This is a genomic window from Mesorhizobium newzealandense (assembly GCF_042682145.1).
Taxonomy (GTDB): domain Bacteria; phylum Pseudomonadota; class Alphaproteobacteria; order Rhizobiales; family Rhizobiaceae; genus Mesorhizobium; species Mesorhizobium newzealandense.
Map to the genome: position 1 here is coordinate 57,672 of NZ_JBHUGZ010000030.1, position 54,760 is coordinate 112,431.

The 54,760-nt window shown below is 63.5% G+C and carries 58 protein-coding genes and 1 pseudogene (2 of these 59 only partly in view); 27 read left to right on the forward strand and 32 right to left on the reverse strand.

Translation table 11 applies throughout. From position 1 onward, the window contains the following. From ACFSOZ_RS34330 to ACFSOZ_RS34365, 8 genes are all read right to left on the reverse strand, one after another. A protein-coding gene (locus tag ACFSOZ_RS34330; RefSeq protein ID WP_379105561.1) for a dipeptide ABC transporter ATP-binding protein crosses the window boundary here: on the reverse strand, nt 1-63 show its 5' portion. It extends 1,968 nt beyond the left edge of the window; 63 of the gene's 2,031 nt are visible here — the first part of the coding sequence; its start codon is at nt 61-63; its stop codon lies beyond the left edge, outside the window. Then, complete coding sequence (locus ACFSOZ_RS34335; RefSeq protein ID WP_378923250.1) at nt 56-934, reverse strand: ABC transporter permease; 879 nt, start codon at nt 932-934, stop codon at nt 56-58. The genes ACFSOZ_RS34330 and ACFSOZ_RS34335 overlap by 8 nt, the downstream gene beginning before the upstream one ends. After that, on the reverse strand, nt 931-1,884 hold the full coding sequence (locus ACFSOZ_RS34340) for an ABC transporter permease (protein ID WP_379106609.1): 954 nt from the start codon (nt 1,882-1,884) through the stop codon (nt 931-933). Before ACFSOZ_RS34340 ends, ACFSOZ_RS34335 begins: the two co-directional genes overlap by 4 nt. Before the next feature lie 71 nt (nt 1,885-1,955). Further along, nucleotides 1,956-3,620 carry an ABC transporter substrate-binding protein gene (locus ACFSOZ_RS34345; RefSeq protein ID WP_379105563.1) on the reverse strand — a complete coding sequence of 555 codons (1,665 nt, stop codon included), beginning with the start codon at nt 3,618-3,620 and terminating at the stop codon, nt 1,956-1,958. Between the two features lie 249 nt (nt 3,621-3,869). Continuing rightward, nucleotides 3,870-5,054 carry a mandelate racemase/muconate lactonizing enzyme family protein gene (locus tag ACFSOZ_RS34350; protein ID WP_379105565.1) on the reverse strand — a complete coding sequence of 395 codons (1,185 nt, stop codon included), beginning with the start codon at nt 5,052-5,054 and terminating at the stop codon, nt 3,870-3,872. 1 nt (nt 5,055) lies between these two features. After that, nucleotides 5,056-6,162, reverse strand: a complete 1,107-nt coding sequence (locus ACFSOZ_RS34355; RefSeq protein ID WP_379105567.1) for a mandelate racemase/muconate lactonizing enzyme family protein — start codon at nt 6,160-6,162, stop codon at nt 5,056-5,058. Nucleotides 6,163-6,214: 52 nt separating this feature from the next. Beyond that, nucleotides 6,215-6,952 (reverse strand): GntR family transcriptional regulator, encoded by a 738-nt coding sequence (locus tag ACFSOZ_RS34360; RefSeq protein ID WP_379105569.1) that lies wholly within the window; start codon nt 6,950-6,952, stop codon nt 6,215-6,217. A gap of 107 nt (nt 6,953-7,059) precedes the next feature. Continuing rightward, a complete protein-coding gene (locus ACFSOZ_RS34365; RefSeq protein ID WP_379105572.1) occupies nt 7,060-7,848 on the reverse strand; it encodes a HalD/BesD family halogenase in 789 nt (262 codons plus the stop codon). Between the two features lie 105 nt (nt 7,849-7,953). On the opposite strand from ACFSOZ_RS34365, the gene ACFSOZ_RS34370 reads away from it, so the two are divergent. Further along, a complete protein-coding gene (locus ACFSOZ_RS34370; RefSeq protein ID WP_379105574.1) occupies nt 7,954-8,862 on the forward strand; it encodes a LysR substrate-binding domain-containing protein in 909 nt (302 codons plus the stop codon). 41 nt (nt 8,863-8,903) lie between these two features. On the opposite strand, the gene ACFSOZ_RS34375 is transcribed toward ACFSOZ_RS34370, so the two are convergent. The 3 genes from ACFSOZ_RS34375 to ACFSOZ_RS34385 are packed head-to-tail and all read right to left on the reverse strand — an operon-like array spanning nt 8,904 to nt 13,495. Then, the gene (locus ACFSOZ_RS34375) at nt 8,904-10,055 is read right to left on the reverse strand and encodes an efflux RND transporter periplasmic adaptor subunit (protein WP_379105576.1); all 1,152 of its coding nucleotides are present in this window, start codon (nt 10,053-10,055) and stop codon (nt 8,904-8,906) included. Nucleotides 10,056-10,070: 15 nt separating this feature from the next. Next, nucleotides 10,071-13,247, reverse strand: a complete 3,177-nt coding sequence (locus ACFSOZ_RS34380; protein ID WP_379105578.1) for an efflux RND transporter permease subunit — start codon at nt 13,245-13,247, stop codon at nt 10,071-10,073. Further along, the gene (locus tag ACFSOZ_RS34385) at nt 13,241-13,495 is read right to left on the reverse strand and encodes a hypothetical protein (protein WP_379105580.1); all 255 of its coding nucleotides are present in this window, start codon (nt 13,493-13,495) and stop codon (nt 13,241-13,243) included. The genes ACFSOZ_RS34380 and ACFSOZ_RS34385 overlap by 7 nt, the downstream gene beginning before the upstream one ends. A 261-nt stretch (nt 13,496-13,756) precedes the next feature. On the opposite strand from ACFSOZ_RS34385, the gene ACFSOZ_RS34390 reads away from it, so the two are divergent. Then, nucleotides 13,757-14,347, forward strand: coding sequence for a TetR/AcrR family transcriptional regulator (locus ACFSOZ_RS34390; protein WP_379105582.1), 591 nt, complete (start codon nt 13,757-13,759; stop codon nt 14,345-14,347). Between the two features lie 337 nt (nt 14,348-14,684). On the opposite strand, the gene ACFSOZ_RS34395 is transcribed toward ACFSOZ_RS34390, so the two are convergent. From ACFSOZ_RS34395 to ACFSOZ_RS34415, 5 genes are all read right to left on the reverse strand, one after another. Beyond that, nucleotides 14,685-15,707, reverse strand: a complete 1,023-nt coding sequence (locus tag ACFSOZ_RS34395; RefSeq protein WP_379105584.1) for a LacI family DNA-binding transcriptional regulator — start codon at nt 15,705-15,707, stop codon at nt 14,685-14,687. A gap of 308 nt (nt 15,708-16,015) precedes the next feature. Further along, nucleotides 16,016-16,807 (reverse strand): ATP-binding cassette domain-containing protein, encoded by a 792-nt coding sequence (locus tag ACFSOZ_RS34400; RefSeq protein ID WP_379105586.1) that lies wholly within the window; start codon nt 16,805-16,807, stop codon nt 16,016-16,018. A gap of 3 nt (nt 16,808-16,810) precedes the next feature. Further along, nucleotides 16,811-17,797, reverse strand: a complete 987-nt coding sequence (locus ACFSOZ_RS34405) for an ABC transporter permease (protein ID WP_111547193.1) — start codon at nt 17,795-17,797, stop codon at nt 16,811-16,813. A 122-nt stretch (nt 17,798-17,919) separates the two neighbouring features. Beyond that, nucleotides 17,920-18,855 carry a substrate-binding domain-containing protein gene (locus tag ACFSOZ_RS34410; protein ID WP_379105588.1) on the reverse strand — a complete coding sequence of 312 codons (936 nt, stop codon included), beginning with the start codon at nt 18,853-18,855 and terminating at the stop codon, nt 17,920-17,922. A 364-nt stretch (nt 18,856-19,219) separates the two neighbouring features. Beyond that, the gene (locus tag ACFSOZ_RS34415; protein WP_379105591.1) at nt 19,220-20,371 is read right to left on the reverse strand and encodes a fumarylacetoacetate hydrolase family protein; all 1,152 of its coding nucleotides are present in this window, start codon (nt 20,369-20,371) and stop codon (nt 19,220-19,222) included. A 240-nt stretch (nt 20,372-20,611) separates the two neighbouring features. Here ACFSOZ_RS34415 and ACFSOZ_RS34420 point away from each other — a divergent pair, with 240 nt between their 5' ends. The 8 genes from ACFSOZ_RS34420 to ACFSOZ_RS34455 all read left to right on the forward strand — a co-directional run bounded on the left by ACFSOZ_RS34420 (nt 20,612) and on the right by ACFSOZ_RS34455 (nt 28,822). Further along, nucleotides 20,612-21,895, forward strand: coding sequence for an NAD(P)/FAD-dependent oxidoreductase (locus ACFSOZ_RS34420; protein WP_379105593.1), 1,284 nt, complete (start codon nt 20,612-20,614; stop codon nt 21,893-21,895). A 102-nt stretch (nt 21,896-21,997) separates the two neighbouring features. After that, a complete protein-coding gene (locus ACFSOZ_RS34425) occupies nt 21,998-22,882 on the forward strand; it encodes an ABC transporter permease (protein WP_379105595.1) in 885 nt (294 codons plus the stop codon). Next, nucleotides 22,879-23,748, forward strand: a complete 870-nt coding sequence (locus tag ACFSOZ_RS34430) for an ABC transporter permease (protein WP_379105598.1) — start codon at nt 22,879-22,881, stop codon at nt 23,746-23,748. Before ACFSOZ_RS34425 ends, ACFSOZ_RS34430 begins: the two co-directional genes overlap by 4 nt. Next, nucleotides 23,733-24,797, forward strand: a complete 1,065-nt coding sequence (locus ACFSOZ_RS34435; protein WP_379105600.1) for an ABC transporter substrate-binding protein — start codon at nt 23,733-23,735, stop codon at nt 24,795-24,797. The genes ACFSOZ_RS34430 and ACFSOZ_RS34435 overlap by 16 nt, the downstream gene beginning before the upstream one ends. A gap of 264 nt (nt 24,798-25,061) precedes the next feature. Further along, on the forward strand, nt 25,062-25,670 hold the full coding sequence (locus tag ACFSOZ_RS34440) for a cupin domain-containing protein (RefSeq protein WP_379105602.1): 609 nt from the start codon (nt 25,062-25,064) through the stop codon (nt 25,668-25,670). Then, nucleotides 25,660-26,745: an ABC transporter ATP-binding protein gene (locus ACFSOZ_RS34445; RefSeq protein ID WP_379105604.1), complete on the forward strand. Its 1,086-nt coding sequence runs from the start codon at nt 25,660-25,662 to the stop codon at nt 26,743-26,745. The genes ACFSOZ_RS34440 and ACFSOZ_RS34445 overlap by 11 nt, the downstream gene beginning before the upstream one ends. Before the next feature lie 42 nt (nt 26,746-26,787). Beyond that, nucleotides 26,788-28,215, forward strand: coding sequence for an aldehyde dehydrogenase family protein (locus ACFSOZ_RS34450; protein WP_379105607.1), 1,428 nt, complete (start codon nt 26,788-26,790; stop codon nt 28,213-28,215). Between the two features lie 253 nt (nt 28,216-28,468). Next, the gene (locus tag ACFSOZ_RS34455; protein WP_379105609.1) at nt 28,469-28,822 is read left to right on the forward strand and encodes a SnoaL-like domain-containing protein; all 354 of its coding nucleotides are present in this window, start codon (nt 28,469-28,471) and stop codon (nt 28,820-28,822) included. Between the two features lie 85 nt (nt 28,823-28,907). Here ACFSOZ_RS34455 and ACFSOZ_RS34460 read toward each other — a convergent pair whose 3' ends face one another. Then, nucleotides 28,908-29,387, reverse strand: a complete 480-nt coding sequence (locus ACFSOZ_RS34460) for an SRPBCC family protein (RefSeq protein WP_379105611.1) — start codon at nt 29,385-29,387, stop codon at nt 28,908-28,910. Next, a complete protein-coding gene (locus tag ACFSOZ_RS34465; protein WP_379105613.1) occupies nt 29,384-29,740 on the reverse strand; it encodes an ArsR/SmtB family transcription factor in 357 nt (118 codons plus the stop codon). Before ACFSOZ_RS34465 ends, ACFSOZ_RS34460 begins: the two co-directional genes overlap by 4 nt. A 156-nt stretch (nt 29,741-29,896) precedes the next feature. Here ACFSOZ_RS34465 and ACFSOZ_RS34470 point away from each other — a divergent pair, with 156 nt between their 5' ends. Continuing rightward, on the forward strand, nt 29,897-30,250 hold the full coding sequence (locus ACFSOZ_RS34470; protein ID WP_379105615.1) for an ArsC family reductase: 354 nt from the start codon (nt 29,897-29,899) through the stop codon (nt 30,248-30,250). Nucleotides 30,251-30,308: 58 nt separating this feature from the next. Here the strand turns inward: ACFSOZ_RS34470 and ACFSOZ_RS34475 are convergent, their stop codons facing one another. From ACFSOZ_RS34475 to ACFSOZ_RS34485, 3 genes are read right to left on the reverse strand one after another with little or no spacing between them, the layout of a single operon-like run. Further along, on the reverse strand, nt 30,309-30,665 hold the full coding sequence (locus ACFSOZ_RS34475) for a DUF488 domain-containing protein (protein ID WP_379105617.1): 357 nt from the start codon (nt 30,663-30,665) through the stop codon (nt 30,309-30,311). Nucleotides 30,666-30,692: 27 nt separating this feature from the next. Beyond that, nucleotides 30,693-31,949 carry an aminopeptidase gene (locus ACFSOZ_RS34480; protein ID WP_379105619.1) on the reverse strand — a complete coding sequence of 419 codons (1,257 nt, stop codon included), beginning with the start codon at nt 31,947-31,949 and terminating at the stop codon, nt 30,693-30,695. Further along, nucleotides 31,946-32,944, reverse strand: coding sequence for a LysR substrate-binding domain-containing protein (locus tag ACFSOZ_RS34485; RefSeq protein WP_379105621.1), 999 nt, complete (start codon nt 32,942-32,944; stop codon nt 31,946-31,948). The genes ACFSOZ_RS34480 and ACFSOZ_RS34485 overlap by 4 nt, the downstream gene beginning before the upstream one ends. Before the next feature lie 94 nt (nt 32,945-33,038). On the opposite strand from ACFSOZ_RS34485, the gene ACFSOZ_RS34490 reads away from it, so the two are divergent. The 3 genes from ACFSOZ_RS34490 (at nt 33,039) to sbmA (ending at nt 36,060) form a co-directional block, all read left to right on the forward strand. After that, nucleotides 33,039-33,263 (forward strand): hypothetical protein, encoded by a 225-nt coding sequence (locus tag ACFSOZ_RS34490; RefSeq protein ID WP_379105623.1) that lies wholly within the window; start codon nt 33,039-33,041, stop codon nt 33,261-33,263. Between the two features lie 261 nt (nt 33,264-33,524). After that, nucleotides 33,525-34,685 carry a YbfB/YjiJ family MFS transporter gene (locus ACFSOZ_RS34495; protein ID WP_379105625.1) on the forward strand — a complete coding sequence of 387 codons (1,161 nt, stop codon included), beginning with the start codon at nt 33,525-33,527 and terminating at the stop codon, nt 34,683-34,685. A 115-nt stretch (nt 34,686-34,800) separates the two neighbouring features. Continuing rightward, nucleotides 34,801-36,060 carry a peptide antibiotic transporter SbmA gene (sbmA, locus tag ACFSOZ_RS34500; RefSeq protein WP_379105626.1) on the forward strand — a complete coding sequence of 420 codons (1,260 nt, stop codon included), beginning with the start codon at nt 34,801-34,803 and terminating at the stop codon, nt 36,058-36,060. Nucleotides 36,061-36,095: 35 nt separating this feature from the next. On the opposite strand, the gene ACFSOZ_RS34505 is transcribed toward sbmA, so the two are convergent. Further along, entirely contained in the window at nt 36,096-37,103 is a 1,008-nt protein-coding gene (locus ACFSOZ_RS34505; RefSeq protein ID WP_379106611.1) for a polysaccharide deacetylase family protein, read from the reverse strand. 192 nt (nt 37,104-37,295) lie between these two features. Here ACFSOZ_RS34505 and ACFSOZ_RS34510 point away from each other — a divergent pair, with 192 nt between their 5' ends. After that, nucleotides 37,296-37,961: a tetratricopeptide repeat protein gene (locus tag ACFSOZ_RS34510; RefSeq protein ID WP_379105628.1), complete on the forward strand. Its 666-nt coding sequence runs from the start codon at nt 37,296-37,298 to the stop codon at nt 37,959-37,961. Beyond that, the gene (der, locus tag ACFSOZ_RS34515) at nt 37,958-39,397 is read left to right on the forward strand and encodes a ribosome biogenesis GTPase Der (protein WP_379105630.1); all 1,440 of its coding nucleotides are present in this window, start codon (nt 37,958-37,960) and stop codon (nt 39,395-39,397) included. The genes ACFSOZ_RS34510 and der overlap by 4 nt, the downstream gene beginning before the upstream one ends. 26 nt (nt 39,398-39,423) lie before the next feature. On the opposite strand, the gene ACFSOZ_RS34520 is transcribed toward der, so the two are convergent. Next, nucleotides 39,424-40,347 carry a LysR substrate-binding domain-containing protein gene (locus ACFSOZ_RS34520; RefSeq protein ID WP_379105632.1) on the reverse strand — a complete coding sequence of 308 codons (924 nt, stop codon included), beginning with the start codon at nt 40,345-40,347 and terminating at the stop codon, nt 39,424-39,426. 122 nt (nt 40,348-40,469) lie between these two features. Between ACFSOZ_RS34520 and ACFSOZ_RS34525 the strand changes: the two genes are divergently transcribed. The 8 genes and pseudogenes from ACFSOZ_RS34525 to ACFSOZ_RS34560 all read left to right on the forward strand — a co-directional run bounded on the left by ACFSOZ_RS34525 (nt 40,470) and on the right by ACFSOZ_RS34560 (nt 46,049). Continuing rightward, nucleotides 40,470-41,777: an MFS transporter gene (locus tag ACFSOZ_RS34525; RefSeq protein WP_379105635.1), complete on the forward strand. Its 1,308-nt coding sequence runs from the start codon at nt 40,470-40,472 to the stop codon at nt 41,775-41,777. Between the two features lie 149 nt (nt 41,778-41,926). Then, nucleotides 41,927-43,112, forward strand: a pseudogene (locus tag ACFSOZ_RS34530) (cell wall hydrolase). 10 nt (nt 43,113-43,122) lie between these two features. Beyond that, nucleotides 43,123-43,284 carry a hypothetical protein gene (locus tag ACFSOZ_RS34535; protein ID WP_379105637.1) on the forward strand — a complete coding sequence of 54 codons (162 nt, stop codon included), beginning with the start codon at nt 43,123-43,125 and terminating at the stop codon, nt 43,282-43,284. Between the two features lie 82 nt (nt 43,285-43,366). After that, nucleotides 43,367-43,774 carry an AtpZ/AtpI family protein gene (locus tag ACFSOZ_RS34540; protein WP_379105640.1) on the forward strand — a complete coding sequence of 136 codons (408 nt, stop codon included), beginning with the start codon at nt 43,367-43,369 and terminating at the stop codon, nt 43,772-43,774. A 59-nt stretch (nt 43,775-43,833) separates the two neighbouring features. Next, complete coding sequence (locus tag ACFSOZ_RS34545; RefSeq protein WP_027142301.1) at nt 43,834-44,592, forward strand: F0F1 ATP synthase subunit A; 759 nt, start codon at nt 43,834-43,836, stop codon at nt 44,590-44,592. Nucleotides 44,593-44,660: 68 nt separating this feature from the next. Beyond that, nucleotides 44,661-44,885: a F0F1 ATP synthase subunit C gene (locus ACFSOZ_RS34550; protein ID WP_006206606.1), complete on the forward strand. Its 225-nt coding sequence runs from the start codon at nt 44,661-44,663 to the stop codon at nt 44,883-44,885. A 62-nt stretch (nt 44,886-44,947) separates the two neighbouring features. Further along, nucleotides 44,948-45,547, forward strand: coding sequence for a F0F1 ATP synthase subunit B (locus tag ACFSOZ_RS34555; protein WP_379105643.1), 600 nt, complete (start codon nt 44,948-44,950; stop codon nt 45,545-45,547). Between the two features lie 10 nt (nt 45,548-45,557). After that, nucleotides 45,558-46,049: a F0F1 ATP synthase subunit B gene (locus ACFSOZ_RS34560; protein WP_379105645.1), complete on the forward strand. Its 492-nt coding sequence runs from the start codon at nt 45,558-45,560 to the stop codon at nt 46,047-46,049. Between the two features lie 75 nt (nt 46,050-46,124). On the opposite strand, the gene ACFSOZ_RS34565 is transcribed toward ACFSOZ_RS34560, so the two are convergent. Together ACFSOZ_RS34565 and ACFSOZ_RS34570 are read right to left on the reverse strand one after the other, a co-directional pair. Beyond that, entirely contained in the window at nt 46,125-46,820 is a 696-nt protein-coding gene (locus ACFSOZ_RS34565) for a ribonuclease HII (RefSeq protein WP_379105648.1), read from the reverse strand. Between the two features lie 152 nt (nt 46,821-46,972). After that, the gene (locus ACFSOZ_RS34570) at nt 46,973-48,127 is read right to left on the reverse strand and encodes a PA0069 family radical SAM protein (protein WP_379020047.1); all 1,155 of its coding nucleotides are present in this window, start codon (nt 48,125-48,127) and stop codon (nt 46,973-46,975) included. 150 nt (nt 48,128-48,277) lie between these two features. On the opposite strand from ACFSOZ_RS34570, the gene ACFSOZ_RS34575 reads away from it, so the two are divergent. Then, nucleotides 48,278-48,802, forward strand: a complete 525-nt coding sequence (locus ACFSOZ_RS34575; protein ID WP_379106613.1) for a glycosyltransferase — start codon at nt 48,278-48,280, stop codon at nt 48,800-48,802. Nucleotides 48,803-48,948: 146 nt separating this feature from the next. After that, on the forward strand, nt 48,949-49,923 hold the full coding sequence (locus ACFSOZ_RS34580) for a hypothetical protein (protein ID WP_379105650.1): 975 nt from the start codon (nt 48,949-48,951) through the stop codon (nt 49,921-49,923). 7 nt (nt 49,924-49,930) lie between these two features. Here the strand turns inward: ACFSOZ_RS34580 and ACFSOZ_RS34585 are convergent, their stop codons facing one another. The 7 genes from ACFSOZ_RS34585 to ACFSOZ_RS34615 all read right to left on the reverse strand — a co-directional run bounded on the left by ACFSOZ_RS34585 (nt 49,931) and on the right by ACFSOZ_RS34615 (nt 54,258). Next, nucleotides 49,931-50,356, reverse strand: coding sequence for a GFA family protein (locus tag ACFSOZ_RS34585; protein WP_379105653.1), 426 nt, complete (start codon nt 50,354-50,356; stop codon nt 49,931-49,933). A 141-nt stretch (nt 50,357-50,497) separates the two neighbouring features. Then, on the reverse strand, nt 50,498-51,052 hold the full coding sequence (moaB, locus tag ACFSOZ_RS34590) for a molybdenum cofactor biosynthesis protein B (protein ID WP_379105654.1): 555 nt from the start codon (nt 51,050-51,052) through the stop codon (nt 50,498-50,500). A 1-nt stretch (nt 51,053) separates the two neighbouring features. Then, nucleotides 51,054-51,941, reverse strand: a complete 888-nt coding sequence (locus ACFSOZ_RS34595) for a 4-(cytidine 5'-diphospho)-2-C-methyl-D-erythritol kinase (RefSeq protein ID WP_379105656.1) — start codon at nt 51,939-51,941, stop codon at nt 51,054-51,056. A gap of 26 nt (nt 51,942-51,967) precedes the next feature. After that, nucleotides 51,968-52,153: a membrane protein gene (locus ACFSOZ_RS34600; RefSeq protein ID WP_027023000.1), complete on the reverse strand. Its 186-nt coding sequence runs from the start codon at nt 52,151-52,153 to the stop codon at nt 51,968-51,970. Between the two features lie 140 nt (nt 52,154-52,293). Next, a complete protein-coding gene (locus ACFSOZ_RS34605; protein WP_379105658.1) occupies nt 52,294-53,154 on the reverse strand; it encodes a S49 family peptidase in 861 nt (286 codons plus the stop codon). 79 nt (nt 53,155-53,233) lie between these two features. Beyond that, complete coding sequence (locus ACFSOZ_RS34610; protein ID WP_379105660.1) at nt 53,234-54,034, reverse strand: tRNA1(Val) (adenine(37)-N6)-methyltransferase; 801 nt, start codon at nt 54,032-54,034, stop codon at nt 53,234-53,236. Further along, a complete protein-coding gene (locus ACFSOZ_RS34615; protein WP_023759075.1) occupies nt 54,034-54,258 on the reverse strand; it encodes a putative signal transducing protein in 225 nt (74 codons plus the stop codon). Before ACFSOZ_RS34615 ends, ACFSOZ_RS34610 begins: the two co-directional genes overlap by 1 nt. Before the next feature lie 206 nt (nt 54,259-54,464). Here ACFSOZ_RS34615 and ACFSOZ_RS34620 point away from each other — a divergent pair, with 206 nt between their 5' ends. Beyond that, a protein-coding gene (locus ACFSOZ_RS34620) for a polyprenyl synthetase family protein (protein ID WP_379105662.1) crosses the window boundary here: on the forward strand, nt 54,465-54,760 show its 5' portion. Its footprint extends 721 nt past the window's final position; 296 of the gene's 1,017 nt are visible here — the first part of the coding sequence; its start codon is at nt 54,465-54,467; its stop codon lies beyond the right edge, outside the window.

Here is a 54,760-nt window from a genome sequence, read left to right on the forward strand (position 1 = left end):
GCGGTAGGCCACCGACAAATCGTGCAGTTCGAGGGCGTTTTCTGCCTTGGCGGACTTAGTCATTGAGCGCTCCATGAACGCCGTCCGCCGCCAGATTGACGCCAATCACCAGCGAGGCGATGGCCAGTGCATCGAACAGCACCGTCCACCAGAAGCCGCCGCCGATCATGCCGTAATTGTTGGAGATCGAGAGCCCCCAGTCGGGTGAGGGCGGCTGGATGCCGAAGCCCATGAAGGAGAGCGTGGCGACCGCGAAAATGGCATAGCCGAGCCGCACGGTCGTCTCGACCAGGATCGGCGGGATGACGTTCGGGAGGATCTCGACGAACATCGTATGCAGCGCACTTTCATGCCTGAGCTGTGCTGCGGCGACATAATCGAGTTCGCGCTCGGCCAGCACCGCGGAGCGCACCGTGCGCGCGATGATCGGCGCGAAGCTCAGACCGATGACGACAATGACCGTCGTCTTGGAGGTGCCGAGCGCCACGATGGCCAGCAGCGCGACGATGACCACCGGGATCGCCATGAAGGCTTCGAGGATGCGGCTGACGACATCGTCGACGAGGCCGCGAAAATAGCCGGTGACGAGGCCGAGCGCCGTGCCGGCCACTGTCGCCAGCAAGGTCGCCAGCGGGGCGACGGTCAGGATGTCGCGCGAGCCGACGATGACACGCGAGAAGACGTCGCGGCCGATCTGGTCGGTGCCGAACCAGTGTTCGGCCGAAGGCGGCGCCAGCGCGTTGAGGATATCGTCGGCAAGCGGGTCATAGGGTGCGAAATGCTCGCCGAACAACGCGCAAGCGACCCAGAACAGCACGATGGCGAAACCGGTCAGGAAGGTGCCGGAGCGCAGCAGCGAAAACAGCGCCTCAGCCAAGGGCCCACGCCGGCGCATGTCGTCGGGGGTGGGGGAGGTGGTTTGGACGGCGCTCATTGATCTGACCCCAGCCGGATGCGCGGATTGAGCACGGAATAGAGGAAGTCGGCGGCAAGCGTCGCCACCGCGTAGACGATGCCGATGGTGAGAATTCCCGATTCCAGCATCGGGAAATCCTTGCCGCGCGCCGCCGTGAAGATCAGCGAGCCGATGCCCTGGTAGCGGAACAGCGTTTCGATCACGACGAGGCCGCCGATGAGATAGCCGGTCTGCGTCGCGATGACGGTGATGGTCGGCAACAATGCGTTGCGCAGCACATGCCGCCAGATCACCGTGCGCCATGGCAGGCCCTTGAGCACGGCTGTTCGCGTGTAGTCGGAATCGAGCGCCTCGATCATGCCGGAGCGCGCCATGCGGGCGATGTAGCCGAACAGCACCAGGAACAGCGGCAGCGCAGGCAGGATCAGATAATAGAGCTGGGTGAAGAAGCCGGCATTGCGCGGCCATGCGGCTGAGATCGGCAGCCAGCGCAGCCAGACGCCGAAAATCAGGATCAGGATGATGCCGGTCACGAATTCCGGCAGCACCGTCACCGACAGGCCGCCAAGGCTGATAATGCGGTCGAGCGGCCGGTTGAGATTGAGTGCGGCAACGACCCCGCCAAGGATGCCGATCGGCACCACCAGCACGAAGGCAACCGCCGCCAGCTTCATCGAATTGCCGAGCGCATCGACGACGAAGGGCGCGACCGGCGAGCGGAAGATGTAGGACGTGCCCATGTCGCCCTGGACGAAGTTCGAAATCCAGCCCCAGTATTGCGTCAGCAGCGGGCGATCGACACCGAGCGTGTGATTGAGAGCGTCGACGGCACGCTGGTCGGCGAACGGGCCCAATATCGCGCGCCCGACATTGCCGGGCAGCACCTGGCCGCCCAGGAACACCATGATGCTGAGCAGGAACAGCGTCACCAGCGACAGCGAGACACGCCGGGCAAGGAAGGAGAGAATGGCTAAGACTCCTTGTGGAGCCAGCGCCCGTGAGGGAGCTGGCTGTTACAGGATTGGCTTTCCCTTTCCGTTCAGGCCTTCGATGCCTTGTCGAGGAACAGCTGCGACATCGCGGTCGGCTGCACGCCGGCCACGCCTTTCGCCGTCGCTGTCAGATAGTCGTAGAAATAGCCGAAGATGACCGGCGTTTCCTCGAGCAGCAGGTTCTGGATCTTACCGGCGTCCGCCTTCTGCGCTTCGAGGTCGAGCGCGGCGATGTAGCTGGTCGCCAGCGTGTCGTAGTCCTTGTTCTTGAAGTGCGCGGCGTTCCAGGTGCCGTCGCTCTTCAAGGGCGCGGCCAGGAACACGTTCGGCACGCCACGATGACCGTAGTCGGTGATGCCCATCACCGAATCCAGCCAGTTCGACTTGCCGAACACCGCATCGCCGTAATAGGCGCCCTGGTCGAGGATGTTGAGCTCCAGTTCGATGCCGATCTCCTTGACCCAGTTCTGGATGAGCTGGGCGTATTCGGGGATTTCCAGATAGCGCTCGGTGGTCAGCGTCACCTTGAAGCCCTTGCCGGCGCCCGCGGCTTCCATCAACTGCTTGGCCTGCGCGATATCCTGCTTGCGCTGCGGCACGCTCGCATCGGTCGAGGGATAGGCCGGCGCGAACGGGCTGTCATTGCCGGGCGAAGCCCGGCCTTTCATCAGGCCGGCAACAAGCTTGTCGCGGTCGAGGCTGAGGGCGATGGCGCGACGTACGCGCGGGTCCTTGAACGGATCGGAATCGCAGCGCAGATGCAGTTGCTGGTGCGCGACCGACTTCAGGCTGATGATGTCGATACCCGGATCGTTGAGCAGTGCGACGCCGGCCAGCACGGGCAACTGGTTGATGATGTCGACCTGGCCGCCCTGCAGTGCCAGGATCTGCGGCTGCGTGTCGGCGAAGAAGGTGAACTCGGTGCGCTCGGGCAACGCCTTCGGTCCCCAATAGTCTTCGTTGCGGACGAAGGAGGCGCCGACCTTGGCCGTGTATTTCTCGATCTTGAACGGCCCGGTGCCGTCGAAGCTCTTCTCGTAGTCGCCCTTGTAGCTCGCCGGGATGATGACGGCGTTGTAGTTGTCGGACGACAGCATGTAGGGGAAGTTGCCGTTCGGGGCGTCGAGGTGGAATTCCACCGTGTAGTCGTCGACCTTCTTGCTGGCGCCCTTCTGCAGGATGCCGGAGAACACCGACAGCGCGTTGGACGAGTTTGCCGGATCGGCAAGGCGATCGATGCTGGCCACGACGTCGTCGGCTTTCATCTCGCCGCCGCTGTGGAATTTCACGCCCTTGCGCAGCTTGAAGGTCCATACCGTGCCGGTGTCGTTCGGCTTCCAGCTCTCGGCCAGTGCCGGCTGCAGCACGAGGTCGGGGCCGTCGATGCAGAGGAACTCGGCAACCTGCTGCATGACCAGCAGGCCGCCGGCGTCCGCGATGGTGACCGGGTCGATCGTCGCCGCCGGCACGCTGCTGGCGACACGTATGGTGGCGCCGGGCGCGCCCTGGGCGCGAGCCAGCGACGGCATGCCGCCAAGGCCGGCTGCCATGCCGATACGGCCCAGCAGCGGCAGCGACAGGCCGAGCAGGCTGCCGTGACGGATGAAGTCGCGGCGGCTGACCCTGCCGTCGACGAGGCCATCGATCAGGTGATTTTCAAGCGGCGAACGATTGCGCCGGATCAGGTCGAGAATGTGATAGTTCTTGCTCATGGGTTTCTACCCTTTCCCCTATGTTTTTATGATTGACGAATTTTTGCGGATTGTTCCATTTCCGATCGTCAGAAAGGCCTGCAGACCGGGACTGTAGCATGCGATTTTGTCCGGTTCATCCAGTCGTTGGCGTGGATCTCCGGATTCCTGGCTGGACTGCTTCCACCGTCTTTGTCCGACCTTCCCGACCGAAGTCGCGGCGGTTGGCTTCTCGTCTCTTGGCTGTTCGTCTTGGCCGCTTGCCGTCATCTAGTTCAGCGGCAAACGGCGATAGGTTCCGGGCTTTGCCGGGTCATGATACTTGTTGCAGGGTCCTTTCTCGGTAAAGTCTCTGTGACAGTCGGCGAGGTTTTGCCGCGACAACGTGATGCCGAGACCGGGCCCTTCCGGCACCCGCACGACGTTGTTTCTGGGCGAAAACGGCCCTTCCTCGGTGACATCCATCGGCAGCATGCGAAACAGCGACTGGTTCGGCTCCCTGATCCAGCCGAGTGCCGCGCACAGATGCAGATAGGCCGCGCTGCCGATGCCGCTGTCGCCGCTGTAGCACCAGAAATCGATGCCGGAATGCTCGCAGGCGCCGACGAAGCGCAGCAGGCGGCCGATACCGCCATGCGTCGTCGGATTGCCGACGAAGGCGTCCGGAACCCTGGTTTCCACGGCGCGGGCAATGTCGATGTTGTGGGTCGAAAACGGGATCGAGCAATGGCGCCGCAACTCGCGCATCTCCTCGATGGTCGCAACCGGATCCTCCCAGTTGCGCACGCCGAGATCCTCCAGCGGCCGCGCCAGCCGCCGCGCCGTCGCCAGCGAATAGGCCTGGTTGGAATCGATGCGGATCATGGCATCGTCGCCAAGTCTTTTGCGGATAAGCTCGACCATTTTCAGCGAGACTTTCGGATCCTCAGTCGAGAACTTGCCTTCGAAGAAGGTCGTCCCGTGGGTCTCGTGCAATTCGACGCAATAGTCGGCGACTTCTTCCGGCGTCGTCTCGCCCTTCACCTTTGGGCCGTCGCCGCGCAGCGAAAAATAATCGGTGAACGGGATATCCTTGCGCACGGCACCACCGAGCAACTGGTAGAGCGGCTGGTTCCATGCCTTGCCGCGCAGGTCCCAGAACGCCATCTCGATGGCGCCGAAGGCCATGATGCGGGTACGGTCGTTGATCGACTGCACGCCGGTCCAGTAGGGCAGGCAGACATTTTCGGCGCCGGCGATGTCGAAGGCATCGCGGCCGACCAGCCATGGCGCCAGGACATCATTGATGATCGCGGCTGCCGCCGGTGTGGGCGCCTCGCCGAGGCCGATCAAGCCATCCTCGGTCTCGACCTCGACAATGGTCGGTGAAAATCCATCGAGCTCGCCGAACACCCAGGCATAGGGCGCCTCGAGGCGCAGGTTGATCGGCGTGGCTTTGATGCTGCGGATTTTCATCTCAGCGGCCGATTTCGAAGAACGGCGCGCCGAGCAGATCGGGAACGACGTCGATGCCGAGGCCCGGCCCGTCCGGAATGCCCATGCGGCTGCCGGTGACCGGCGGCTTGTTCGAAGCCGTGCGCACCGTCACCCATTCGTGGAAGGCGATGGCGTGCAACCGGCGTTCCTCCGGCGTCGACAGCGACAGGTGCGCCATAGCCGCGGTGTCGATCTCGGCGCCGCCAGTGTCCTCGACGGTGATCATGAAACCGAGGTCGACGGCGAGATCGCGGATCTGCCGCGTTTTCGTCACGCCGCCGAGCCGCGAGATCTTCAGCGTCAGCCCGTCGGCAGCACCCTTGCGATGAATATCGAGCATGTCGTCGAGCGAGGCGACGGATTCGTCCAGCACCATCGGCTTGTCGAGCGAACGGCGCACCGACATACACTCGTCGATGGTGGTGCAGGGCTGCTCGAATGTGTAGTCGATGGCGCGCGTCGCGTCAGCGAACTGGCGCGCCTGGTAGGGCGTCCATCCGGCATTGGCGTCGCAGAAGATAACCGTGCCTTTCGGCACCGAAGCGGCGACTGCGGTCACACGCTCGATGTCATCATGGACATTGCCGCCGACCTTGACCTGCAGCCGGTGGAAGCCGTCCTTGACGATGCGCTTCGCCAATGCCGCCATGGCGTCGATGCTGCCGTGGGTGACGACCTTGTACAGTTCCGCGGTCTCGCTCTCCCGCCCGCCGAGCAGCGTCACCAGCGGCACATCGGCGGCGCGTGCCGCCAGATCCCAGCACGCCATGTCGAGCGCCGACTTGATGTAGGGATGGCCCTTGAACACCGTGTCCATCAGCCGGCCGATGCCGGCCAGCCCGCGCGGATCCTGGCCGATGAGATGCGGCGCGATCTCGACCACGCCGACGCGCACGCCAGCCGCGAAGGCGGGCGAGTAGAAATTGCCGAGCGGCGCCATCTCGCCCCAGCCGGTCAAACCGCTGTCGGAGGTAATGGACACGATCACTGCGTCGAAGGCGTCGGCAACGCGTCCCTTCGACATGCGGTAGGGCCCGTCCACGAAGGGCTGCACGACATGGTAGGCCTTGATGTTCTTGATCTGCACGTTGTCTGTCCGTTGTCTGCTGTGTCGGGATGGGCTGCCAGACTGACCGGGCTCAGCTGCCTCCCGGGCCGCTGCGCGCGGGGCTGGCGCGATCGGCTCTGCCGCCCTTGGACGTCCGCTGTTCGAGGCTGCGCGCATAGGCAATCAGTTCCTCGTAATCGAGGCCGATATGCTCCCTGGCATGGCGCTGGGCGGCGCGCATGTCCTTGCCCTTCAGCAGCCGCACATAGGTCTCGTGCACATCTTCGGCCGGCACCGGCTCGTTGCGAGCATGCTGGTGGAGCGCAAAATACATCTGCAGCCGGCTGGTCAGCCGCTGCCAGGTCTCGAGCAGCACCGAATTGTCGGCCCATTCGTAGATCAGGCCATGCAATTGCAGCGCTGTTTCGATTTGCCTCGTGGTGTCGAGCGCGCGCGTCGCCTGCTTTACGGCCTCGTGACGCTGGTCGAGCTCGTTGAAGAAGCGCTGGTCGCGCAGCGGCCAGGTCTGTTCGATGGCGAACTCGTCCATCACCTTGTTGAACGAATAGGCGTCATCGATGTCCTTGGCGGTGACATCGATGACGAAGGTGCCGGCATAGGGGATGCTGGTCAGGATGCCTTCCTGCACCAACTCGCGCATCGCCTCGCGCAGGGGCGCGCGGCTGACCCGCATCTGCTCGGAAATCCGGAGCTCGTTGAGCTTCTGGCCTGGTTCCAGCTGGCCGGTCAGGATCGCGCGTCGCAACAGCGCGACAATCTCGGCACGCCGCGTCGTATCCGCGATCGGACTGAAATCCGCCTTGCTCATTCGGCCACTCCCAAGGAAACCGAGAGTAAGACAAGCAGATTGTCGACAATCTAACAAGAGGTCAATTTCGGATTTTTGGCGACGCTGGCGTGTCTGCCTCTTCGGCCTCAGGCCGCGCGGCCGTAGAAGCCGACCCGTTCCTCGTCGCTGAACATGACGCCGGGCTTTTCGTAGTATGAAAACACCGCGATCATGCGCTCGCGTTCGCCTTCGACGGTGGTGACGCGATGCGCGGTGTTCTTGCCGCGAAAGACGTTGAGCGTGCCGGGCTTCATGCGCAGGATCTTGGCCTCGGGGTCGCGCCCTTCGAGCAATCTGGCGACGCCGGCATAGTTCGGATTGTCGTCCGACCGCAGGTCGGTGCGGTATTCGAGGTCGCCGCCGCGTTGCGACTGCTGCAGGAGAAGGGTGGTGGTGAATTCCGAACGGTCGAAATGCCAGTTCAACGCCTCGCCGGCGCGATAGGCCATCACATTGGTACGCGCCAGCGGGTCCTGCATGACATGCAGCTTGGTCTTGCCCATCGCCGCCGCCAGGAAGCGCAGCAGCGGTTGGTATTCGTAGATGGCCAGCACGACGCTGCCGGGAATCTGGTCGGCACAGACGGTGTGGCTGATGGTCTCGACCTTGCGCAGCGCCGGATGGTCGGGCGCAAGCTCGGGAATGTCCGGCTTGAAGTAGATGTTGTGCATGCGCTTGTGCACATGCGACCGCTCAGCCATGACCGGCTGGATTTCCCGCACGGCCCTTTCAGCAACGCCGGGCCGCAAGAACCCCTCGAGATTGAACATGCCGTCGGCTTCGAGCGCGGCGATGGATTGGTCGACGAGGCGCTGCCATTCGGCGCTGCCTTCGCGGTCGAGCGGATAGCGGTCGAGATCGAGGATGTCTTTCATGATCATGGGCTCCGAGGTTTCGAGCCTATGAGAGGGCAAAAAAATCTTTCTCTCAACGCGGAAAAATATTAGGATTGGGCAAGAAAAACTTTTGGGAAGATTGATGTGGAACGGCTGCCTCCGCTGAATGCGATCAAGGCCTTCGAGGTTGCGGCGCGCGCCGGCAGCTTCACCTTGGCTGCGACCGAACTCGGCGTGTCCTCGGCGGCGGTGAGTCAGCAGATACGCAATCTCGAAACCTGGTTCGGCAAGCAACTGTTCGTGCGCAGCGGCAACCGCATCGCGCTGACCGACGCCGGCCACGCCATCTATCCGCAGACCGCGCGGGCGCTGGGCGACATCGCGGCGATCGGCCGGCGCATGCTGGAAGGCGGCTTGCGGACGCGTCTTGTCGTCAGCGTGCCGTTTTCGCTGGCCGAACTGTGGCTGGCGCCCAAGCTGGCCGTGCTTCTAGATGCCTTCCCGCAGATGGCGATCGACGTCCGGGTCGAAGACGATCCGGTCGACCTGATGCGCCAGAACATCGACCTGCGCATCAGCTATGGCGACTATCACTATCCCGGATTGAAACTCGTCAGGCTTGTCCATGACGACGTCCTGCCGGTCTGCGCGCCGGAATTCTGGCACAGGCACGGCAATGGCGATCCGGGTCTGGCGGACCTGCACGAGAGCCTGTTCATCCACACCAATTGGGGCCCGAACTATGCCTCGCACCCGACCTGGGCCGATTGGTTCGCGGCCTCCGGAGGCGCTCGCTCGCCCGACCCGTCGCACGGGCGGCGCGTTGGCCTGTCCAGTCTGGCCGTCACCTCGGCGAGGCTGGGTCTCGGGATCGCCCTTGGTCAGCGGGTCATGGCGCGCGCCGACCTGGAGGCAGGCCGGCTGATCGCGCTGTCATCCGTCTCGGTCCGCCTTGGCCATCCCTATTGCGCATTCATGCCGCCCGCCAAGGCTGATCGTGCCGATGTCGCCGGTCTGGTTGAACTGCTTACGAAAACGGCGCCCCCGACCTGACCGGTCGAAGGCGCCGTTGAAGCCGGCCCTGACGGGGGTGTTCAGGTGGCCGGCTTTTCCGGCAGCGGAGAAATCGGCATTCCGGGTCCGATCTTCTGCAGATTGCCTGTTATCACCTGATCGCCTTCGGCCACGCCGCTCAGGATCGCCACCTGATCGCCACTGGTCGGGCCGAGCGAGACCAGCCGCTGATCGACCGTGTTGCCCTTGCCGACGACGTAGAGATATTTGCCGAGCTGGCTGGAGCCGAGCGCCGTCTGCGGCACCATCAACGCATCGGCCTGCTGCTTCACATGCAGCCGGACGCGAACATACTGGCCCGGCAGCAGCGTGAACTTGCCGTTGCCGATCGTCGCCCGCGCCGTGATGGTGCCGGTCGAACGGTCGACCGTATTGTCGATGAAGGTGAGTTCGCCCTTCTGGCTGGCTTCGGTCTCGCCGGGAAGCAGGACTTCGACCTCGATCGGACCAGCCGCACGGGCCTGCTCGATCTGGGCCAGATCCGTCTCGCTCGGATTGAAGGTGACGTAGATCGGGTCGAGCTGCACCAGCGTGTTGAGCACGGTGCCGGCAACGCTGACCAAGGTTCCGACCGAGGCCTGGTTGCGCCCCAGGCGTCCGGCAAACGGCGCACGGATTTCGGCATAGCTCAGATTGAGCTCCGCCGTGCGGACCGCCGCCTGGTTGAGAGCCAGCGACGCCTGGGCTTCGCGCAAGGTGCTGGTGCGCTGGTCGAAGCCGTCCTTGGCGAGGTAGCCGCTCTTGGCAAGCTCGGTGCCGCGGCCGAGATTGGACCGGGCATAGTCGAGCGTTGCCGTGTCGCGCTGCACCTGCGCCTTCGCCTGGTCGAGAGCCGCCTGGAAGTCATCCGGTGAGATCTTGTAGAGAAGATCGCCTTGGCGGACGTCGACGCCGTCAGCAGCGGTCTGCTCCTGCAGATAGCCTGGAATCCTGGCCTGCAAGGTGATGTTGCGGATCGGCTCCGTCCGCGCGGCATAGTCGAGGTAGATCGGGATCGTCTTCTTGACGACGCTGACCACCGGCACCGGCATGACGAACGCCGCGGGGGCGGGCGCCGCACCGGCGGTGCCGGCATTGAGGCTGACATTGCCCATGTCGAGCAGGTGGACGCTGGCCACCGAGATCGCTCCCAGCGCGACAGCCGTTCCCAACGCGATTTTCCATTTACGCATGATGAGTCTCCAATCTTATTCGGCCGCTTCCGCCAGGGGAGGGAAGGCGGGTTCGGCAGTTGGTTCAGTGTGTTCAGCGGTGGGCTCGTCATTGCCACGGCGTTCGCGCAGCTGTTCGATGACCGCGTAGAAGACCGGCACGAACACCAGCGACAGGATGGTCGCCGCAACCATGCCGCCAAAGACGGTGGTGCCGATCGACTGACGGCTTGCGGCACCGGCGCCGGTCGCGAACATCAGCGGCAGCACGCCGAGGATGAAGGCGAAGGCCGTCATCAGGATCGGTCGCAGCCGCAGCCGTGCAGCCTCCATCGCCGCGTCGACGATGCTGAGGCCCTCCTCGCGTCGTCGCCGGGCGAATTCGACGATCAGGATGGCGTTCTTCGCCGCCAGGCCGATCAGCATGACGAAGCCGATCTGGGAGTAGACATCGATCTGCATGCCACGCGCCCACAGCACCACGAACGCGCCGAACAAAGCGAGCGGCACCGCCAGCAGCACCATGAACGGCATCGCCCAGCTCTCATACTGCGCCGCCAGGATCAGGAAGACGAAGACGATGGCGAGGCCGAAGACGACGGACGCGATCGATCCTGCCTTGAGTTCCTGGAAGGTGATGCCGGTCCATTCGAAACCGAAATCCCTCGGCAGTGCTGTGGCCGCCGCCCGTTCCATCGCGGCGACCGCCTGGCCCGAGGAGAAGCCCGGAGCGGCGCCGCCATTGATCGAGGCCGACGCGTTGTTGTTGTAATGCGGCACGGTTTCCGGGCCGACGAACGGCACGAGTTTGCCCAGTGTGCTCAACGGCACCATGCCGCCGGAAGCATTGCGCACATAGAGCCGCGAAATGTCGGCGGCACCCGCACGTGCATCCTTGTCGGCCTGAATGGTCACCCGGAAGGTGCGGCCGAACAGGTTGAAGTCGTTGACGTAGAGCGAGCCGAGATAGATCTGCAGCGTGTTGAACACGTCCGGCAGGTTGAGGCCGAGCAGTTTGGCCTTGCTGCGGTCGAGGTCGTAGTTGAACTGCGGCGTCGAGGTCGAGAACGGCGAGAACAGCTGCTGCGGATTGATCTCGGGCTGTTTGCGCGCCTCGGCGATCACGGCTTGCGTCGCGTCGTTGAGGGCTGAACTGCCACGGCCGGTGAGATCCTCGACGACGAATTCGAAGCCGCCCGTGGTCCCGATACCCGGGATCGAGGGCGGATCGAAGCTCAGCGCAAAGGCTTCCGGAATCTGCAGCAGCTTGCCGCGCACGTCGGCGACGAGCTTCGACGCGCTCTGGTCGGGACTGCGCTCCTCCCAAGGCTTCAGGATGGCGAATTCGACCGCCGAATTCGACTGCGCCGCACTGGTCAGGAAGTTCAGGCCGCTGATCGAGCCGACGATTTCGACGCCGGGCGTCGCCTGCAGGATATCGCGCGCCTTCTTCGCCACCGCGTCGGTGCGCTCCAGCGAAGCACCGTCGGGCAACTGGATGACGACGAAGAAGTAACCCTGGTCCTCGACCGGAAGGAAGGTCGAGGGCAGGCGCTGCCAGACGAAATAGGTGGCGACCAATCCGGCCGCGAACAGCCCCAGCATGATCCAGCGCAAGCGGATCAGAACGCGCACGCCATTGGCATAGGCATGCGACAGCCGGTCGAAGCCTGTGTTGAACCAGCGGAACAGCACGAATTGCGTTGGCTGGCGATGCCGCAGGAAGGCGGCACTGAGCGCGGGGCTGAGCGTCAGTGAGTTGAAGGCGGAGATGCCGACGGAGATCGCCACTGTCAGCGCGAACTGGTTGTACAGCTTGCCGGAGACGCCGGGAATGAAGGCGACCGGCACGAACACCGCCATCAGCACGGCGGTAGTGGCGATGATCGGACCGGTGACTTCGGCCATCGCGGCCTTGGTCGCCGCCAGCGGTTTGAGCCCGGCCTCCAGCTGTCGTTCGACATTCTCGACCACGACGATGGCATCGTCGACGACCAGGCCGATCGCCAGCACCATGCCGAGCAGGCTCAGCATGTTGAGTGAGAAGCCAAGCATCTCCATGACGACGAGCGTCGCCACCAGCGACACCGGAATGGCAATGGTCGGGATGATCGTCGTGCGCCAGCTTTGCAGGAAGAGGAACACCACGGCGACGACGAGGATGAGTGCTTCGCCGAGCGTGATCAGCACGTCATGCATCGACGCCGAGACGAAGCGTGTCGTGTCGTAGTGCATCGCGTAGGAGACGCCCTTCGGGAAACGGCCCGACAGCTCCTGCATCTTGTCCTTGACGCGCTGCTGCAGATCGAGCGCGTTGGAGCCTGGCATCTGGTAGACGGCAAGCACCACAGTCGGATCCTTGCCGAAGAAGGCCGACGATGAATATTGCAGGGCGCCGAGCTCGATGCGGGCGACGTCGCGCAGCCGCACCAGCGAGCCGGTGTCGGTGTTGGCGCGCACGACGATATCGCCGAACTCCTTGGGATCGCTCAACCGGCCGACGGCGTTGACCTGCATCTCGAAGGCGGTGCCGGCGGGAGCCGGTGACTGGCCGATCTTGCCGGCCGCCACCTGGACGTTCTGCTCGGCAATCGCATTCTGAACGTCGACGGCGGTGATGCCGAGATTGGCGAGCTTGTCCGGATCGAGCCAGACGCGCATCGAATAGCGCCGCTCGCCGAAGATCTGCACATCGCCGACACCGGGCAGCCGCTTCAGCGGATCGACCACCTGCAGATAGGCGAGATTGCTCAGCGCCACCGGATCGACCGAACTGTCCGGCGAGGTCAGGTTGACGATGAGGACGAAGTTCGGATTCTGTTTCTTGATCGTCACGCCGCCCTGATTGACGATCGCCGGCAGCGACGACGCGGCCTGCGAGACGCGGTTCTGGACGTCGACGGCGGCGGTGCTCAGGGAGTAGCCGACATCGAAGGTGATGGTGATGGTCGAGGAGCCGTCATTGGAACTCGTCGACGACATGTAGGTCATGCCTTGCACGCCGTTGATCTGCTGCTCCAGCGGCGTGGTCACGGTATCGGCCACCACCTGCGCGCTGGCACCCGGATAATGGGCGCTGACCACGACCTGCGGTGGTGTGATGTCGGGAAACTGCGAGACAGGCAGCAGGAAATAACAAATCGTCCCGGCGAGCACCATGATGATGGCGATCGCCGAGGCGAAGATCGGGCGGTGGATGAAAAAGTTTACCATGACACGCACGCCTCTCCGGCTGCTCTTGCCTTGCCGAAGGCACTGGCAACCCTGGACAGCCTTTGGCCGCGCCGATCAGCGGGCTCTTCCAGCGAACGCAGCAACGGCACGTCGCGGCGCTGCGCATCGGCGAGCGAACGCAGCATCCTCTCGAAGGCGCGCGGGTCGACGCCATCTGCTTTCATGACCAGCCGGATCATCGGATCCCGGACGGCTTCATCTATGGTAAGATCGCGGCGCTGTGGCATTGGCCGGCTCCTTGTCTGTCGATTCGCAGCCCATGCTCACGAACCGTTTTCCATCTCTTCACCGGCCGAAGCCGCATGACCTGCAATTTTCGCCCATCTCGATCTGGCCCATCTTTGATCTGGTAGGACCAGTTCACAGCCTTGTGATTGACGGAAGGCGATATAGGTGTTACCAGTAAGTAACATTCGTGACGTTACAGACCGGTAACACCCTAGTCAAGAGGCGTACCGAGGGATTTTTGGGAAACCAAGGAGGTTTTGATGGAAGACGGCACTGTGGAACGCGCTCGCCCCCGGGACAGGATCCTGGAGACGGCGCAGGATATGTTTCACAAGCATGGCATCAAGGGCGTCGGCATCGACGCGATCACTGAGGCCGCCGGAACCAACAAGATGACGCTCTATCGACATTTCGATTCCAAGGATGACCTCATCATCCAATGCCTGCGCGCCACCGCCTGCAAGGCTGGTGCGATGTGGGAAAAATTCGAAATCGAACACCCCGGCGACAAGCTGGCTCAACTGCATGCCTGGGTTCGTGTTGCTGCCGATATGCTCAGGGCGGACGGCCGCGGCTGCGACATGGCCAATGCCGCCGTCGAGTTGAGCGAGACCGACCATCCAGCTAGGCGTGTGATTAAGGAACTCAAGGAGGCCCAGCGCGATCGCCTCGTGACGCTGTGCAGGGATGCCGGCATCGGCCAGGCCGAGTTGCTCGCCGATACGCTGTCGCTTCTGCTCGAAGGCGCCCGTGTCAGCGTTCAAAGCGTCGGCACGGAAGGCCCCAGTGCGCAGTTTGTCCGCATGGCTGAAGGGCTGATCGTCTCCTTCCGCGGCACTTCAGCCGGCTGAATTCTCCCCTGCGGCCAACGGCCCTTAATCGATCTCGTGATCGAGAATGAACGATGCCTCCCGTCTTTTGGCGTGAGCAGCGCTGCAACCGTCGTTGACCGGAACGAAAAAAGCCCGCTGCCGGGAGGAGGTGGCAGCGGGCTCGATTTCGAATGTGGCGCGGGAGGAGGTGCACCCCATTCAGCGTCGGCATCGCATCTGGGAGGAGTAGATGGCCGACAACTGCAAACTAGGGGTTGCCCAACGATTCGGCAATCGTGGATCGTGCATAGCAGCTGTGCAGATTTGCTGTATCACCCGCGAAAGTTGCTGAGTGTGACCGAAAAAGCTCAGGTCTTCACTGCACCGGAACGTTTTCCCTGAAGATCAGGCGCGGTTCGATGAACTTCCTTGTCAGATAGGGCGCCGAGGAAGCAATCGAGCCAAGCAGGCGAATGACCGACTGTTCGGCGATCAGCCTGGCATTCTGGTCGATGACGACATCGAGCAGGTCGTCGACGAGATAGCCCCGAGTGTCCCGGGTGAGGTCGTGACAGATGAATACCGGCTTGCGGTTGGGCCTGGCTTCCCGGATCGCCTTTGCCACGCCCGAATGTCCGGCTCCGACGCAATAGATGCCGAGCAGTTCGGGCTCGTTGTGCAGCGCCTTCATCGTCGCGGCATAGCTGACGTCGGGCTCGTCGTTGATCTCGACGGCGCTGCTGACGGTCAGGTTGGGAAATTCCTCATTGAGCACCGAGCGGAAACCCATTTCGCGTTCTTCATGGCCGCGATAGGAGCGCGAGCCGACGACCATCGCCAGATGGCCGGTCCGGCCGCCGAGGAATCGTCCCATCAACAGCGCCGCCGTTCGCCCCGCCACCCGGTTATCGATGCCGACATAGGCCGATCGCGGTGCTGCCGGCACATCGGACACCAGCGTCACCAGGCGCATGCCGGCATCGACGATGTCGCGCAGGATGTTGCGCGTGCGTGGATGGTCGACGGCGATGACACCGACGCCATTGGCCCTGAGCGAGAGGTTTTCGACAGCGGTCTGCAGTGCGTTCGGCGAGATTCCGGCGAGGTTGTGGATCCGGCACGAGGCGACAAGCGGCAGCCGCGCGGCGTAGTCCTCGATATGTCCGGCGAGATCGCGCATGAAGGCATTGCTGCCGATCGGCAGCAGAAATTCGAGATGGGCAGGCCGCGACGGCAGCGTCACCTGGTCGGCGACCGGCAGGTAGCCGAGCTGCTTGGCGGCCTCCATGACGCGCTGCCGGTTGGCGGCACTCGCACCTGGCCGGTTGTTGAGCACCCTGTCGACCGTTGCGGTCGACAGCCCGCAGCTGCGGGCGATATCCGAGACGGTGGCTTTCATGCCGCAACCCACAGCCCGCATTTGCGGGCGATATCCGAGACGGTGGCTTTCATGCCGCAACCCACAGCCCGCAGCTGCGGGCGATATCCGAGACGGTGGCTTTCATGCCGCAACCCACAGCCCGCAATTGCGGGCGATATCCGAGACGGTGGCTTTCATGCCGTAACCCTATGTGCCGATGCGATGCCGCACCAGACGAGCGATGCGATTTGAGGTGACGGATGATTGCCACCCGTCAGCTGGATGATCATTCGGCTGCCTCGACAAGACGGCTTCCGCCGTTCTCAGGCGATGGCTTGCCATCTGCCTCAGTGCGATGGCTTGCCATCGGCGATGGCATCGCGGATTTCCTTGTCCGACATGCCGGTGATGATCCGTTCGACTTCCGCCACGCTGGTCTTCTTCGGGTCGATGTCGTCGGCGACCACCTTGCCCCGGCGCATGACGACGATGCGGTCGACCACCTGGAAGACGTGGTGGATGTTGTGGGCGATGAAGATGCACGAATGGCCCGAATCGCGGGCGTTGCGCACGAAACTCAGCACGCCCTGTGTCTCGGCAACGCCGAGATTGTTGGTCGGCTCGTCGAGGATGATGAGGTCGCTGTCGAAATGCATGGCGCGCGCGATCGCCACCGCCTGGCGCTCGCCGCCGGAGAGTGAACCGATCGGTGTCGTCGGCGGGATGTTCTTCGAGATGCCGACCTGCTTGAGCAGGTCGCGGGCGACCGTGTTCATGGCGTCCTGGTCCATCCGGTTGAGGAAACGCGGCGGCTTGATCGGCTCGCGTCCGAGGAACAGATTGCGGGCGATCGACAATTGCGTGACCAGTGCCGAGTCCTGGTAGATCGTCTCGATGCCGTGGGCGATGGCGTCGCTGGTGCTGCGCAAATTCACTTTCTTGCCGCGGATGAAGATGTCGCCGCTGGTCAGCGGAACGGCACCCGAGAGCACCTTGATCAGCGTCGACTTGCCGGCGCCATTGTCGCCGAGCAGGCCGACGATCTCCCGTTCACTGACATGGAAACTGGCATCCTCGAGCGCCTGCACGCGGCCATAGGACTTGCGGATGTTCTGCATGCGGATCAGTGGCTCGGCCATGGTTCAAGTCCCTGCCTGATGCCGGCGTTCCAGCCATGAATGGAGCGCCATCATGCCAAGGATGATCGCGCCGATGAAGATGTTGTAGGCGAGGCCGGGCACGCCGATCAGCACGATGCCGTTGCGCATGACGCGCAGGATCAGGATGCCGAGCACGGTGCCGATGATCGTGCCGCGCCCGCCGGTCAGCGCGGTGCCGCCGATCACCACCATGGCGATGACTTCGAGCTCATAGCCGGTGCCGCTGTTGGGGTTGGCGGCGGAAGTGCGCAAGGAACTGATGACGCCGGCAAGCGAGGCCATCAGGGATGACAGCACGAACAGGCCGATCTTGACGCCGCTGACATTGACGCCGCGGGCGCGCGCCGCATTGGGATTGCCGCCGGCCGCCTGGATCCAGTTGCCGGTACGGCTTTGCGTCAGGACATAGCCGAGCGCGATGGCCGCCGCGATGAACCAGAACAGCGACATGTAGATGCGGAACGGTCCGATGAAGAAATCGCCGACCAGCGCCTCCGCCAGCCAGCTGCCTTCCGCGCTCCAGGTCCGCTGCGGAAAACCATCGGTGACGAAAAGGGCGGTGCCGCGCACCACCAGCAGCATACCGAGCGTCACCAGGAAGGAAGGGATCTTGAGCTGTGTGACAAACCAGCCGTTGACCAGCCCTATGAAGGCGGCGACCAGCAGCGCTGCGACAAAGCCGACCTCCAGCGACGTGAGGCCGCTGTTGAACAGCGTCCACATCAGCACCGGCGAGAAGCCGAACAACGAACCGACCGAAAGGTCGAACTCGCCTGACGTCATCAACAGCGTCATCGCCAGCGCGATCAGGCCGAGTTCGACCGTGAAGGCCAGCGTGTTCGAAATGTTCTGCGGCGACAGGAAGTCGTGGTTGATGCTCCAGAAAACGGCGATCTCGATGACGAGCAGCACCAAAGGGCCGAATTCAGGCCGCGCGATCAGGCGTTGGATGAGCGAACGATGTTCCACGAGCAACCTGCGACAGGATTGGAAAGGCTGAGCCTTGCGCATCCGCATGCGACGGGCTCAGCGAAAAAGGGAGAAGCCAGTCGCGACCGCCGAAGCAGTCGCGACCGTCTGAGTTTGAGGTCTTACTTGCCGGACAGGACCTTGTCGTAGACCGCGGCGGTGTCCTTTTCGTAGAGCGCGCCGGTGATCACGTTGAAGCCCGGAGGAATGCCGCTGGCGGCCATGTTGGCCAGGGAGAGTGCGACATAGCTGGTTGCCTGCGGATCCTGCCACTGGCCGGCATTGACGTAGCCGTTCAGCACTTCCTGGGTGGTGTCGAGCGAGTTGCCCCAACCGACAACCGGGATTTCGCCCGGCTTGATGCCGACCTGGTCGAACACCCGCTTGATCGAGCCGGTGACCAGATCGCCGAGGCCGATGATCGCCTTGACCTTGGCCTTGTTGGCGGTGAGGTAGTCGACCATGCGGTTGATCACTTCGGCCTGGTCGAGCGTCGCTTCGGTCACTTCATAGGTGATGCCGAGCGGCCCGAAGACGCTCTTGATGCCTTCCTCTTCCTGGACGCCATAGGTGGCGCCGGGGATCTCGACCGGCATCCAGACGAAGTCGCCTTTCTTCACCAGGCCCTTGTCGACCAGATACTGCGCCCAGTGCTTGCCGAAGGTGACGTTGTCGCCGCCGACATAGGCGTTGAAATTGGCCTTCGGGTCAGGCGTGTTGAAGTTGATGATTGGGATGTTGGCCGCGCGGGCTTCCTTGACGATCTCGACAAGGCTGCCCGGATCGGGACTCGTGGTGACGATGCCATCGGCCTTGGCGGAGAGGGCGGCGCGAACCGCTTCCTGCTGCGAGGCCACGTCGTTACTGTGGAACGAGGTGTTGACGGTGTTGCCGGTGTCCTTGGCCCACTGCTTGGCGCCCGCCAGGAAGTAGGTCCAGACCGGGTCAGCCGGGCCGCCATGCGAAATCCAGTAGAACGTCTTGGCCTGTGCCGCTGCCGGAACAATCGTCAGCGCCACCAACAGGCCATATAGAACGAGTCTTAGCCGCGTCAGCATTTGATTTCCTCCCGTTTGAAGATGATCAGTTCCGAATCCGTCCCTTGTTCCGGCGACCGCCGGATTGCGTCTTTTGCCAGCGCCGGTTGGATGCATCAGAGCATTCCCTTTTTCGACGGATGGCAAGCCTCCATCTGCAGATGTAGTTGGCGCCTGACGAGGCGCCATCAACGGTCCCATCAGATTGCATCAGTTGAGGTGATTTTTCGCGGCAACCGCAGGGTTGGCGTCGACGATGCCGCCGGTGACGACCTGGATCACTCCGGCAAGCCCCGCCATCGTGCCCATCAGCAACCAGCGTCAGCCGCCGCACCTTGGCGGTCGGAATGCCGGCATGGGCGGGCTTTTTTTGGGCCAAGGCCGACTAAATGAAATCCGCCTTCGCCAGATCGCGCATCAGATGGCTGGCGCCGTAGGTCCAGTGCGGGCAGTCGGGCGACAGCCGCACCCGGTTGACCAGCGCGCCGAATTTCTCCGACGAGATCGTGACGATGTCGCCGACCTTGTGGGTGAAGCCCTTGCCCTTTTCGCCGCGATCCTTCGACGGCACGAACATGGTGCCGAGATAGAGCGCCAGCCCGTCCGGATACTGGTGGTGCGGGCCCATGGCGGCGGCAACCAGCTCTTCCGGCGAGCGGCTGATCTCGGCCATCGAGCTCGCACCCTCCAGCGAAAACCCGTCGTCGCCCTCGACCTTCAGGCGCACCACGGCCCGCTTCACGTCATCGATCGAGAAGGTGTCGTCGAACAGGCGGATGAAGGGGCCGAGGGCGGCCGAGGCATTGTTGTCCTTGGCCTTGCCGAGCAGCAGCGCCGAACGCCCTTCGACGTCGCGCAGATTGACGTCGTTGCCGATGGTGGCGCCGACGATCCTGCCGCTGCTGGCGGCGATCATGGCGATCTCGGGCTCGGGATTGTTCCAGGTCGACACTGGGTGCAGGCCGACATCGGCGCCGAAGCCGACCGAGGCCATCGGCTGGCATTTGGTGAAGATCTCGGCATCGGGGCCGATGCCGACTTCCAGATATTGCGACCAGGCACCGCGCGCGATGAGCTTGGCCTTGATCTCCATCGCTTCAGGCGAACCCGGCTTCAGCTTCGACAGATCGTGGCCGATCAGCCCGGCAATGTCGGCGCGGATGGCGTCCGCCTTTTCCGCCGAACCGCGCGCCTGTTCCTCGATCACACGTTCCAGCAGGCTGACGACGAAGGTGACGCCCGAGGCCTTGACCGCCTGCAGATCGACCGGGGACAGGAGATAGGGTTTTTTCGCATCCCGCGTGGCCTCAAAACTGTTGGCGGCGATGGCGTCGAGCGAGCCGATCGGCTTGCCCTTGGCCGACCGCACGTGGCCGGCAGGATTTGGCATCTCGCAGACATCACGTACGGTTGGTGCGGTGCTCGACGTGATGTCGAAGACGGTGCCGTCGCGCACCGTGACCACCAAAGGATGCGAGGCGCTCCTGGCACGGCCGACAAAAAGGCCCTCAGTGGGCAGGTGCGTCGGGTTCGTCATGGCGTGCTGTCCTCTGAAATGATCGGCAATGCGGGCTGGCCGGGTCGGCGCGGCACTTTCACCGGATTCCGGTCAAAGGTCTATCCCGTCGCGGACCATCGGCATGACTCTGTTCATTCGCGGAACTCGCGCTCTCGGCGGCCTGCCGGCGTCAGTCCACAGACGAAAACTGAAACGCTCTTTCAAAATCGTGAAATCCTGACTAGGATTTTCACCCAACGCAGCGCATTCAGGTGACCCTTGCCCGCACCGTTCTCCGATCCGATCTGGCGCAAGCCGCAAGCGGCTTCCGCGGTTCAGTCGCTTTTTCCCAGCGGCGATCGTGTCGATGTGGTCATTGTCGGTGGCGGCATCATGGGTCTATCGACGGCTTTGCATGCGTCCCGGCTTGGCTTATCCGTACAGGTGCTGGAGGCCGGCGAAATCGGCCAGGGCGCGTCGGGGCTCAATGGCGGCCAGGTCATTCCCGGCCTCAAATACGATCCTGAATGGCTGCTCGAGCATTTTGACCCGGAGCGCGGCGAGGCGCTCGTCAACTTTGCCGCTTCGACCGCAGATGCGGTTTTCGAACTGATCCGCGATGAAAAACTGGCGGTGCCGTTCGTCCGCAATGGCTGGATCCAGGCGGCTCATACCGAGGTTGCGCTGAAAGCAGCGGCAAATCGTGACCGGCAATGGCGGGCACGCGGCGCCGACGTCAAGCTTTTGAGCCAGGCCGAGATTGCCGCGATGACCGGCGCTCAGGGGTATCTTGGCGGCTGGCTCGATCGCCGCGCCGGTGTCATCGATCCGCTCGCCTATACGTCGGAACTGGCACGGATCGCGGCGGCGGCTGGTGTGGGGATAGCGGAGCGCCAGAAGGTCGTGCGGCTCGCCAATGCCGCCGGCGTTTGGCGTATTTCGACCGAAAACGGCCCCGAATTGCATGCGAAGACGGTCGTGCTGGCGACCAACGCCTATACCGACGGTTTGATCCCCGGCCTCGCCGAGACGATCGTGCCGCTGCATTCCTTCCAGATCGCCACGGCACCGCTGCCGCCCAACCTGGCGGCCACCATCCTGCCGGAAGGGCAGGCGGTGTCGGATTCCAGGCGCATCCTCATCTATTACCGCAAGAGCGCCGACGGCCGACTGGTGCTCGGCGGACGTGGTCGCATGGCCTTGCCGACCAGTCCCAGTGACTGGGCGCATCTCGAGCGCGCATTGCTGCGGCTCTATCCGGCACTATCCGGTGTCGCGATCGAAAAGCGCTGGTTCGGCCGGGTGGCGATGACGCCGGACCACCTGCCGCACATCCACGAGCCGGAGCAAGGCCTTTTGGCCGTGGTCGGTTGCCAGGGGCGTGGCGTTGGCCTGATGACGGCGCTTGGCGAGCGCATCGCAACCTATCTTTCCAGCGGTGACGCCAGGCAGTTGCCATTTCCGGTCTCGCCGATCCGGCCGATCCCGTTCCACGCCTTCCGGCAGGTCGGCGTTGCCGCGACCATCGCCTGGTATCGTCTGCTCGATGCGCTGGAACGCTGACGCAGCAATTCACGCCAATGGGATCCTCTTTGGGGATTCTGCTTGACAGTTTCATGAATATGAAAAATTCTTAGGTAATTTCAAATTTCAATAGGCAGGTCGATGTCGCCCATTGTTGCAGCACAGGCGCCCGGGGCCCGGTCTTCATCGGGCTTCCGCGTCGCCATGTTGCTGCCGGGCGCGCTGGTCACCTTCCTGCTGATCCTGTTTGCCCTCGGCCTCGTGCTTTTTCTCGCCTTCCGCAGCAATGACGGTTCGCTGCTCGGCGCCGGTTTCACCGTGGCGAATTTTGTCACCGTGGTTTCGGATCCGCTGTACTGGACGGTGACGCTGCGCTCGCTGATCATTGCCGCGCTGGTCACGTTGGCCACGGTCGTCACCGCCTATCCCGTCGCCTACTACCTCGCCTTCCACGCCGGTCGGCGGCGCGGCCTGCTGCTGTTCCTGGTGACGCTGCCGTTCTGGACCAGCTATCTCCTGCGCGTCTTCGCCTGGAAGATCGTGCTCGCCTACAATGGCGTGCTGAACTCGGCGCTGATCGAAAGCGGCATCTGGTCCGAGCCGACTTTGGCCTTTCTCAACACGCCGGCCGCCGTCGTCGTCACGCTCGCCCATGCCTATGCGCCATTCGCCATCCTGCCGATCTATGTGGCATTGGACACCATCCCGAAGTCGCTGATCGAGGCCGCTTCCGATCTTGGCGCCAGACCCTTCACCTCGTTCCGCCGGGTCGTGCTGCCCAATTCGATGCCGGGCGTGCTGGCGGCCGCACTTGTCGTCTTCGTGCCGACGGTCGGCGACTATGTCACGCCCGCGCTCGTCGGCGGCCCGGCCAGCACCATGATCGGTTCGCTGATCCAGGCTGAGTTCGGCAAGGCCAATGACTGGCCGTTTGGCGCAGCACTGTCTGTCGCCGTCATGCTGGTCATCCTTGCCGTTGTGCTGGTCGCACGCTTCACCGACCGCAGATTTGGCAGCCGAACATGAGCATCGCGCGCAGACAAGGTGGCGGCCGCTGGCTTGGCGTCTACGTCATCGCCTATCTGGTCTTTCTCTATCTGCCGGTGCTGCTGATCCCGCTGTTTTCCTTCAACAACTCGATCCAGGCAGCGTTTCCGCTGCAGGGCCTTACCTTGCAATGGTATGCGACGCTGTACGGCAATTCGGCGCTGTCCGGTGCGCTCTTGAACAGCCTCGTCATCGCCGCCATTGCCGCCACGGGCGCAACGCTGTGCGGCATCACCGTGTCCTACATGGACCTCTATGGCCGCTCGCCGCTCGCTGTAACCATCAGCGCCATAGCCCGGCTGCCGATCCTGATCCCGGGTGTCATCGTCGGCATATCGCTGCTGATCCTCATCAACCTCATCGGTCTCGGACCATCGCGCATTGCCATCGTTCTCGGCCACATATTGGTGGCGCTGCCGACGACGGTGGTGATCATGCGCAGCCGCTTCGCCGCCATCCCGAAAACCATTCGCGAGGCGGCACTCGACCTCGGCGCTTCCGACTGGACGACCTTCCGGCGGGTGATGCTGCCGCTCAGCCTGCCGGCCATCGTCTCGGCCTTCATGCTGGCCTTCCTGATCTCCTTCGACGAGTTCATCGTCGTCTTCTTCCTCGCCGGCACCGAGCCGACGCTGCCGCTCTACATCTGGAGCCAGCTTCGGTTCCCGAAGTCGCTGCCGACGGTCATGGCGCTGGGCACGTCGATCCTGGCTGTTTCCTTCGTCATCGCCGCAATCGCTGAAATCCTGCGCCATCGCGGCCTGTCCGCAACGGCACCAAGACCCGTCGATCCACCACAACCAAAACAAACCAAGAGAGGAGAACTGCAATGGCATTCGACCTGATATCTGGAAAGATGGCCCGGACCGGCCTGGCGGCCCTGGCATTGGCGCTGTCGTCGACCGTCGCTTTCGCCGGCGACAAGCTGCAATATTTCACCTGGTCGGGCTATGAACTGCCCGACTTCAACAAGAGCTTCCTTGCCGCACACCCCGATGGTGTCGAGGCCTCCATCTTCGGTGACGACGACGACGCCTTCACCAAGGTCAAGGCCGGCTTCCGCCCTGACATCGCGCATCCCTGCTACGACAAGGTGGCGCGCTGGAACAAGGAAGGCCTGCTGCAGCCGATCGACACCAAGCGCATCAAGAACTGGGATTCGATCTTCCCGGTGTTCAAGAACCTGCCCGATCTGCAGGCTGGCGACGGCAAGGTCTGGATGGTGCCGTGGGACTGGGGCAACACCTCGATCCTCTACCGCACCGATCTGGTGAAGAACCCGGAGGCAAGCTGGAACCTTCTGTGGGACAAGCAATATGCCGGGCGCATGGCGACCATCGACGCCGTGCACGACACGCCGATCGTTGCGGCGCTCCTGGCCGGCGTCAATCCGTTCGACATGACGCCCGAACAAATGGACAAGGTGGCCGACAAACTGCGCGAGCAACGCCCGCTGCTCTCCAACTACACCACCGACATGACCTCGGTCGAACAGGCGCTGGCAAGCGGCCAGCTGGTCGCTGCCATGACCTGGAACGCGTCCGCCACCTCGCTGAAGAAGCAGGGCGTGCCGGTCGAGTTCATGAAACCGAAGGAGGGCATGCTGACCTGGGCCTGCGGCTTCGTCATGCTGAAGGACGCCAAGAATGTCGATCTCGCCTATGACTTCATCAACAGCCGGTTGGATGCCGACTCCGGCAAATACCTGATCCAGTCCTATGGCTATGGCAGTTCGCTGAGCTCTGCCTTTGCCGCCGTGCCGAAAGAGGAGCTGGAAAAGCTGCAGCTGCCGTCCGACCCGGAGGTGATGCTGAAGACCACCATCTTCACCGGACCGATGAAACAGAATGACGACCTCGCCAAGATGTTCGAAAAGGTCAAGGCAGGCGGCTGAGCCTGGTTCTTCCTTCTCCCCTCGAGGGGTGAGCAGCCGGTTCGCGTAAGCGAATTCATCGTGGCAGTGGCACGATGAAAGGCCGGCGAACGCCGGGACGCTGCGAAGCAGCGGGGACCCGGCAGGGTGGATCGGCTACCACGCCCGGCCCTTCGCAGGCTCAGGGCGTTCGAAACTCGAAAAGCCAAGCAATTGGCTTTTCGTTCGCTGCGCGAACCGCTTCTCACCCCACAAGGGGAGAAGGGAAAATACGAGGACGAATAAATGGACATGCTGGACGAAGCGGCTGGAAAGCCGAAGGACGATGCCGATGTGCGCGTCGGCCGGCGCGTGCGGGCGCTGCGGCTGGAACGCAACCTGTCGCTGGCCGATCTCGCCGCCAGGGCAGGCGTGTCGATCGGGGCGCTCAGCCAGATCGAGCGCGGCATGTCCTCGCTGCGCGTCAAGGTGATCTGGCCGCTCGCCGCCGCCCTCGACATCGAGCCGTCGGCGCTGATCGCCGATGGCAACGATGCCGTCAACGACCTCTATTGCGTGCGCGCCAACAGCCGCCGCGCGATTCCGGTGAAGTCCGAAGGCATCGCCAAGGCGCTGCTGTCGCCGCCGGGCTCGACGCTGACCGGCATGCTGGTGACGGTGGACGCCGGCGGCGGCACCGCAGAGGCCTATGCCCATGCCGGCCATGAATTCGGTTACGTCCTTTCGGGTGAGGTCGAGCTGGTTGTGGATTCGACAAAATACGGGCTGAAGACCGGCGACAGTTTTGCCTTCAAGAGCACGCTTTTGCATGCCTTCCGCAATCCCGGCGCCGAGCGCTGCCAGATCCTCTGGGTCAACACCACGAAGCCGTCCGAGGTTCGCGATGGCGCCTGATCCTCTCGTCCGGCTGCAGGCGGTCTCGAAGCTGTTTCCCGGCGGCATCGTCGGGCTCGACGCCGTCGATCTCGACATCGTCCGCGGCGAGTTTCTCACCCTTCTTGGTCCGTCCGGCTGCGGCAAGACCACCAGCCTGCGCGTCATCGCCGGCTTCGAAAGCCCGTCGAGCGGCGAGGTGCTGCTCGACGGCCGCGACATCACAGCGCTCAGGCCCTACGACCGGCCGGTCAACACCGTGTTCCAGGACTACGCGCTGTTTCCGCACATGAACGTTGCCGAGAATGTCGGCTTCGGCCTGTCCTTGCGAAAACTATCCGGCGCCGAGCAGGCAAAACGCGTCGGTGAAGCCCTCGACATGGTCGGTCTGGCCGACAAGCTTGGCGCCCGCGTCTCCGAACTGTCGGGCGGCCAGCGCCAGCGCGTCGCACTCGCCCGCGCCATCGTCTGCGAACCGCGCGTGCTGTTGCTCGACGAGCCGCTGTCGGCGCTCGACGCGCATCTGCGCGAACAGATGCAGGTCGAGCTGAAGCGGCTGCAGTCGCGGCTCGGCACCACCTTCGTCATGGTCACCCACGACCAGACCGAAGCGCTGTCGATCTCCGATCGCATCGTCGTCATGAACAAGGGCCGCATCGAGCAGATCGCGCCGCCGGCGACGCTCTACGACCGGCCCGCCACCACATTCGTCGCCAGTTTCATCGGCACCATGAACCTGTTGCAGTCGCGTTTTGTCGGACGCGATGGCGATCGCTTGCGGTTCGCCGCCGGTGCCTTGCCGCTGGAAGCGACCTCCGAATCCGGCGAGGCTCCCGCCGAGGGCGCCATGCGCATCGTCGGCGTGCGGCCCGAGGATTTGCTGGCGGCCACCGAAGCGGCAACCGGCACGGCGCCGGCACGCGTCAACAGCATCGTCTTTCATGGCCGCACCTTGCGCCTGCATGCCGAGCTTGGGCAGGGCGCACCTGTTGTCATCGACGCGCCACGCCAGGCCGAGGGTTTTCAATTCAGCGTCGGCGATGTGGCGCATATCAGTCTGCGCCGTGGCGCCAACTGCCCTATGCTGCCAAGCTAGTCCCTCCCACCGACATTCCAAAAAAAGACCGGAGCACCGTCCATGAGCAATCATCTGAACTTCTTCATCGACGGCAAGTGGGTGGCACCCGTGGTGCCGGCGACTCTGGATGTGATCGACCCCTCCACCGAAGAGGCCTACACCAGGATTTCCGTCGGCTCGAAGGCCGATGTCGACAAGGCCGTGGCGGCTGCCAAGGCTGCTTTCCCGTCCTTCTCGCAGACCAGCAAGGCCGAGCGCCTGACGCTTCTGAAGCGCATCCTCGAAATCTACAACGAGCGCTACGAGGACATCGCCCAGGCCGTCAGCCAGGAGATGGGCGCGCCGATCACCTGGGCGCGCGAGGCGCAGGCCTGGGCGGGCAGGGCGCATATGGAAGCCACCATCAAGGCGCTGGAGAACTATGAATTCAGCGAAAAGCGCGGCGGCACCATGGTGGTCAAGGAGCCGATCGGCGTGTGCGCGCTGATCACGCCTTGGAACTGGCCGCTCAACCAGATCGTCTGCAAGGTGGCGCCAGCCATCGCCGCCGGCTGCACCGTGGTGCTGAAGCCTTCCGAGATCGCACCGATCAGCGGCATCGTCTTTTCGGAAGTGATGGAAGCCGCCGGCACGCCGAAAGGTGTCTACAACATGATCAACGGCAATGGCCCGGATGTCGGCCAGATCATGGCCGGCCATCCCGATGTCGACATGGTGTCCTTCACCGGTTCGACCCGCGCCGGCATCATCGTCGCCAAGACGGCGGCCGAAACGGTCAAGCGCGTGGCACAGGAACTCGGCGGCAAGTCGGCCAACATCGTGCTGCCGGACGCCGATTTCGAAACGGCGGTGCGCAAGGGTGTCGAGGGTTGCTTCGGCAACAGCGGCCAGTCCTGCGACGCGCCAACGCGCATGCTGGTGCCGGCCTCCCGCCATGACGAGGCGCTCGCCATCGCCAAGAAGGCCGCCGAAGCACACAATGTCGGCGATCCCCGCTCGGAGGACACCAGACTCGGGCCGGTCGTCTCGAACATCCAGTACGACAAGATCCAGCGGCTGATCGAAGCCGGCATCAAGGAAGGCGCCACGCTGGTCACCGGCGGGCCTGGCCGGCCCGAACATCTCAACCGTGGCTACTATGTCAGGCCGACCGTGTTCGGCCATGTCACATCAGGCATGACCATCGAAAAGGAAGAGATCTTCGGCCCGGTGCTGTCGGTCATTTCCTACAATGACGACGACGACGCGGTGAAGATCGCCAACGACACGGTCTACGGCCTCGCTGCCTATGTGCAGTCGCAGGATATCGATCGCGCCCGCAAGGTGGCCGGACAGCTGCGCGCCGGACAGGTCTCAATCAACTATCCGGAATGGGACACGTTCGCACCGTTCGGCGGCTACAAGCAGTCGGGCAACGGCCGCGAATATGCCGACTGGGCGATCCACGATTTTCTGGAGGTCAAGGGTATCATCGGCTACGGAGCGTAGGCTCCCTGCTTGGCAGGCTCTCAAGGATTTGGATTGCAGGCGCTGGTGCGGGATCATCAGCGCCTGCATCATTTTTACTTGATGTGTCCCCTTTTGTTCTAGCTCTCTCGAGGCGACTATCTGGCTCAAATCGTCGTCGCATATCCGCGCGATATCATCATGCTGACATGGCTTGTCAGCTACAAGCGTATTGACGATGGCAGGCCGTCGAGCTGTCCCCTACTTGCAGTGCGTCTGAACAGGAGGAACACATATGACCATCGCGGAAATTGCCAAGGATTTCACCGAACTCCTACGGCAGGGCGACCACCAAGGCGCTGCTGAAAAATACAATGCCGACGATATCGCCAGCTACGAAGCCATGGAGGGGCCGATGGCCGTCAGCCATGGCAAGGCGGCCCTCAAGCAGAAGGGCCAGTGGTGGCAAGAGAACCACGAAGTCCATGGCGGCTCGGTCGAGGGCCCCTATGTCAACGGCGACCAGTTCGCGGTGCGCTTCAAGTTTGACATAACGCCCAAGGCCACGGGCGAACGTGTCACCATGGATGAGGTCGGCTTGTATACGGTCAAGAACGGCAAGATCACTGAAGAGCGCTTCTACTATTGAGGCCGGAATACCCACGGCTTCCGGGAGCCTGGGTGAAAAATAAGCATGGCGGCCGGGACAATGCCCTGGCCGCCATCCGAGAGGCTCAAATCGTCTTCACGTATTCTGCAAGCTGATCGGCCACCGTGCCCCAGCCGTCGAAGAACCCCATCTCTTCATGGTTCTTGCGGGTGGCCTCGTCGCGATGGATGGCGGTTGCGGTATAGCGCGTGCCCTTGCCGTCCGGCTGCAAGGAAATGACCGCGGTGATGAACGGCTCCCCCGACGGCCGATAGCCCGGAAGCAGCGCGTCCGTCCACACCAGCCGCTCGTTCGGCACGATGTCGAGATAGCAGCAATGGCGGTCATTGACCTCCTTGCCGTCGGGCGACTGCATGCGCGTCCGGAACAGCCCGCCCGGCCTGAGGTCGATCTCGCAGTCGGTGATGCTCCATGGCTTTGGCGTGAACCACTGCTTGACATGCTCCGGCGTCGTCCAGGCCCGCCACAGCAGCTCGCGTGGCGCATCGACGACGCGCTCCAGCACGAGATCCAGTCTGGGGTCCAGCTTGAAGGGATAGCTCATTTTTCCTGCTCCTTGAGGGTCATCACATAGGCGTCGAACTGGTCGAGGCGGCGCTCCCACAGTGTGCGCTGTTCGGCCAGCCAGTTTTCGGCGAGCTTCAGTGGCTCAGGCACCAATTGATAGGTCCTGACCCGGCCGGTCTTTTGCGAATGCACCAGCCCACAGCCTTCAAGAACCCGCAGATGCTCGATGAAGGAGGGCAGGGCCATGTCGAAAGGCTCCGCGAGGTCGCTGACCGAGGCGGGGCTGCGGTTCAGCCGCTCCACCACGCGTCGCCGCGTCGGGTCGGACAGTGCGCGAAAGATGCCGTCGATCGGTGGAGGGCTTGGATTGGCGGTCTGGAGGTTTGTCATTGGTCAGTCCTGGGTGTCGTCAAAAGTGGCTTGCCAACACTTAGGAAAATTCCTTAGTGTTGGCAAGCCCAAATTCACGGGGCGCCTGGGAGCCCGCTGGCAAAGCGCGCCGAGCGTCCTTATTCTGCGGTCAGATTCGAAGTTCGAGGACCCGTTTTGACGATCACCATGTACGGCATCACCACCTGCGACACGATCAAGAAGGCGCGCGTCTGGCTGGAAGGTCATGAGGTGCCCTACCGGTTTCACGACTACAGGGCAGAGGGTCTGGACGCCAAGCGACTGGATGGCTGGGTCGGCAAGGTCGGCTGGGAAATCCTGCTCAACAAGGCGAGCACGACGTTCCGCGAACTGGCGGACAAGGACAAGCAGGATCTCAATGAGAAGAAGGCCAAGGCGCTGATGCTGGCCAAGCCGACGATAATCAAGCGGCCGGTGCTGGAACTGGGCGACAGGATTCTCGTTGGCTTCAAGCCGGATGTTTATCAGCAGGCGGTGGGCGGGAAGTAGAGCCGAACTTGCCCCCCGCTGTGTTCGCGGTCCCGCCGACTCGCGAAATTCAACCGCCTCAACCCGTCCCCTGCAGATAGACCGCCAGCGCCACTGCATTGTTGTGGGCTTCGTCCCGGGCGCCGTAGAGCAGCGTCACCCGAGCCCTGCCGAGCATGGCCCGCAGCTGCCCGACCACTTCGCCATTCCTGTCCAACTCGGCGCGATATCGCTTCTGGAATTCCATCCAGCGCTCCGGCTCATGCCCGAACCATCCACGCAAGCCGTCGCTCGGTGCGATCTCCTTCAGCCACAACGCCAGCGCGGCATCCTCTTTGCTGACCCCGCGTGGCCAGATCCGGTCGACCAGAACCCGCTGCCCGTCATCAGGCGCCGGCGGCTCGTAAATCCGCTTGACCACGAGGTCGAAAGCCACCGGACCCTCCGTAGGCGGCGGTGACTGTCAGGCCCACTCGCCCTTGCGCATCACCGGCACGCGGGCGCCACCCTTGTGGACGCCGTCTATGTCGATCTTGTCCGAGCCGATCATCCAGTCGATGTGGATGAAACTCTTGTTGCCGCCACGCTGGGCAATCTCGTCCTGGCTGAGCGAGGCGCCGTTGACGAAGCATTTCGAATAGCACTGGCCGAGCGCGATGTGGCAGGCGGCGTTCTCATCGAACAGCGTGTTGAAGAACAACAGGCCGCTCGCCGAGATCGGCGAGGAATGCGGCACCAGCGCCACCTCGCCGAGACGGCGCGCGCCTTCGTCGGTGTCGAGCACCTTCTTCAGCACGTCCTCGCCCTTCGACGCCTTTGCCTCGACGATCCTGCCCTCCTCGAAACGCACCGAGATCTCGTCGATCAGCGTGCCCTGGTAGGACAGCGGCTTGGTCGAGGAGACATGGCCTTCGACGCGTCTTGCATGCGGCGTGGTGAAGACTTCTTCGGTCGGGATGTTCGGGTTGCAGGTGATGCCGTTCTTGGCGGTCGAGGCGCCGCCCATCCATTCATGGCCGTCCGCCAGCCCGACGGTCAGGTCGGTGCCCGGCCCGGTGAAATGCAGCGCATGGAAATTATGGCCGTTGAGCCATTCGGTGCGGCCGCGAAGCGCTGCATTGTGCGCCGTCCAGTTGCCGATCGGGTCGTCGACGTCCACCCGCGAGGCGGCGAAGATGGCATCGGCGAGCTTCGCCACGGCGACGTCGTCGGCATCGCCGGGGAAGACCTGCCTGGCCCAGGCGAGATCCGGGTAGGCGACGATGTTCCAGTTGATGTCGAAGCCGGTGATCTTTTCCAGCGCCGGCTGGTAGGCCATCGAATTCGCCTTGTTGGCGCGCGCCACTTTCGCCGGATCCTGCGCCGACAACAGCGACGGATCCTCGCCGCGCACGGCAAGCCTGGCCGCATTGTTGGCGAAGGCCTTCGCCATGCCTTCGTAGAGCCAGCCGGCGGCGCGGTCGAAACTGGCATCGGCGCCGAAGCGATAGCGCGCCAGCGTCATCTCGTCGTCGTTGAAGATCGGCGTCACCAGCCCGGCGCCGGCCTTGTAGGCATGCTCGACGATCCGCCTGGTCAGCGGCAGCGCCGCGATCGACGACGTCACCACCAAATCCTGCCCGGGCTGCAACTGCAGTCCGACCTTGATGGCGACTTCCGCCAGCCTGTCGAGCTTCACCGGGTCGATCGATGCGGAAACGCCGCGCGAATGTGTGGTCATGATCCTGCCTGCCGTAGTTTGATTTCTGACTCTACATAGACCGTCGCCACGGTGCTTTCCACCGCGATCCCGCCGGCGGGTGCGGTGGCTGCATTCGCGGACCCGAACTGTGCCATCGTCGCCTCGATCTCTTCCTTGATCCAGGCCTTGAAATCCCGGACCTTGCGGCTTTCGGCCTTGGCGGAGGAGGTCACCAGCCAATAGCCGAGCCCGCTCTGGGCGCGGATTCCGAACGGCGCCACCAGCCGCCCGTCGGCGAGCGCATCAGCCGTCAGCAATTGCCAGCCGAGCATCACGCCGTGGCCGGCAATCGCCGATTCCAGGCACAGCATCGGATCGGTGAAGCGCGCACCCTTCAGGAAGGTGACGGGCGGAACGCCGGCTGCCTCGAACCAGCTTTCCCAGTTGATCATTGCCCGCTCGTCGGTGATGGCGCAGGTCTGGGCAAGATCCTCGATCGATTTCAGTTTTCTTGCGATCGCCGGGGCGCAGACCGGGAAGACTTGCTGGGCCAGCAGCAGTTCCGCCCGGCCGCCCGGCCATTTGCCGTCGCCGAGCCGGATGGCAATGTCGATGTCGGAGTGATCGAGATCGGCCAGCCTCACCGACGCGTCGATGCGCAGCAGCACGTTGGGATGCCGGGTGAAGTGACGCGACAATCGCGGCAGCAGCCACTTCGAGGCAAAGGCCGGAGCCACCGAAACCACCAATGTGCATTGCGTCGCCTCGTCGGCCAGCGCCACGGCCTGGGCAAGCTCGCGAAACCCCGCGCCGAGGCGGGCCGCGAAGACGGCGCCGAATTCGGTCAGCACGAGACCGCTCGCCGTCCGCTCGAACAGCGCCTGGCCAAGCTGCTTCTCGGTGCGGCTGATCTGCTGGCTGACCGCACTGACGGAAACGTTGAGTTCGGCCGCCGCCGCCGCAAGCGAGCCAAGACGGGCGACGGTTTCCACGGCGCGAAGGCCGTTGAGATGGACTCGGTTGAGCATAGCCATACAGATTTTCTAAACCGATCCGGCCGAAATCTCAATTGAAAGACACATCGAAACGGCAGACTTTAGCGGGAGAGACAGATCCGCGGAGCCGAAAATGCTGAGCATGTTGTCATCGCTGAAAGTCTTGTTCGCCACGGATGCTCCGCATGAGCCAGGCCGCGAGAGCGAGACGCAGAGATGGTTGACCGATCCGCTCTCGCATCCCGTGCTCAACACCATGTCGGAGCGCGAATTGGGTGATGTGCCGTTCAGGCTGACGGCGCAGCGGACGGTGTACGAGACCGCCTCATTGCGTGCCGGTTTCGGCGGACGCTGCTGAGAGCCTGTCTGGAAATTCTACTCTAGCGGCCATCTCATGGCGTTTTCTGCGCTTCCATGCTCACGGACCAAAGTCCGCTGCGCTACGGTCCTCGAAACCACCACCATATGACTCGCCGGAGCGAATTTCGAAACGGTCTCCGAGCGGACGTCACGCGTTAGGGCTTAAGGAAAAGTCGAGGCGAGCGCCGCGTGCTGCAACCGCGCTGGCCCAACAGATGGCGGATTGTTCCGGCGATCCCTGCATTTATTGTGCGCTGCGATGATATCAGCCACCTCGACAGCGCTGCGTTTCGCCTTCGCCGGCATGATCGCCATGGCCGTCGCCATGGGTATCGGCCGCTTCGTCTACACGCCGATCCTGCCCGGCATGATGGAGGAACTCCATCTATCGCCGGCCAATGCCGGATGGATCGCCTCCGCCAACTATCTTGGCTACCTCGTCGGCGCGCTTGCCGCCGCCGGGGGCTGGGCGCATGGCCGTGAGCGCCCGTTGATGCTGGCCGGTCTCGGCGCCAGCACGGTCCTGGCAGCCCTGATGGGACTGTCCGACACCATGGTCGCGTTTCTCGTCATCCGCTTTCTGGCTGGGCTGGCCAGCGCCTTCGTCATGGTGTTCATGGCCAGCATCGTTTTCAGTCATATAAACGCCGCCGGCCGCAGCGACCTACAGGCGTGGCATTTTGGCGGCGTTGGCCTCGGCATCGCGATCTCCGCGGCGATGATGGCGGCGCTGGTCACCGAACATGCCGGCTGGGCGGCGGGCTGGCTGTGGTCGGCGGCAATTTCGGCTTGCGGTTTCGTCGTCGTGGCGTTGCTGGCGGACGAGGGGCCGCTCGCCAACGGCGAAGCCGGCCCCGAGCCGGCACTGCCGAAAGACCGGTCGCTGATGAAGATCATCATCGCCTACGGCCTCTTTGGCTTCGGCTATGTGGTGACGGCGACATTCCTGGTCGCCATCGTCCGGCAAGGTGGCGGCAGCCGCGTCTTCGAGGCCATGGTGTGGATGGTCGCCGGTCTTGCCGGCTTTCCCTCGACCTGGCTGTGGCAGAAGATCGCGGCACGGATCGGGCTCTATGCCGCCTACGCGCTGGGATGTTTCGTCGAAGTTGTCGGCGTGACTGCCAGTGTCGCCATCGGCGGACGCACCGGGCCGCTGCTTGGCGGCCTGCTGCTCGGGGGCACCTTCATTGCCATCACCGCGCTTGGCCTGCAGGCCGCGCGGCAACAGGCACCAAGGGCGCCTCGGCGCATCTTTGCCTTGATGACGGCTTCTTTCGGCCTTGGCCAGATCATCGGCCCAATCGCCGCCGGGCTGCTGGCACAGGCGTCAGGTGATTTCTTCCTCGCCTCGATCACCGCCGCTGCCATGCTGGTCGTCTCCGGCGCCGTCACATGGTCGGCTGCGCCAAAATCGCCATGATTTTGGGTTTGCTCGATGCCGGGCATCGGGCACGGGCATTTTCTTTCCAACTAATGTGTGACTTTATGCCCGCCGAACCCCGCTGATTTGCGCATAGACCGAGGAATTCGCCACAGTGTTCGTATCCTTCTTCCCGCAGCCGAAGCTTTTTTTCTCTTCGGCAGCCATCTGGAGCCTTGCGGCAATCCTGTTCTGGTTTTTCGGCGGGGAGCAGTTGGGTGCGGTTTTCGGACTGCCGCCCGCCGCAGCTGGCGCGCCCCCCATCATCGGCATCGCCATCCTCTTGTCGCCGCCGTTTCTCTGGTTCTATCTCTACTTCGCCTTTTGCGTGCTCGTCTTCTATGCGTTCTGGAGCTGGTATTCGCCGCACCCGTGGCAGCGCTGGTCGATCCTGATGACGGCGGTCATCCTGTTCTTCATCTATTTCAATGTGCAGGTCAGCGTCGCCGTCAACGCCTGGTACGGGCCTTTCTTCGACTACGTACAGGGACTGATGTCGGGGACTGGAAAGTCGACCAACGAAGAGTTTTATATCGGATTGGCCGACTTTTCGTGGCTCGCGCTGGTCGGCATGAATGTGCAGGTGGTCAATGCCTTCATCGTCAGCCACTGGATCTTCCGCTGGCGCACGGCGATGAACAACTATTTCGTCGAGAACTGGGGCAGGCTACGCCATATCGAGGGCGCCTCGCAGCGTATCCAGGAAGACACGATGCGGTTCTCGCAGATCATGGAAGATCTGGGCTCCAGTTTTGTGCAGTCGATCATGACCCTGATCGCCTTCCTTCCAGTCATGATTCAATTGCAGGCCCATATCACCGAATTGCCGATCATCGGCGCGATTCCCCAGCCATTGGTTGTCGCAGCGCTGGCCTGGTGTCTGTTCGGAACGATCTCGGTGATGATTGCCGGCATGAAACTTCCAGGACTGCAGTTCCGCAACCAGCGTGTCGAAGCCGCTTACCGCAAGGAACTGGTGTACGGCGAAGATCATGCGGACAGGGCCCAGCCAGCCACCACGGCCGAGCTGTTCGCCAATGTTCGTCACAACTATTTCAGGCTCTATTTCCACTACATCTATTTCAACGTTGTCCGGTACACCTACCTGCAGGCTGACAACATTTTCGCGCTGCTGATCCTGGGTCCTTCGCTGGTGGCGCACAAGATCACCTTCGGCGCACTGAACCAGATCTCGAACGCCTTCGGCAAAGTAACGGGGTCGCTGCAGTTTCTGCTCACCTCCTGGTCGACCATCGTCGAGCTGCAATCGGTCCACAAACGCCTGCGCGCCTTCGAGGCGACGCTGCAAGGCGAGCCGCTGCCCGAGATCGACCAGCGCTATCTGGCAAGACAGGGCGCCGAGGACCCAGCCTGAAGACCGAGGTTTTGGAAATCGAACCAGTTGGCGGCTCAGCCGCCGACCGAAGCCTGCTTCTGGGCCGCATCCTGCCGCGAAACATAATCACGAAAACTGATGCATTCGACGTCCGCCTTGACGCAGACCTCGCCGGCAAAGCGCTCCAGCGCGTTCCAGTAGGCGCCGTCATTCATCAGCGCGAAGTGGAAGCCGAGTTCCAGCGGAACGCGCTTGCCCTGATATTGCGCGTCGAAGGCGGCGCGGAAGGCGTCATAGGTCCGGTTCGCGAACTCATTCGCCTTGCTCGGCCGCTCGAATCCGCCGGAATGTCTGACATAGAGATTGTAGTCCATGGCGATCACCGGCCTTGATTCCGGTCCTTCCGGGATCTGCGGCAGCGAAAAGTGCATGATGCCGTGGCTGGCCGCCGGACGGGCAGGGCCCTGCGAGACGCCACTGGCATCGAATTGATAGCCGGCCGCCGGCAGCGCCTCGTAGAGCGCCTTGCTTGTCGACAGGTAAGGCGCGCGGAAACCGGCAACCGCATGCCGCACGAAATCGCGCCAGCCCTTGGGCTCGGGCGCAATGCCGTTGATCGCATAGGCGTTTTCGAGAATGTGCTCGAACGAGCCGAACTCCTTCAGCCAGTCGGCCTTGCTCCAGTCCTTGCCGTCAAAATGGCCGCAGCCATGGCTGGCGATGTCGTGACCTTCAGCGGCGGCAAGTCCGATCTGCTCGAGCCGTTCGGTCACTTCCTGTTTGGAGGCGGCAAAGCCGATGTTGGATTTGCCGGCCGTTTTGCCGGGCGCCGTGTACTCCTTGCGTGTCTCCGGCGACAGCAGGAAGACGCAGGAGAGAAAATAGGTGAAATGCGCGCCGGTGCGCTGCGCCAGTGCCCGGCTGCGCTTCCACTGCGAAATGTCGCGGGCGCTGTCGAACGAGATGATGACGACCTGCCTGGGCTTTGCCGGGGCTGGCGGCGCTGGCGGATCAGCCAAAGCCCCGCCGGCAATGGCGAGCGAGGCGAGGGAAAACGTAACAACGCGCAACGGACGATACATCGGCAATCTGATCTGCACCCGGGGAATGTCTCGAAGCCGGCTATCGCCCAAATGTGGCGTGGGTGCGATTGGCCTTTTTGGCAACCAGCCTCGGGAATAGGCGATTTTCCGGTTGAACCCCTTCCATGCCGACAAAATTTCGCTAAAACGCGGGCTGACAACGGCCCGAGAGGGCAGGAATGGTTTTGATTGATGTCCGACGACAGTTTTATCCGTGAAGTCAACGACGAGATCCGTCGCGAACAGGCGCAGAAGCTGTGGGACCGTTTCGGTCCCGCCTTGATCGTTATCGCGATCCTCGTGGTGCTCGGCACCGCCGCCTTCGTCGGTTATCGCTATTGGGACGAGACGCGCGCCAACCGCTCGGGCGATGCATTCTCGCAGGCGCTGAAGCTCGCCAATGACGGCAAGAACGACGAAGCGCTGACCGCCCTCGACCAGTTGGAGAAGGATGGCTACGGCGCCTATCCGCTGCTCGCCCGCATGCGCGGCGCGACCGTCAAGGCCAACAAGGGCGACGTTGCCGCCGCCGTCAAGGATTTCGACGATGTCGCCGCCGACACGGCCATTCCCGCGGGCATTCGCGACATGGCGCGCCTCAGGGCAGCGCTGCTGCTCGTCGACAATGGCTCCTTCGCCGACGTCTCCAGCCGTGTCGAGGCGCTTACATCCGATACCAACACGTTGCGCCACACGGCGCGTGAGGCGCTCGGTCTTTCCGCCTGGAAGGAAGGCAAGACCCAGGATGCGCTGAAGCTGTTCGACCAGATCGCCGCCGATGACGGCGCCCCGCGCAACACCCGCGAGCGGGCAACCTTGATGTCCGAGCTGATCCGCGGGTCGGGCAGTGCGTCGTGACCTTCAAAGTCGCCATCATCGGCAGACCTAACGTCGGCAAATCGACTCTTTTCAATCGGCTGGTGGGAAGGAAGCTGGCGCTTGTCGACGACACGCCGGGCGTCACCCGTGATCGCCGCGTCCATGCCGCCAAGCTGTACGACCTGCATTTCGACGTCATCGACACCGCCGGCTTCGAGGATGCCGCCGCCTCGACCTTGCCCGGACGCATGCGCGCGCAGACCGAGATCGCCATCCGCGAGGCCGACCTGATCTTCTTCACGGTCGATGCCAAATCCGGCCTGATGCCCGATGACAAGACGTTCGCCGAGATCGTCCGCAAGTCCGGCAAGCCGGTCGTGCTGGTCGCCAACAAAGCCGAGGCGAAGGGCGCCCAGGGCGGCATGCTGGAGGCCTGGGAACTCGGTCTCGGCGAGCCGATCCCGGTGTCGGCCGAGCATGGCCAGGGCATGCCCGACTTGCGCGACGCGGTGATCGGCGCGCTTGGCGAGGCACGTGCCTTCGGCGAAGAAGAGGATGGCGTCGGTGAGGAGATCGCCGCCGGCGAGGTGCTGATCGGCGAGGACATCGTCGACCCGGATGCGGAAGATGTGCATTGGTATGACGACACCAAGCCGATGCGCATCGCCGTCGTCGGCCGTCCGAATGCCGGCAAGTCGACGCTGATCAACGCGCTGATCGGCGAGGAGCGGCTGTTGACCGGGCCGGAAGCCGGCATCACCCGTGATTCCATCTCCGTCGACTGGGACTGGCACGGCCGCCGCCTGAAGCTGTTCGACACGGCCGGCATGCGCCGCAAGGCCAGGATCCACGAAAAGCTGGAAGTGATGTCGGTGCAGGATGGCTTGCGCGCCATCCGCTTCGCCGAGATCGTCATCATCGTGCTCGACGCCACCATTCCCTTCGAGAAACAGGATCTGCAGATTGCCGACCTGATCATCCGCGAGGGCCGGGCGCCGGTGATCGCCTTCAACAAATGGGACGTGATCGACCATCCGCAGGAGCTTCTGGCGGAGTTGCGCGAGAAGACCGAGCGGCTGCTGCCGCAGGTGCGCGGCATCCAGGCCGTGCCCGTCTCGGCCGAAACCGGGCGCGGCCTCGACAAGCTGATGGATGCGGTGCTGCGGACCCACAAGGTGTGGAACAGCCGCGTCTCGACCGGCAAGCTCAACCGCTGGCTGGAGAGCATACTGGCGCACCATCCGCCGCCTGCCGTCGCCGGCCGCCGGCTAAAGGTCAAATATGTCACCCAGGCCAAGACACGGCCGCCGGGCTTCGTCGTCCAGTGCTCGCGGCCGGATGCGATGCCGCAATCCTATGTCCGCTATCTCTCCAACAGCCTGCGCGAGGCCTTCGACATTCCCGGCGTGCCGATCCGCATTGCGCTGCGCACCTCCGACAATCCGTTTGCCGGCAGGGCCAAGAAGCGCAGCTGAGTCTTGGCGCCGGTCTGGCACCATGATCACGCCACGTTGCGCAAACCGTGGTCGTTGGCACGCCTGTTTTCGGGCAGGGCCTGCCGTGTCGCCTGAAGCAATATGTCGGCAAGGCGGGCTACCACCGGCTCGGGCTCGGCGTCCTTGCGATGCAGGAACAACGCCATTTTGGGCAGCGCCGGCAGCCCGGCGATCTCCGGTGTCATCGCGCTGACGCTGGCCGGCAGGCCGATGTCGGTGCGGATCGTCAGTCCCAGTCCCGCCGCGACGGCCGCCCATATGCCGCCAAGGCTCGGGCTGGAAAAGGCCATCCGCCAGGACAGGCCGGCACGGTCGAGCGTTTCGGTTGCCACCGTGCGCAAAAGGCATGGCGCTTCGAGCGCCACCAGCGGCAGTGGCTCACCGTCGCGCAGGCTGGTCTCGATGCGCTTTGGCGGGCCGATCCAGCGCATCTGCACGTCGGCGACATGCTGGCTGTAGGGCAGCGTCTCGCCGCTGTGCCAGGCGAGCGCGATGTCGAGGTTGCCTGACATGATCCTTTCGGCAAGTTCGTAACTGCGTGCGATCCTGGCTTCGATCTTGACCTTGGGATGGGCGCGGGCGAAGCGGCCGAGCACGTCCGGCAGCACCGCCTCGCCGAAATCCTCCTGCAGCCCAAGCCGTACCCAACCTTCCAGTTCGACGTCATGGATGGCGAATGCCGCTTCGTCATTGAGTTCGATCAGGCGGCGCGCATAGCCGAGCATGGTCTCGCCGGCTTCGGTCAAGGCGAGGCCGCGTCCCGACTTGCGGAAGATCGGCGTCGCCGCCTGCTCCTCCAGTTTCTTCAACTGCGCGCTGACCGCCGACGTCGACCGGCCAAGCCGGTCGGCAGCCTTGGCGAAGCTGCCCAGCTCCATGCCGGTGACGAAGCTGCGGAGAACGTCGAGGTCGAATGTCACGCGTCGCATGGCAATAATCCTGATTTTCGGGACAAACAGTCAAATACTTCCCGATATTCAGCACGAAGCTATGGCGGTAGAGACGGAGCGTCAAGGTCCGGATGCAGTGGACCATCAAGGGAAATTCAGCCATGTCGCTCGTCGCTACGGATTTGGAATGCAACCACGGCAAACCTCGGCAGCATGCGGATGCAGCCGCCGCAGGTGCCGCGACAGTCCGCTCCAATCATCGCTGGAAGGTGCTGGGCATCGGCGTTGCCGCCAACGCCAGCTTCTCCGCGACTTTCTCCGGCATTCCGGCGACGGCGGTCTTTTTGCGCTCCGGCTATCAGCTCGGCAACGGCCAGCTCGGGCTCGTTCTCGGTCTGCTCGGCCTGGGTGTGGCGCTGAGTGAGCTGCCATGGGGATTGCTCACCGATCGCTGGGGCGATCGCCGCGTGCTGCTCACCGGGCTCGGCGCCACCGCGGCATGGCTGCTTCTCATGGCATTCCTGGTCGTGCCGTCGCCGGCACACCTTCCCGGGGTTGCGCTTCTGGCCGCCGTGTTGCTCGTCACCGGTCTGCTCGGCGGCAGCGTCAACGGCTCGAGCGGCCGCGCCATCATGGCCTGGTTCCGTGAAGGCGAGCGTGGCTTCGCCATGAGCATCCGGCAGACCGCAGTGCCGCTCGGCGGCGGGCTTGGCGCCCTTGTCCTGCCGTCGCTCGCCTCGGCACATGGCTTTGCAGCGGTCTACGGCCTGCTGGCCGCATTCTCCGCCGTCACGGCGCTTTTCGCCTGGCGCTGGTTGCGCCCGCCGCCAATCGATGAAGACGCGACGTCCGCCAGCGACGCCACGGTGTCGGCTGGCGCGACACCGCTGCGCAACCCCGACGTCTGGCGCATTGCAGTGGCCATCGGCCTGCTCTGCGTCCCGCAAGTGGCGGTGCTCACCTTCGCCTCCGTCTTCCTGCATGATTTCGGCGGCATGGGAACGGCAGTGATCAGCGCCAGCCTGGCTACGGTGCAGGTCGGCGCCATGGCCATGCGCGTCTGGAGCGGCCGCTTCACCGACCGTCACGGCAACCGCCGCGCGTTCCTGCGCCTTTTCAGCATGCTGAGCGCGGCCGCTTTCGCCACCCTCACGCTGCTTGTGTTTGTCGCGGCCACCATTCCTGGCTGGCAGCCGGTGCTCACGGCAACGATCGTTGCCGCCTTGATCGTCGCCGGCATCTGTGTCTCGGCATGGCACGGCGTTGCCTACACCGAGCTTGCCACGCTTGCCGGCGCCAGCAATGCCGGGACGGCGCTCGGCCTCGGCAACAGCTTTGTCTTTGTCGCCTTCTTCCTGGTGCCGATCGCCATCCCCGGGCTTCTGGTCGTTGGATCATGGACGGGCGTCTGGCTGTCGGCCGCCGTCTGTGCGTTGATCGCCCGGCCGCTCTTCCTGCGGCCGGCCTGAATTCGCAGGCCGGCCGCAAAACCGCCCGACTTCGGAACCACGACCTTGAGCCGACTGAGAAAACCCGATCGAACCCGTTAACGTCCCATCAAGGTTAATGCATCATTTTGCTCTCCAGTGGGGTCAGTCGCGTTCCTGGAGAGAGTTCCGTGCATCGACGTGTGTTGAAGCGGCTTTTTGCCGCCGCCGGTGAGAAAAAAACGTGGCTTTCTGCCTCCGTTCGTAATCGGTCTCGGCATCTGGATCGGCTTTCCGACCATCGTTGCCTACCAGGACATGACGAGCCTTGTCTCCGGCCTCGAAGCGCCAAACACCCGCTGGAATTCCTATGTCGAGAAATCCGTCGCCGGCTCGACCCATGCGGCCGAGATGCCGTTCGTCGATTCCGACGTCACCGGCTCCATTTCCGGATCGGGTGTCCATCTGGCCGGTATCGGCAACGTGTCGTTTCGTGGCAAGGGCGGCAAGGTCAGCGGCACGCCCGACGAGGATCGTGTCGTGCGCGCCGACAAGAAGGGCCGCATCGTCCAGATGTCTCCCGTCGCGCCGCCGAAGAACTTCAATGCCGGCTCGATCTTCGAGCGCACCTCCTCCTTGCTGCGGCCCAGCATGGACAGCGGCCTGAAGATGGCCTTCGCCAAGCCGCAGATCAAAGGCAAGGAAATCCAGATCGCCGCGGCATTCCATGCGCGCGAGGACAAGAGGCCGGATTCCGGCGTGCCGGCCATGCTTGCCGCGCTGGTCAACAACGACCATCCGGACGTGCTGGCGACCGCCTACGCGCAGGCCGAGCCCGACTATGCCAAGGCGTCACCCTTCGAAGCCCTGCTTCAGGACGAGCAGCCCAATGACGGCCGCTTCATCCCGCCGATGGCCAAGGGCGACCACTCGTGGATCCAGAACCCGCTGCCGGCGAGTGTCTTCTCCAAGAAGGAGCAGGCATGCCTTGCCAACGGCATCTATTTCGAGGCGAGGAGCGAATCCGTGCGCGGTCAGGCCGCCGTCGCCCAGGTCATCCTCAACCGCGTCCGCAACCCGGCCTATCCGAATTCGATCTGCGGCGTCGTCTACCAGAACGACAGCTGGTTCAACCGTTGCCAGTTCTCCTTCGCCTGCGATGGCAGGAGGAAGCGCATCGACAGTCCTGTCGCCTACAAGACCGCGCAGGATATCGCCATGGCCGTCACTGCCGGCAAGATCTTCATCCCCGAGGTCGGCTCGTCGACCCACTACTACGCCCAATATGTCCATCCTGGCTGGGCGCGCACGATGCAGAAGATGACCAAGATCGGCCTGCATATCTTCTACCGGACCTATGGCGGCGGCTGGAGCTGAGCGCCGAACATTGCTGATCTTCTCGCGCCGCATGCAGTCGATCGAAGAGCCATTGCCGGGGGGATTCGTGCAACGCATCCACGTCATCGTGGCGGGCACGATGTCGCACCTTTATAACCAATTGATTTTGTTGCCTAAAATACATGGCAATGAACTTCCGCCCGTGGCTTGACTGGCGCAAACCCTCTAACTATGTTGCCGGCGACTTTAGAAGCGGACGGACGGTGACGGTCTGACCGGGCAGGGGGGTTGCGATGGCCGATAAAAACAGGCCAGACGGAACCGGAGAAACCGGCCGCGGCAAGCAGCATGAAGCCGACATCCGCGACGACGATCTTGAGCGCCGCCGGCGTGAACTTGGAGCATCTCTTGCGACAAGGCGGCCGGACCGGCTCGAGGGGAAAGACGACGCGAAAGTGGGCAGTGTGGCCGGTTATGGCCAGGCGCTCAAACTCTCCAGCGAGTTCATCGCCGGAGTGGTGGTGGGTGCCGGCATCGGCTGGATCATCGACCGTCTGGCGGGGACATCGCCATGGGGTCTGATCGTGTTTCTGCTGCTTGGTTTCGGCGCCGGCGTGCTCAATGTCATGCGTTCCGCGGGCGTTGTGGCTGAATTCGGACAGGGCGATAAATCGCGCCCCGACCAAGACGACAAGAAATGACCGCGCTTCATGTGCGGTAATGGTAACGAGGCCGTACGCGGCATTGACGGGGTTTGAACGTGGCAGCTGACAAGGTCGATCCGATCCACCAGTTCCATATCAACAAGCTGATACCGATCGAGATCGGCGGCTACGACCTGTCTTTCACCAATTCGGCGCTGTTCATGGTCGCGACCGTGGTCGTTGCAGCCGCATTCCTGTTTCTCACGACCTCGAGCCGCAGTCTCGTTCCCGGTCGGCTTCAGTCGGTCTCCGAGATGGCCTACGAATTCGTCGGCAACATGTTGCGCGATGCCGCCGGCACTCAGGGGATGAAGTTCTTCCCGTTCGTGTTCTCGCTGTTCATGTTCGTGCTGGTTGCCAATCTGCTTGGCCTGTTCCCGTATTTCTTCACCGTCACCAGCCACATCATCGTCACCTTCGGCCTTGCCGCCCTGGTGATCGGAACCGTGGTCGTCTACGGCTTCATGAAGCACGGTCTGGGCTTCCTCAAGCTGTTCGTGCCGCATGGCGTGCCTGTCTTCCTGCTGCCGCTGGTGGTGCTGATCGAGGTGATCTCCTTCGTGTCGCGCCCGGTCAGCCTCTCGGTTCGTCTGTTTGCCAACATGCTCGCCGGCCACATCACGCTGAAGGTGTTCTCGGGGTTCGTCGTCAGCCTGAGCGCGCTCGGCGCGGTCGGCGTGGCCGGCTCGATCCTGCCGCTGGCAATGGCGGTGGCGCTGACGGCGCTTGAACTGCTGGTCGCCTTCCTGCAGGCCTACGTCTTTGCGGTGTTGACCTGCATGTACCTCAACGACGCCCTGCATCCCGGGCACTGAGCAAGAGTTTCCGGCATTGGCGCCGGATGGAATCGCAACGGAATTTTAGATCCAAAGGAGTTGAACAAATGGACGCAGAAGCAGCAAAGTACATCGGCGCCGGCATCGCTTGCCTGGGCATGGGTGGCGCGGGCATTGGCCTCGGCAACATCTTCGGCAGCTACCTGGCAGGCGCGCTGCGCAACCCGTCGGCCGCTGATGGCCAGTTCGGCCGTCTGATCTTCGGCTTCGCCGTGACCGAAGCTCTGGGCATCTTCTCGCTTCTCATCGCGCTTCTGGCCCTGTTCGGCTGAGCATTGGGAAGATTGGACAGGCCGGCCGCGCAAGCGGCAGGCCTGAATTTCGGGGATAGTCCATGTTCGTGACATCTGCCTTCGCGCAAGAGTCCGCACCTGCAGCCGACACCAGCCACACTGCGACGGAAGGCGACACGCATTCCGGCACCGGCGTGCCTGCCGAAGCGCACGGCACGTTTCCGCCATTCGATCCGGCGACGTTCCCGTCGCAGCTTCTGTGGCTGGCGATCACTTTCGGGCTGTTCTACCTCTTCCTGAAGCGGGTTGTGATGCCGCGCGTCGGGGGCATCATCGATGTCCGCAACGATCGCATCACGCAGGACCTCGATCAGGCAGCCAAGTTGAAGGGCGAGGCCGACGCCGCTGTTGCTGCCTACGAGCAGGAACTGGCGGAAGCCAAGACCAAGGCCAACGCGATCGGCCAGCAGGCCAACGATGCGGCCAAGGCCGAAGCCGAGACCGTACGCAAGAAGATCGAGGCAGCCCTCGACGAGAAGCTTGGCGAGGCCGAAGCCCGCATTTCTTCCATCAAGGCCAATGCCATGAAGGAAGTCGACAGCATCGCCGAGGACACCGCTTCGGCAATCGTCGAGGCACTGGTCGGTGGCAAGGCCAGCAAGGCCGAGATCGCGGCCGCGGTCAAATCCGTGGCCCGGTGAGGAGCGCATCATGGATTACACATCTCTCGCGACGCTCTGGGCCACGATAGCCCTCTTCATCTTCCTTGGTGTTGCCGTCTACATCAAGGTGCCGGGCATGATCGCCAAGGCGCTCGACGCCCGCGCCGACAGGATCAGCAATGAGCTGGATGAAGCGCGCCGGCTGCGCGAGGAGGCCCAGCAATTGCTCGGCCAGTATCAGAAGAAGCGCAAGGAAGCCGAGCAGGAGGCCGCCGACATCGTCGCCGCTGCCAAGCGCGAGGCAGACATGCTTGCCGCAGATGCGCACAAGAAGACCGAGGACTATGTTACCAGGCGCACCGCGCTTGCCGAACAGAAGATCGGCCAAGCCGAACGTGATGCCATCAGCGAAGTCCGCGCCAGCGCCGTCGACATCGCGGTCGAGGCTGCGCGCACGCTGCTCGCCGGCAAGATCGACGCCAAGGCGGGTGCTGACCTGTTCAAGGCGTCGCTGGTGGATGTGAAGTCCAAGCTCAACTGAGCCTGTTGCATCGAGCCCAGAAACGGAGCCGCCCGGGAAACCTGGCGGCTTTTTTGTTGCGGGCAAACCATCCGATCAATCCAGGCCGGCAAGGCTCTCCTCTTCCGCCACTTCCGTCCCGCCAAGCCTGAACGGCGCGAAGGACACGCGGTGCAGTCGCGCCACCGGGCCGTGCACTTCGATTGCCGTGCGATGGCGGGCCGTGGCGTAGCCCATGTGGACCTCGAAGCCGTAGCGATCGTGATGGTTGCCGCAGCCGCACATCATGCGGTCGCGCATCACCTTGGCGACGATCGAGGCGGCGGCGATCGATTGCGAGCGCTGGTCGCCCTTGATCATCGCGCGGCCGGCGCAAGGCAGCCCCGGCGGCACGTCGCGCCCGTCGGCCAGCGCGAGCTTTGGCTGAACCGACAAGCCGACCACCGCACGGCGCATCGCCTCGAGGCTGGCCTTGAGGATGTTGCTGCCGTCGATTCCCTCGGCGCTTATGGATGCCATCGAAACACCCAGCGCGGAGCCGAGAATTCGCACGAACAGCGCTTCGCGTTGCAGGTGGCTGAGGCGTTTGGAATCGTCGAGCCCATCCGGAATGTTGGCGGGGTCGAGCACCACTGCCGCGGCGACCACCGGCCCGGCCAGGGGACCACGGCCAGCCTCGTCCATTCCGGCCACCGGCCACAGACCATCGGCCATCGCCTTCGTCTCGAAGGAGAAGTCGGGTTTCTCGATGATCTCAAAGAGAAGCGGAGAATCGGAACGCGCGCGAGCCATGTTGCGGCGAGGTTCGCATCGGCTCCGATTCTCCGCAAGTCCCTCCGGGTCGGGTGGGGCGCCGGACCGGGAGGGCACCGTCTGCAGGCCGGGGCAGGCCGGACGGGATTCTTGTGCTGCGCCAGATCAAACCGCCGCAGGGAGCTGCATTTTCAAAGCAGCGTCAGTTGCACCTGGTCTTTTCCGGCGGCAACGAACTGGTCGGTCCGAAGCGTGCGCCGTTCGACATTGAGGCCGAGCCGCTTGGCGGTGATCTCGAAGCGCCGGCCGATCTGCCAGGCGTAGGGACCGGCGCCCTTCATGCGCTTGCCCCATTCCGAATCGTAGTCCTTGCCGTCGCGCATCGAGCGGATCAGCGACATCACGTGACGGTAGCGGTCGGGATAATGACGCAGCAGCCAGTCCTTGAAGATCGGACTGACCTCCAGCGGCAGGCGCAGTATGACATAACCCGCCTCGCGTGCGCCGGCGGCGCGCGCCGAATCCAGGATGCGTTCCATCTCCTGGTCGGTCAGGCCGGGGATGATCGGCGCAACCATGACCGAAGCCGGAATGCCGGCATCCGACAGCTGTCTGATGGCCTCCAGCCGCTTGGTCGGCGTCGAGGCACGGGGCTCCATCGTTCTGGCCAGCATGCGATCGAGCGTCGTCACCGACAGCGCCACCTTGGCCAGCCCGCGCTCGGCCATGCGCGACAGGATATCGATGTCGCGCGTCACCAAAGCCGACTTGGTGACGATGCCGACCGGATGGCCGCGCGCTTCCAGCACTTCGAGGATCTCGCGCATGATCCGGTATTGTTTCTCGATCGGCTGGTAGGGATCGGTGTTGGTGCCGATGGCGATGGTGCGCGGCTGGTAACCGTCCTTCGACAGTTCCTTGTCGAGCAAGCGCGCCGCATCCGGCTTGGCGAACAGCTTCGATTCGAAATCGAGACCCGGCGACAGTCCCATGAAACTGTGCGTCGGCCGCGCGAAGCAATAGACACAGCCATGCTCGCAGCCACGATACGGGTTGATCGAACGGTCGAAGGAGATGTCGGGCGATTCGTTGCGGGTGATGATGGTGCGCGGCTTCTCGACCTGCACCTCGGTCTTGAAGGGCGGCAGTTCCTCCAGCGAATTCCAGCCGTCATCGAAGACATGCCGGCTGACCGGCTCGAACCGGCCGGACGGATTGATGCCCGCCGACCTGCCGCGATTGCGGTCCGGACGGACACGCATGCCACTCTGCTCGATCATCGCATTGGCCATCTCGGCTCTTCCTGCCCCGAAAGCTGCAATGTCGGCGCGCACGATCTGTTCCATCTTCGCCCGCTCCCAAGGACTGTCCATGTTGTGTCGAATCGTTCTGTTCATGAAATTATTCCTATTTAGTCGATGAGAACAAAGCAAGAACTTTTTGTGGTGCATTGCAAAAACTGGCGCTGCGTCCGGCTTTCCGCTATTCGGCTAATGATGCTCAGTGTTCTGATCGAAACCCGCAATGACGAGGAGGGCCTAGCCCGTACGCTCGCCTCGCTGATTGGCGGCGCGGTCGAGGGCGTGGTACGTGACGTCATCGTCTGCGACACGGGTTCCACCGACCAGACGCATCGTGTTGCCGAGCATGCCGGCTGTCAGTGCGTGACCGGCGGTATCGCTGTCGGCATCCGCCAGGCCAAGGGCGACTGGCTGCTGCTTCTGGAGCCGGGCGCGCGGCTGGTCGAAGGCTGGATCGACGCGGTCGTTGCCCACACGGCGAGGCAGACCATGGCGGCGCGATTTTCGCGGGCGCGCGGCAGCCGGACACCGTTCCTGGCCCGGATCTTTTCGGGAAACCGCGCCTTGGCTGACGGGTTGGTGATTCGCAAGCATCAGGCCGCGGCAGCGGCCAAGAGTGCCGGAAGCGCCGAGGCCATCGCACGCGGCCTTGCGACAAAGCGGCTCGACGCCGAAATCTGGGTGGCGCCGCCGAGGCAAGAGCAACGCTCACCGAAGTGAGTTTTTGCAGCTGCTCTGTCCATTGTGCATTGCACAAAATCTGACACGGGGTTAGCTTCCCGTTCAGGCGGGTGAATTGGGTTTGGGTCATGCCGAGGGGTGAGCACCGATGCGGCATCGGTGTCGCCCTCATAGCCGAGGACCCAATGAACCTTTCAACCCCCGACAAATCCGGCACGGCCAGTCTCGAGGCTATTGCGCGCAACGGCAGCCTGCTGCGGCGCATCGCCGTGCGCATTCCGACCTATCTGACGGACCTGCGCGAAAACCCCGCCTGGCTACCGATGTTCATGCTGGCGCGGACAATGCCTGGGCGTCGGATGCATTGGCTCGGCGCAAAACGCGCCCGTCCTGCCGACAATGCGGGGGATACGATGTTTGCCGGCGTCGACCGCGAAGCAGTGGTCGAAGCGCTGCGTTCCGACGGGCTGTTTTCAGGCCTGGCCCTGCCGCCGGCGATCCACGAAGAGATCTCGAATTTCGCTGGGCGTACGCCTTGCTTCGGCAATTTCGACCGCCGTCTCGAATTCATGCCGGGTGAACATGCCGAGGCCGAGAAGCGCTTTGGCCGCTCGCTGCTCAGCGGGCATTTTTTCGAGCGCATCCTCGACTGCCAGGCGGCACTCGCCATCCAGCGCGATCCGCTGCTTCTCGACATCGCCGCGCACTATCTCGGCGGCCAGGCGAAGCTGATCACGACGCGCGTCTGGTGGAGTTTCCCGACCGGTGCGGCTTCGGACGCCGACAAGAACCTTGCCTCGCTCGGCAAGTATCATTTCGACCTCGACGACTGGCGCATGCTGAAATTCTTCTTCTATCTCAAGCCGGTCGACGCCGACACCGGTCCGCATGTCTATGTCCGGGGCAGCCACAAGCGCCGCAGCCTCAAGCACCAGCTCACCCTACTGGTCGGCCATCCTGCGCAAGAGGTTCTGGATGTCTATGGCGAGCAGAGCCCGGTGACGCTGACGGGCGACGCCGGCCTCGGCTTCGTCGAGGATCCCTTCGGCTTCCACATGGGCACCGTGCCGGCGCGTACGCCGCGGCTGATGATGGAAGTCGGCTTCGGCGTGTCGCCGCCGTCACGCCGACGCTTTCATGGCGAGCCGGTCATCCGTTGAGAGCTGGCTACTCGAAGCTCATCTCGACAGGCATCCAGCGAGCGCGGCGTCTGGCTTGGCGCTGCTCTCTGCCTTCGGCATCGAAGTCGACAGGGACCGGTTCCTGATTGAACCGCTCTCGGTCGTCCAGGGCGTTGATGATGACGATCGCCCTTGCATCGTCATCATCCCCGGCGATTGCCGCGACATAGACGCCGCACTCCCCGCAGATCAAATAGTCGGCCGTCCTCAGCTCAAACCGATATGTCCGCAATTGCGCTCTGTCCTTGACCGAGATGGTCAGTCTGCCGGCTGGATCGGCGACAGCGCGCGAACCATGCTTGACGCAGAACGAGCACTGGCAGGCGCGAACTTCGATTTGCGACGGGTCGAGTTCGGTTGAAAATCCAAGGCGAACATTGCCGCAATGGCATCCGCCAGTGTGCACATTCATCGTATCTGCCCTGTCGTGACGGCGATGATCGCCTTCACGCAGGGTACTTTTTCCGGGGTTGGGTTTGAATGGGGTTTCGAAGGCGCCGGTATTTGTTCCGCCTTGCAAATGCCACGTGGAACCGGCGCTTTGCCTCGGCTTTTACGGAGCCGATTTTCCGCGCCGCAGATGTTCGTCCAGGCGCGGCATGATCTCGATGAAGTTGCAGGGCATATGACGGTAGTCGAGCTGCGCCTTGAGGATGCCGTCCCAGGCGTCCCTGCAGGCCCCGGGCGAGCCCGGCAGCACGAAGACGAAGGTGGCGTTGACGACGCCACCGGTCGCCCGGCTCTGGATCGTCGAGGTGCCGATCTTGTCGTAGGAGATGCGGTGGAACACTTCCGAAAAGCCGTCCATGCGCTTTTCGAAGATCGGCTCCAGCGCTTCCGGCGTCACGTCGCGCCCGGTGAAGCCGGTGCCGCCAGTGGTGATCACGACATCGATCGCCGGGTCCTTCGACCAGCCAAGCACCTTGTCGCGGATTTTGTCCCGGTCATCGGTGACGATATCGCGGGCGGCGAGGATGTGACCGGTTTCAGTGATGCGGTCGGCCAGCGTCTGGCCGGATTTGTCGTCGGCAAGGCTGCGTGTGTCGGACACGGTCAGCACCGCGATGCGGATCGGGATGAAAGGGCGGCTCTCGTCAATCCTGGCCATCTCAATCGGCCTCCGATGTCATGCTGCGCGTCGCGGCGACGAACCAGTCGGGCTGACGGCTGCGGATGTCGGCGGCGGCGCGCTTGGCGACATTACCGGTCTCGAACAGGCCGAAGCATGTCGCGCCGGATCCGGACATGCGCGAGAATCCCGATCCAGCCTTGTTGAGCCAGGAAAGCGCTCTGCCGATGGCGGGCTGCATCGTCAGCGCTGCAGGCTCAAGATCATTGCGGGTGATCTCCAGCCAGTTGCGCAGGCTATGGAAGTCGATGCTGCGCGGCAGCGGCGGCAGTGGCTCATTGTCGCGACGGGAAAGCGCTGCGAAGACGTCGGCGGTCGAAAGCGCGGTGCCCGGATTGACCAGCACCAGCCCGAGCGCCGAAAAATCCGGCACCATCGTCAACTCGTCACCAATACCGCGCGCCACCAGCGGCTTGGCAGCCAGGCACATCGGCACATCGGCACCAAGCGAGAGGCCGATCCGCGCCAGCTCAGTGGCATCGATATCCAGGCTCCATGTCTCTGCCAGCCCGCGCAGCACGGCTGCCGCGTCGCTTGAGCCGCCGCCGACGCCGGAGGCAACCGGCAGGTTCTTTTCAAGCCGGACGGCGACCGGCGGGGTCCTCTCCAGCCCGGTTTCCCTTCGCAGGGCATCGCGAGCCTTGAGCACCAGATTGCTGGCGTCGAGAGGAACGGCCGGCGCGTAGCGGCCGGACACGGCAAAATCATCGCTGTCGGCGAGCGCGATCTCGACCCTGTCGCCAAAACGCGTGAACACCGCCAGGCTTTCGATCAGGTGATAACCGTCGGGGCGCCTGCCGGTGACATGCAGCGCCAGATTGATCTTGGCATGTGCATGCCAGGTACGCGACCCGATGTCGGTGTCCACGGCGTCAGTCGTATGCGGGATGATGCTCAGTCCTTGGCCAGCCGGTATTCGCCGGTCTTCGGATCCTTGACCAGCGTACCCATCGCGCCGTTGGCCGCCTGCTTTTCGGTGCGCCGCACCTTGGCGGTCACGCGCTCAGCTTCCCGGATGAAGGTGCGGTAGCCGAAATAGGCGGCGACGCCAACGACGGTGAAGAAAATGATCTGCGGCATGCCAAAACTCCTCCCACGCTGGGCCGGCGAAGGCGGCCGGTCGGGTCGGTTAGTGCATGTCGCCGAAAAGTGGCCCCGGCTTTGGGAAAACGACATGCATAAGACTTCAAGCGCTCATGCTAGACGGTTTTGCCGGGTTTTCAAAGCCCGAACCGTGCCCACAACGCGCGCTCTTCCGCCGCATCGATGACGCCGCTGGCGGCTGCCGCGGCGATATCGGGCGCCGAAAAGCCCTTGCTCGAGCCGAACAGGCCGAAGCGGCTGAGGAAACCGCGCGGCGTCGTGATCAGCCTGAGCTGCGTCTTCGCACCAAAACGGGTTTTCAGCACCGTGCGCATGTCGCCGAGCGCGTCGACCAGGCCGAGTTCGAGGCCCTTCATACCGGTCCAGAACAGGCCGGTGAACAGGTCCGGATCGTCCTTCAGCTTCGTGCCACGCCTCTCCTTGACGAGGTCGATGAAGGTGCCGTGCACCTCGAGCTGCAGCGCCTTCAGGCGCTCGACGTCTTCCTTCTTCTCCGGCTTGAACGGATCGAGCACAGCCTTGTTCTGGCCGGCGGTGTGGACGCGGCGCTCGACACCGATCTTCTTCATCAGCTCCGGAAAGCCGAACGAGGCCGAGACCACGCCGATCGAACCGACGATCGAGGACGGATCGGCGAAGATCTCGTCGCCGGCGACCGCGATCATGTAGCCGCCCGATGCCGCGACATCCTCGACGAAAACCAGCACCTTTTTGTCCTTCTCGGTCGCCAGGTCGCGGATGCGCTTGAAGATCAGCCGTGACTGCACCGGCGAGCCGCCGGGCGAATTGATCGAGATGGCGACCGCCGGCGCGTCATAGGAAAACGCCTTTTCGATGAGGCCGGCGGTGGAGGCAAGCGACAGGTTCTGCCGGAACTGACCGCCCGACATGATCGTGCCGTGCAGCCGGATGACCGGAATGGTGACGACCGTGGAGCGCCAGGATTTCGGCAGCAGGCGGTTGAAAAGTCGTTTCACGAGGGCGCGGTCTCCGGTCGATGGGTTGCTGGCATGTAGGGATTCCCCGGCCAACGGCAATGTGGCGGGGCAGAATAGCTCAGTCTCCGAACAACGAGGCCAGGCCGTTGGTGATCATTTCGCTGCGTTCATCAGGACCGTGGCCCGATTGCGCGTGAAGCATCAGGGGAGGGCGGATGGCGAGTTTCCCCCGCGCCCCGAGCGCTGCCCGCACCACGATGCGGATCGCCGCCGCGTCGGGGCGTGGGTGGACGGCGAGCATCTCGGCGTCGCCGAAGCGCCCGGCGAGCGCATCGAGAATGGAGCCGAACTGATCCGGCCGGGCGATCACGGCGAGCCCGCCGCGCGGCCTGACCACCGCAGCCGCGCTGCGGATCCAGCTCTCGAACAGCCCGTCCTCCATGACATGCGCTTGCTTTCTCAGGCGATCTGGCGTGGCGCGGTCCCGTGCGGCGTTGAAAGGCGGGTTCATGATGACGAAGTCGAAGTCATTGTCGGCGAGGCCGGCCGCCGCCCGAGCCCGGCCCGATAGGGTGACATCAGCGACCAGCACGGAGGCACGATCGCTGAGATGGGCATTGCCGGGGTGGGTAAGGGTGGCCGCCGCGAAGGCTGCCATTTCCGGCGCGCGTTCGACAAGCACCGCCACGGCCGCCGGGCAGCGCGACAGCACCGCCAGCGCGGCGGCCCCGGCGCCGGCTCCGAAATCGGCGAGACGTCCGCCAAAAGAGGATGGCACGGACGCCGCCAGTAGCATTGCATCCATGCCGGCGCGATGCCCTCCCTGCTTGGGCTGCACGAGCCAGAACCGGCCGCGATGGAAAGCATCGACCGTGTGGGCCGGCGTGTCCGGGGCAAGGGTGGCCGGTGCGGCGGGCATTATTTTCCGCGGATTTCGTTGGCGATGCCGGCATCCGTCAGGATGCGCCGTGCCGCGTCGGCCTTGTCCGCGTCGACCATGACGCGTCGCGGCAGGATGCCGAGCGAGCCGTCGAGCACGCTCATGTTCTGGTCGGCGACGAAGCAGCCGATGCCGGCATCGCGCATCAGCGATTCGACAAAGGAGATGATGACGGCGTCGTTGGTGCGAATGAGCTCTATCATCGGGCGAAACTCTCAGTTTGCGGCGCATATGTAAACGGGCAGGCGGATTTCCTGGCCAAAGCCGACCTCCCTTTCGGCAGGGTTGACAGGCTGTCATCGCCGCCGCGCCAATTCGCCACTTGCCGTGGCCGTGTCTGCCGCCCTAGAGTCCATGCAGGGACCAAGGGTGCCGTCGCACGCGTTATACCAAGACGGGAGTGATTGTCGTGGGTGTCGTTCTCAACATCGAAAACGGGAAGCGGGAACCCGCATCCATCAAGGATTTGATCGACCTGACGGCGGCCGATATGGGACGCGTCAACGAATTGATCCTGTCCAAGGCCGGTTCCGACGTCGAGATGATCCCGGAGGTTGCCAACCATCTGATCTCGTCCGGCGGCAAGCGGCTGCGGCCGATGCTGACGCTCGCCGCCGCGCAAATGTTCGGCTATGCCGGCGAAGGCCATGTCAAGCTCGCCACGGCCGTCGAATTCATGCATACGGCGACGCTTCTCCACGACGA

Bases quoted from the DNA above. Each gene is read 5' to 3' on its own strand.
- ACFSOZ_RS34335 (WP_378923250.1), bottom strand. From the start codon at position 934: ATGAGCGCCGTCCAAACCACCTCCCCCACCCCCGACGACATGCGCCGG.
- ACFSOZ_RS34345 (WP_379105563.1), bottom strand. From the start codon at position 3,620: ATGAGCAAGAACTATCACATTCTCGACCTGATCCGGCGCAATCGTTCG.
- ACFSOZ_RS34350 (WP_379105565.1), bottom strand. From the start codon at position 5,054: ATGAAAATCCGCAGCATCAAAGCCACGCCGATCAACCTGCGCCTCGAG.
- ACFSOZ_RS34360 (WP_379105569.1), bottom strand. From the start codon at position 6,952: ATGAGCAAGGCGGATTTCAGTCCGATCGCGGATACGACGCGGCGTGCC.
- ACFSOZ_RS34365 (WP_379105572.1), bottom strand. From the start codon at position 7,848: ATGAAAGACATCCTCGATCTCGACCGCTATCCGCTCGACCGCGAAGGC.
- ACFSOZ_RS34375 (WP_379105576.1), bottom strand. From the start codon at position 10,055: ATGCGTAAATGGAAAATCGCGTTGGGAACGGCTGTCGCGCTGGGAGCG.
- ACFSOZ_RS34380 (WP_379105578.1), bottom strand. From the start codon at position 13,247: ATGGTAAACTTTTTCATCCACCGCCCGATCTTCGCCTCGGCGATCGCC.
- ACFSOZ_RS34385 (WP_379105580.1), bottom strand. From the start codon at position 13,495: ATGCCACAGCGCCGCGATCTTACCATAGATGAAGCCGTCCGGGATCCG.
- ACFSOZ_RS34390 (WP_379105582.1), top strand. From the start codon at position 13,757: ATGGAAGACGGCACTGTGGAACGCGCTCGCCCCCGGGACAGGATCCTG.
- ACFSOZ_RS34395 (WP_379105584.1), bottom strand. From the start codon at position 15,707: ATGAAAGCCACCGTCTCGGATATCGCCCGCAGCTGCGGGCTGTCGACC.
- ACFSOZ_RS34400 (WP_379105586.1), bottom strand. From the start codon at position 16,807: ATGGCCGAGCCACTGATCCGCATGCAGAACATCCGCAAGTCCTATGGC.
- ACFSOZ_RS34410 (WP_379105588.1), bottom strand. From the start codon at position 18,855: ATGCTGACGCGGCTAAGACTCGTTCTATATGGCCTGTTGGTGGCGCTG.
- ACFSOZ_RS34415 (WP_379105591.1), bottom strand. From the start codon at position 20,371: ATGACGAACCCGACGCACCTGCCCACTGAGGGCCTTTTTGTCGGCCGT.
- ACFSOZ_RS34425 (WP_379105595.1), top strand. From the start codon at position 21,998: ATGTCGCCCATTGTTGCAGCACAGGCGCCCGGGGCCCGGTCTTCATCG.
- ACFSOZ_RS34430 (WP_379105598.1), top strand. From the start codon at position 22,879: ATGAGCATCGCGCGCAGACAAGGTGGCGGCCGCTGGCTTGGCGTCTAC.
- ACFSOZ_RS34435 (WP_379105600.1), top strand. From the start codon at position 23,733: ATGGCATTCGACCTGATATCTGGAAAGATGGCCCGGACCGGCCTGGCG.
- ACFSOZ_RS34440 (WP_379105602.1), top strand. From the start codon at position 25,062: ATGGACATGCTGGACGAAGCGGCTGGAAAGCCGAAGGACGATGCCGAT.
- ACFSOZ_RS34445 (WP_379105604.1), top strand. From the start codon at position 25,660: ATGGCGCCTGATCCTCTCGTCCGGCTGCAGGCGGTCTCGAAGCTGTTT.
- ACFSOZ_RS34450 (WP_379105607.1), top strand. From the start codon at position 26,788: ATGAGCAATCATCTGAACTTCTTCATCGACGGCAAGTGGGTGGCACCC.
- ACFSOZ_RS34455 (WP_379105609.1), top strand. From the start codon at position 28,469: ATGACCATCGCGGAAATTGCCAAGGATTTCACCGAACTCCTACGGCAG.
- ACFSOZ_RS34460 (WP_379105611.1), bottom strand. From the start codon at position 29,387: ATGAGCTATCCCTTCAAGCTGGACCCCAGACTGGATCTCGTGCTGGAG.
- ACFSOZ_RS34465 (WP_379105613.1), bottom strand. From the start codon at position 29,740: ATGACAAACCTCCAGACCGCCAATCCAAGCCCTCCACCGATCGACGGC.
- ACFSOZ_RS34480 (WP_379105619.1), bottom strand. From the start codon at position 31,949: ATGACCACACATTCGCGCGGCGTTTCCGCATCGATCGACCCGGTGAAG.
- ACFSOZ_RS34485 (WP_379105621.1), bottom strand. From the start codon at position 32,944: ATGGCTATGCTCAACCGAGTCCATCTCAACGGCCTTCGCGCCGTGGAA.
- ACFSOZ_RS34490 (WP_379105623.1), top strand. From the start codon at position 33,039: ATGCTGAGCATGTTGTCATCGCTGAAAGTCTTGTTCGCCACGGATGCT.
- ACFSOZ_RS34495 (WP_379105625.1), top strand. From the start codon at position 33,525: ATGATATCAGCCACCTCGACAGCGCTGCGTTTCGCCTTCGCCGGCATG.
- ACFSOZ_RS34505 (WP_379106611.1), bottom strand. From the start codon at position 37,103: ATGTATCGTCCGTTGCGCGTTGTTACGTTTTCCCTCGCCTCGCTCGCC.
- ACFSOZ_RS34510 (WP_379105628.1), top strand. From the start codon at position 37,296: ATGTCCGACGACAGTTTTATCCGTGAAGTCAACGACGAGATCCGTCGC.
- ACFSOZ_RS34520 (WP_379105632.1), bottom strand. From the start codon at position 40,347: ATGCGACGCGTGACATTCGACCTCGACGTTCTCCGCAGCTTCGTCACC.
- ACFSOZ_RS34525 (WP_379105635.1), top strand. From the start codon at position 40,470: ATGTCGCTCGTCGCTACGGATTTGGAATGCAACCACGGCAAACCTCGG.
- ACFSOZ_RS34540 (WP_379105640.1), top strand. From the start codon at position 43,367: ATGGCCGATAAAAACAGGCCAGACGGAACCGGAGAAACCGGCCGCGGC.
- ACFSOZ_RS34550 (WP_006206606.1), top strand. From the start codon at position 44,661: ATGGACGCAGAAGCAGCAAAGTACATCGGCGCCGGCATCGCTTGCCTG.
- ACFSOZ_RS34555 (WP_379105643.1), top strand. From the start codon at position 44,948: ATGTTCGTGACATCTGCCTTCGCGCAAGAGTCCGCACCTGCAGCCGAC.
- ACFSOZ_RS34560 (WP_379105645.1), top strand. From the start codon at position 45,558: ATGGATTACACATCTCTCGCGACGCTCTGGGCCACGATAGCCCTCTTC.
- ACFSOZ_RS34565 (WP_379105648.1), bottom strand. From the start codon at position 46,820: ATGGCTCGCGCGCGTTCCGATTCTCCGCTTCTCTTTGAGATCATCGAG.
- ACFSOZ_RS34570 (WP_379020047.1), bottom strand. From the start codon at position 48,127: ATGGAACAGATCGTGCGCGCCGACATTGCAGCTTTCGGGGCAGGAAGA.
- ACFSOZ_RS34575 (WP_379106613.1), top strand. From the start codon at position 48,278: ATGCTCAGTGTTCTGATCGAAACCCGCAATGACGAGGAGGGCCTAGCC.
- ACFSOZ_RS34580 (WP_379105650.1), top strand. From the start codon at position 48,949: ATGAACCTTTCAACCCCCGACAAATCCGGCACGGCCAGTCTCGAGGCT.
- ACFSOZ_RS34585 (WP_379105653.1), bottom strand. From the start codon at position 50,356: ATGAATGTGCACACTGGCGGATGCCATTGCGGCAATGTTCGCCTTGGA.
- moaB (WP_379105654.1), bottom strand. From the start codon at position 51,052: ATGGCCAGGATTGACGAGAGCCGCCCTTTCATCCCGATCCGCATCGCG.
- ACFSOZ_RS34600 (WP_027023000.1), bottom strand. From the start codon at position 52,153: ATGCCGCAGATCATTTTCTTCACCGTCGTTGGCGTCGCCGCCTATTTC.
- ACFSOZ_RS34610 (WP_379105660.1), bottom strand. From the start codon at position 54,034: ATGCCCGCCGCACCGGCCACCCTTGCCCCGGACACGCCGGCCCACACG.
- ACFSOZ_RS34615 (WP_023759075.1), bottom strand. From the start codon at position 54,258: ATGATAGAGCTCATTCGCACCAACGACGCCGTCATCATCTCCTTTGTC.